General features: G+C 39.6%; 55 protein-coding genes and 1 pseudogene (1 of these 56 running past the window's edge). 18 read left to right on the plus strand and 38 right to left on the minus strand.

All coding sequences use genetic code 11. The annotated features are described in order from the left end of the window. Positions 1–228 precede the first annotated feature (228 nt). The 8 genes from KZZ04_RS14495 (at position 229) to nth (ending at position 9,224) form a co-directional block, all read left to right on the plus strand. Positions 229–2,172: an EAL domain-containing protein gene (locus KZZ04_RS14495; RefSeq protein WP_138529258.1), complete on the plus strand. Its 1,944-nt coding sequence runs from the start codon at positions 229–231 to the stop codon at positions 2,170–2,172. A gap of 452 nt (positions 2,173–2,624) precedes the next feature. Continuing rightward, positions 2,625–3,206, plus strand: coding sequence for an electron transport complex subunit RsxA (gene rsxA, locus KZZ04_RS14500; RefSeq protein WP_008134172.1), 582 nt, complete (start codon positions 2,625–2,627; stop codon positions 3,204–3,206). Between the two features lies 1 nt (position 3,207). After that, positions 3,208–3,762 carry an electron transport complex subunit RsxB gene (rsxB, locus tag KZZ04_RS14505; RefSeq protein WP_006794774.1) on the plus strand — a complete coding sequence of 185 codons (555 nt, stop codon included), beginning with the start codon at positions 3,208–3,210 and terminating at the stop codon, positions 3,760–3,762. Positions 3,763–3,770: 8 nt separating this feature from the next. Continuing rightward, positions 3,771–6,131, plus strand: coding sequence for an electron transport complex subunit RsxC (rsxC, locus tag KZZ04_RS14510; protein ID WP_219423040.1), 2,361 nt, complete (start codon positions 3,771–3,773; stop codon positions 6,129–6,131). Continuing rightward, positions 6,128–7,186 (plus strand): electron transport complex subunit RsxD, encoded by a 1,059-nt coding sequence (gene rsxD / locus KZZ04_RS14515; protein ID WP_219423041.1) that lies wholly within the window; start codon positions 6,128–6,130, stop codon positions 7,184–7,186. Before rsxC ends, rsxD begins: the two co-directional genes overlap by 4 nt. After that, positions 7,183–7,824: an electron transport complex subunit RsxG gene (gene rsxG, locus KZZ04_RS14520; protein ID WP_058404131.1), complete on the plus strand. Its 642-nt coding sequence runs from the start codon at positions 7,183–7,185 to the stop codon at positions 7,822–7,824. The genes rsxD and rsxG overlap by 4 nt, the downstream gene beginning before the upstream one ends. Next, positions 7,821–8,519, plus strand: coding sequence for an electron transport complex subunit E (locus KZZ04_RS14525; RefSeq protein ID WP_058404130.1), 699 nt, complete (start codon positions 7,821–7,823; stop codon positions 8,517–8,519). The genes rsxG and KZZ04_RS14525 overlap by 4 nt, the downstream gene beginning before the upstream one ends. Before the next feature lie 42 nt (positions 8,520–8,561). After that, on the plus strand, positions 8,562–9,224 hold the full coding sequence (gene nth / locus KZZ04_RS14530) for an endonuclease III (RefSeq protein WP_138529262.1): 663 nt from the start codon (positions 8,562–8,564) through the stop codon (positions 9,222–9,224). A gap of 363 nt (positions 9,225–9,587) precedes the next feature. Here nth and KZZ04_RS21265 read toward each other — a convergent pair whose 3' ends face one another. The 7 genes from KZZ04_RS21265 to KZZ04_RS14560 form a co-directional block, all read right to left on the minus strand. After that, complete coding sequence (locus KZZ04_RS21265) at positions 9,588–9,803, minus strand: GDCCVxC domain-containing (seleno)protein (protein ID WP_076916053.1); 216 nt, start codon at positions 9,801–9,803, stop codon at positions 9,588–9,590. Continuing rightward, the gene (gene merC / locus KZZ04_RS14535; protein WP_010557531.1) at positions 9,791–10,180 is read right to left on the minus strand and encodes an organomercurial transporter MerC; all 390 of its coding nucleotides are present in this window, start codon (positions 10,178–10,180) and stop codon (positions 9,791–9,793) included. Before merC ends, KZZ04_RS21265 begins: the two co-directional genes overlap by 13 nt. 65 nt (positions 10,181–10,245) lie before the next feature. Further along, entirely contained in the window at positions 10,246–10,623 is a 378-nt protein-coding gene (locus KZZ04_RS14540; protein ID WP_010557530.1) for a MerR family transcriptional regulator, read from the minus strand. A gap of 394 nt (positions 10,624–11,017) precedes the next feature. Continuing rightward, complete coding sequence (locus KZZ04_RS14545; RefSeq protein ID WP_004588883.1) at positions 11,018–14,218, minus strand: efflux RND transporter permease subunit; 3,201 nt, start codon at positions 14,216–14,218, stop codon at positions 11,018–11,020. 11 nt (positions 14,219–14,229) lie between these two features. Beyond that, the gene (locus KZZ04_RS14550) at positions 14,230–15,486 is read right to left on the minus strand and encodes an efflux RND transporter periplasmic adaptor subunit (protein WP_010388432.1); all 1,257 of its coding nucleotides are present in this window, start codon (positions 15,484–15,486) and stop codon (positions 14,230–14,232) included. 64 nt (positions 15,487–15,550) lie between these two features. Beyond that, the gene (locus tag KZZ04_RS14555; protein ID WP_010557529.1) at positions 15,551–16,768 is read right to left on the minus strand and encodes a TolC family protein; all 1,218 of its coding nucleotides are present in this window, start codon (positions 16,766–16,768) and stop codon (positions 15,551–15,553) included. A gap of 81 nt (positions 16,769–16,849) precedes the next feature. Further along, entirely contained in the window at positions 16,850–17,200 is a 351-nt protein-coding gene (locus tag KZZ04_RS14560; RefSeq protein ID WP_010557528.1) for a hypothetical protein, read from the minus strand. A 165-nt stretch (positions 17,201–17,365) separates the two neighbouring features. On the opposite strand from KZZ04_RS14560, the gene KZZ04_RS14565 reads away from it, so the two are divergent. From KZZ04_RS14565 to KZZ04_RS14585, 5 genes are all read left to right on the plus strand, one after another. After that, positions 17,366–18,265, plus strand: coding sequence for a cation transporter (locus KZZ04_RS14565; RefSeq protein ID WP_002962256.1), 900 nt, complete (start codon positions 17,366–17,368; stop codon positions 18,263–18,265). A gap of 85 nt (positions 18,266–18,350) precedes the next feature. Then, the gene (locus KZZ04_RS14570) at positions 18,351–18,647 is read left to right on the plus strand and encodes a hypothetical protein (RefSeq protein WP_232007049.1); all 297 of its coding nucleotides are present in this window, start codon (positions 18,351–18,353) and stop codon (positions 18,645–18,647) included. A gap of 73 nt (positions 18,648–18,720) precedes the next feature. Further along, positions 18,721–20,013 carry a TolC family protein gene (locus KZZ04_RS14575; RefSeq protein WP_002962255.1) on the plus strand — a complete coding sequence of 431 codons (1,293 nt, stop codon included), beginning with the start codon at positions 18,721–18,723 and terminating at the stop codon, positions 20,011–20,013. Positions 20,014–20,083: 70 nt separating this feature from the next. Beyond that, positions 20,084–20,980 carry an efflux RND transporter periplasmic adaptor subunit gene (locus KZZ04_RS14580; protein ID WP_058428656.1) on the plus strand — a complete coding sequence of 299 codons (897 nt, stop codon included), beginning with the start codon at positions 20,084–20,086 and terminating at the stop codon, positions 20,978–20,980. Positions 20,981–20,990: 10 nt separating this feature from the next. Continuing rightward, positions 20,991–24,119, plus strand: coding sequence for an efflux RND transporter permease subunit (locus KZZ04_RS14585; RefSeq protein WP_002962253.1), 3,129 nt, complete (start codon positions 20,991–20,993; stop codon positions 24,117–24,119). 84 nt (positions 24,120–24,203) lie between these two features. Here the strand turns inward: KZZ04_RS14585 and KZZ04_RS14590 are convergent, their stop codons facing one another. Together KZZ04_RS14590 and KZZ04_RS14595 are read right to left on the minus strand one after the other, a co-directional pair. Continuing rightward, entirely contained in the window at positions 24,204–25,091 is an 888-nt protein-coding gene (locus tag KZZ04_RS14590; protein WP_002962252.1) for a cation diffusion facilitator family transporter, read from the minus strand. Continuing rightward, positions 25,078–25,808 (minus strand): annotated as a pseudogene (locus KZZ04_RS14595) (transglutaminase family protein). The gene KZZ04_RS14590 and the pseudogene KZZ04_RS14595 overlap by 14 nt, the downstream one beginning before the upstream one ends. Positions 25,809–25,886: 78 nt before the next feature. On the opposite strand from KZZ04_RS14595, the gene cadR reads away from it, so the two are divergent. The 3 genes from cadR (at position 25,887) to KZZ04_RS21425 (ending at position 27,041) form a co-directional block, all read left to right on the plus strand. Then, complete coding sequence (gene cadR, locus KZZ04_RS14600) at positions 25,887–26,276, plus strand: Cd(II)/Pb(II)-responsive transcriptional regulator (protein WP_002962247.1); 390 nt, start codon at positions 25,887–25,889, stop codon at positions 26,274–26,276. 51 nt (positions 26,277–26,327) lie between these two features. After that, on the plus strand, positions 26,328–26,696 hold the full coding sequence (locus tag KZZ04_RS14605; RefSeq protein ID WP_028834999.1) for a MerR family transcriptional regulator: 369 nt from the start codon (positions 26,328–26,330) through the stop codon (positions 26,694–26,696). A gap of 102 nt (positions 26,697–26,798) precedes the next feature. Beyond that, positions 26,799–27,041, plus strand: coding sequence for a MerC family mercury resistance protein (locus tag KZZ04_RS21425; RefSeq protein WP_327077832.1), 243 nt, complete (start codon positions 26,799–26,801; stop codon positions 27,039–27,041). 315 nt (positions 27,042–27,356) lie between these two features. Here the strand turns inward: KZZ04_RS21425 and KZZ04_RS14610 are convergent, their stop codons facing one another. From KZZ04_RS14610 to KZZ04_RS14645, 8 genes are all read right to left on the minus strand, one after another. After that, positions 27,357–28,088, minus strand: coding sequence for a MauE/DoxX family redox-associated membrane protein (locus KZZ04_RS14610; RefSeq protein WP_002963060.1), 732 nt, complete (start codon positions 28,086–28,088; stop codon positions 27,357–27,359). Between the two features lie 24 nt (positions 28,089–28,112). Further along, positions 28,113–28,625 carry a DUF305 domain-containing protein gene (locus KZZ04_RS14615; protein WP_010388415.1) on the minus strand — a complete coding sequence of 171 codons (513 nt, stop codon included), beginning with the start codon at positions 28,623–28,625 and terminating at the stop codon, positions 28,113–28,115. Positions 28,626–28,758: 133 nt separating this feature from the next. Next, positions 28,759–29,277, minus strand: a complete 519-nt coding sequence (locus KZZ04_RS14620; protein WP_002963058.1) for a DUF411 domain-containing protein — start codon at positions 29,275–29,277, stop codon at positions 28,759–28,761. Positions 29,278–29,287: 10 nt separating this feature from the next. Next, complete coding sequence (locus KZZ04_RS14625; protein WP_010558007.1) at positions 29,288–29,776, minus strand: nuclear transport factor 2 family protein; 489 nt, start codon at positions 29,774–29,776, stop codon at positions 29,288–29,290. Between the two features lie 22 nt (positions 29,777–29,798). Beyond that, complete coding sequence (locus KZZ04_RS14630; protein WP_010558008.1) at positions 29,799–30,707, minus strand: copper resistance D family protein; 909 nt, start codon at positions 30,705–30,707, stop codon at positions 29,799–29,801. An 11-nt stretch (positions 30,708–30,718) separates the two neighbouring features. Next, on the minus strand, positions 30,719–31,126 hold the full coding sequence (locus KZZ04_RS14635; protein ID WP_010558009.1) for a copper resistance CopC family protein: 408 nt from the start codon (positions 31,124–31,126) through the stop codon (positions 30,719–30,721). Positions 31,127–31,148: 22 nt separating this feature from the next. Further along, the gene (locus tag KZZ04_RS14640) at positions 31,149–32,012 is read right to left on the minus strand and encodes a copper resistance protein B (protein WP_002963237.1); all 864 of its coding nucleotides are present in this window, start codon (positions 32,010–32,012) and stop codon (positions 31,149–31,151) included. Beyond that, entirely contained in the window at positions 32,009–33,832 is a 1,824-nt protein-coding gene (locus tag KZZ04_RS14645) for a copper resistance system multicopper oxidase (RefSeq protein ID WP_010558010.1), read from the minus strand. The genes KZZ04_RS14640 and KZZ04_RS14645 overlap by 4 nt, the downstream gene beginning before the upstream one ends. Positions 33,833–33,998: 166 nt before the next feature. Here KZZ04_RS14645 and KZZ04_RS14650 point away from each other — a divergent pair, with 166 nt between their 5' ends. Next, the gene (locus tag KZZ04_RS14650; RefSeq protein WP_010388408.1) at positions 33,999–34,685 is read left to right on the plus strand and encodes a heavy metal response regulator transcription factor; all 687 of its coding nucleotides are present in this window, start codon (positions 33,999–34,001) and stop codon (positions 34,683–34,685) included. Next, the gene (locus KZZ04_RS14655; RefSeq protein WP_010558011.1) at positions 34,675–36,072 is read left to right on the plus strand and encodes a heavy metal sensor histidine kinase; all 1,398 of its coding nucleotides are present in this window, start codon (positions 34,675–34,677) and stop codon (positions 36,070–36,072) included. The genes KZZ04_RS14650 and KZZ04_RS14655 overlap by 11 nt, the downstream gene beginning before the upstream one ends. A gap of 359 nt (positions 36,073–36,431) precedes the next feature. Here the strand turns inward: KZZ04_RS14655 and KZZ04_RS14660 are convergent, their stop codons facing one another. From KZZ04_RS14660 to KZZ04_RS14760, 21 genes are all read right to left on the minus strand, one after another. Beyond that, the gene (locus KZZ04_RS14660; protein WP_006792233.1) at positions 36,432–37,505 is read right to left on the minus strand and encodes a hypothetical protein; all 1,074 of its coding nucleotides are present in this window, start codon (positions 37,503–37,505) and stop codon (positions 36,432–36,434) included. 347 nt (positions 37,506–37,852) lie between these two features. Next, positions 37,853–38,893, minus strand: a complete 1,041-nt coding sequence (locus KZZ04_RS14665) for an IS630 family transposase (RefSeq protein ID WP_010558023.1) — start codon at positions 38,891–38,893, stop codon at positions 37,853–37,855. Between the two features lie 273 nt (positions 38,894–39,166). Then, positions 39,167–39,517, minus strand: coding sequence for a hypothetical protein (locus KZZ04_RS14670; protein WP_004589646.1), 351 nt, complete (start codon positions 39,515–39,517; stop codon positions 39,167–39,169). Between the two features lie 50 nt (positions 39,518–39,567). Beyond that, positions 39,568–39,939 (minus strand): hypothetical protein, encoded by a 372-nt coding sequence (locus KZZ04_RS14675; protein ID WP_008467865.1) that lies wholly within the window; start codon positions 39,937–39,939, stop codon positions 39,568–39,570. Positions 39,940–39,949: 10 nt separating this feature from the next. After that, positions 39,950–40,372 (minus strand): hypothetical protein, encoded by a 423-nt coding sequence (locus KZZ04_RS14680; protein WP_008467863.1) that lies wholly within the window; start codon positions 40,370–40,372, stop codon positions 39,950–39,952. Continuing rightward, positions 40,356–41,021 (minus strand): isoprenylcysteine carboxylmethyltransferase family protein, encoded by a 666-nt coding sequence (locus tag KZZ04_RS14685; RefSeq protein WP_219423042.1) that lies wholly within the window; start codon positions 41,019–41,021, stop codon positions 40,356–40,358. The genes KZZ04_RS14680 and KZZ04_RS14685 overlap by 17 nt, the downstream gene beginning before the upstream one ends. Further along, on the minus strand, positions 41,014–41,349 hold the full coding sequence (locus KZZ04_RS14690) for a DUF2933 domain-containing protein (RefSeq protein ID WP_008467859.1): 336 nt from the start codon (positions 41,347–41,349) through the stop codon (positions 41,014–41,016). The genes KZZ04_RS14685 and KZZ04_RS14690 overlap by 8 nt, the downstream gene beginning before the upstream one ends. 9 nt (positions 41,350–41,358) lie before the next feature. Continuing rightward, entirely contained in the window at positions 41,359–41,712 is a 354-nt protein-coding gene (locus KZZ04_RS14695; RefSeq protein ID WP_004589267.1) for a cupredoxin domain-containing protein, read from the minus strand. Between the two features lie 11 nt (positions 41,713–41,723). Then, positions 41,724–43,967 carry a heavy metal translocating P-type ATPase gene (locus KZZ04_RS14700; RefSeq protein WP_008467856.1) on the minus strand — a complete coding sequence of 748 codons (2,244 nt, stop codon included), beginning with the start codon at positions 43,965–43,967 and terminating at the stop codon, positions 41,724–41,726. Positions 43,968–44,068: 101 nt separating this feature from the next. Then, positions 44,069–44,482, minus strand: coding sequence for a MerR family transcriptional regulator (locus KZZ04_RS14705; RefSeq protein WP_008467855.1), 414 nt, complete (start codon positions 44,480–44,482; stop codon positions 44,069–44,071). A 299-nt stretch (positions 44,483–44,781) separates the two neighbouring features. Continuing rightward, the gene (locus tag KZZ04_RS14710) at positions 44,782–45,204 is read right to left on the minus strand and encodes a hypothetical protein (RefSeq protein ID WP_010558026.1); all 423 of its coding nucleotides are present in this window, start codon (positions 45,202–45,204) and stop codon (positions 44,782–44,784) included. Positions 45,205–45,856: 652 nt separating this feature from the next. Then, positions 45,857–46,729, minus strand: a complete 873-nt coding sequence (locus KZZ04_RS14715) for a copper resistance protein B (RefSeq protein WP_021032426.1) — start codon at positions 46,727–46,729, stop codon at positions 45,857–45,859. Further along, positions 46,726–48,549, minus strand: coding sequence for a copper resistance system multicopper oxidase (locus KZZ04_RS14720; RefSeq protein ID WP_010558029.1), 1,824 nt, complete (start codon positions 48,547–48,549; stop codon positions 46,726–46,728). The genes KZZ04_RS14715 and KZZ04_RS14720 overlap by 4 nt, the downstream gene beginning before the upstream one ends. A gap of 27 nt (positions 48,550–48,576) precedes the next feature. After that, positions 48,577–49,047: a nuclear transport factor 2 family protein gene (locus KZZ04_RS14725; protein WP_021032425.1), complete on the minus strand. Its 471-nt coding sequence runs from the start codon at positions 49,045–49,047 to the stop codon at positions 48,577–48,579. Between the two features lie 15 nt (positions 49,048–49,062). Further along, positions 49,063–49,950 (minus strand): copper resistance D family protein, encoded by an 888-nt coding sequence (locus KZZ04_RS14730; protein ID WP_010558031.1) that lies wholly within the window; start codon positions 49,948–49,950, stop codon positions 49,063–49,065. Positions 49,951–49,969: 19 nt separating this feature from the next. Then, positions 49,970–50,317: a copper resistance CopC family protein gene (locus KZZ04_RS14735; protein WP_010558032.1), complete on the minus strand. Its 348-nt coding sequence runs from the start codon at positions 50,315–50,317 to the stop codon at positions 49,970–49,972. Positions 50,318–50,370: 53 nt separating this feature from the next. Further along, positions 50,371–53,535 carry an efflux RND transporter permease subunit gene (locus KZZ04_RS14740; RefSeq protein ID WP_010558033.1) on the minus strand — a complete coding sequence of 1,055 codons (3,165 nt, stop codon included), beginning with the start codon at positions 53,533–53,535 and terminating at the stop codon, positions 50,371–50,373. Between the two features lie 14 nt (positions 53,536–53,549). Further along, positions 53,550–55,292, minus strand: a complete 1,743-nt coding sequence (locus tag KZZ04_RS14745) for an efflux RND transporter periplasmic adaptor subunit (protein WP_219423043.1) — start codon at positions 55,290–55,292, stop codon at positions 53,550–53,552. Beyond that, positions 55,292–56,719, minus strand: coding sequence for a TolC family protein (locus KZZ04_RS14750; RefSeq protein ID WP_058405788.1), 1,428 nt, complete (start codon positions 56,717–56,719; stop codon positions 55,292–55,294). Before KZZ04_RS14750 ends, KZZ04_RS14745 begins: the two co-directional genes overlap by 1 nt. Further along, positions 56,719–57,216, minus strand: a complete 498-nt coding sequence (locus KZZ04_RS14755) for a DUF411 domain-containing protein (RefSeq protein ID WP_004589252.1) — start codon at positions 57,214–57,216, stop codon at positions 56,719–56,721. Before KZZ04_RS14755 ends, KZZ04_RS14750 begins: the two co-directional genes overlap by 1 nt. A gap of 107 nt (positions 57,217–57,323) precedes the next feature. Beyond that, positions 57,324–57,671, minus strand: partial view of a hypothetical protein gene (locus tag KZZ04_RS14760; RefSeq protein ID WP_130049672.1) — the 3' portion only. Its footprint extends 6 nt past the window's final position; the window shows 348 of its 354 coding nt (coding positions 7–354); its start codon lies beyond the right edge, outside the window — the gene reads right to left on this strand; the stop codon is at positions 57,324–57,326.

The raw sequence follows: 57,671 nt of genomic DNA on the forward strand, positions 1-57,671 counted from the left end.
CCCCCTTAGCTCAGTTGGTTAGAGCGACGGACTGTTAATCCGCAGGTCCCCCGTTCGAGTCGGGGAGGGGGAGCCAATTCTAAGAATTCCATAGACATTTATTACTATTTCCACTACTCTTCTACCCTAGAAATAAAACATTGATTAAAAACTATTAAATGTTGTATTTAGTCAAATAATCAAGGACTTGATTCCTTTCCTTCTGTAATACCTAAAAGATTGAAAAAAATGGCTGGATTTAAAAAACTTATTTTAATACAAATAATATCTTGGTTATTGTGTGTTGCAGCTGGAAGCTACTTTATTTCGGTCGGCTTTGACAATGCTGTTAGTGAAGCACAAAAAGATGCCCAGGTTACTGTAACTAAATATATAAACGAGCTTTCCATAGACGACATTTCTGCTGAAAACTTAAAAAAGTCAATTACTAACGGCAACACCTTTTCAAACTTTACGCTTAGAGATTACCAAGGCGCTGAAATATTTAGTATCAATTCGTCGTCAGAGCTACCAGCGTTCGCAGAGTTTATTCAGTCTCAATTTAATTCTTTACGCCCACAATTTGCAGTAAATGATGCGGCAGACGTCAAAGTAGAGTTTACACTCAACATCCGACAGTTAGCCGAACAAGTTCAAACCGCCCTCTTTATAGTTATACTTATTTCTGCCGTGTTGGTGATCATCCCTATTATTTTACTTAAGTCGATTTTTTATCAGCTTAATAAAAATATCAGCACCACCGTTTCTGATATTATTGATATATATATTAATCAAAACCAAATTGATAATGACCTGCAAACAGCCCTTGATAGCTCTAGCCTTAAAAAATTAGGCAAAGACTTGGTGCCCAGCTTTAATCGGTTATCGCATTTTTTAAAGTCGAAAAGCCAAGATATACAAAATGCAGCAATGAGCATAAAACAAGAAGCCTACAAAGATGTCATTACCTCTTTAGGTAACCGCAATATGTTTGTTGAGTATTACGAAAAACACATTGAAAATTGCGAGCAAAGTACGTTTGGTTCGTTAGCTATGGTGCGCTGTAGCGAGTTACAAGCAATTAACCAAAGCCGTGGCTACCAAAAAGGTGACGAGTACGTAAGGGGTGTTGCTGATATAATTAAACACTTAAGTGGTACTTATACAGGCAGCCAATTGTTTAGGCTAAACAGCTCAGACTTTGCAGTTATTTTACCTCACACCCCTCTTAAAGAAGCTGAGCGTTTTGGTGAAAACTTACAGTCTCGTTTTACTCAATATCAACAAAACCAAGAACTAAGCTCTGTGGCTAATACTGGCATTGTGGGTTATGAAAAAGGCAAACCATTAGGCGAGCTACTTTCGGTGGTTGATAACGCAATGAGTATGGCCCAGTCTAAACAAACTAATGCGTGGCATGTACAACGCGAAACCGACTTAGTTAATAATGTAAGCGCAGGCTTTGGTAATCAAAACTGGCGTAAAGTAATAAATGAAGTTATTGAGTCAAAACGTGTGCATTTAGTCATGCAAAATATAATGCCCCTAGGGAAAAGTATTAAGGCGTACGCCGAAATTCAGGTGAGGTTTAAAACTGAAGATAACCAAATGCTTCCTACAGCGTCGTTTTTAGCTATGGCCGAAAAACTCGATATGGCAATTGAAATTGACCGCCTTATTATTGATTCATCGCTTGAAAAAGTAAAAAGCCGTAATTTGTCTGAAAAGTTTTTTGGTTTAAATGTAACGGCCTCAAGTGCACATAACGACCAATTTGTTATTTGGTTAGAACGCCGCCTATTAAAAGACACTCACATAGCCTCTAAACTCATTTTTGAAGTAAGCGAATTTGGTTTACAACAAAACATTAAAGCCAGTAAGCGCTTTATTGATATGATTCACCGAGTAGGTGCACGTATTACTGTTGAGCGATTTGGTGTTGGTTTAACGTCGTTCAAATTTTTCCGAGACCTAAAGCCTGACTTTATAAAAATGGATGCCAGTTACACTCGCGGCTTAGAGGACGACAAAAACAATCAATACTTTATGCGTTTAATGGTAGACTTAGCACACAGAATTGGGGTGAGTGTATTCGCCGAAGGTGTAGAGAGCCAAGAAGAAAAACACATAATAGAAACTTTGTGTTTAGATGGCGTACAAGGCTATTACATAGAAAAACCGAAAGATATTTAATCCCTCATTAAAAAGAGAGCACTCGTTGCTCTTTTTTGTTTTTGTAACCACTTTAATTAACACCTACCCTATTTATAGCAATAACTTACATTAACGTACTTGATGTAGCGACCTATTTGGGGGCAATTAAATCTGGCCTACATTTAGCCAAATCATTTCATGTAATAACTCACTATTGAAAGTTTAAAGCGGTTAACCTTAGGTTTAACCCTTCAAATTGATCAAGTATTTTGCTTATCAGTATTGGCCTATTGTGATCATTATGACTCTTGAATTAGTATCGATAAAGTCATCTTGTTAGAGCAAAAAACACATCTACATCATCGTATTATTACATCAGTACTGCTGCTGGTTAATTTAATAGTGATTATTTAAATGATAATCACTGCACATGTTGTTAATCAGGGCAGAAAAAAGGATAATACACGGGATTTTAAAAGCGCGAGGCTCGCATGACTGAATATGTATTGTTATTGATTGGAACCGTTCTAGTTAATAACTTTGTGTTAGTACAATTTTTAGGCTTATGTCCATTTATGGGTGTATCGGGGAAACTTGATACGGCAATTGGCATGTCTTTAGCTACCACCTTTGTACTCACACTTGCTTCAGTAACTAGTTACTTGGTGAACCAGTATATTTTAATCCCTTTGGATATAGAATTTTTACGCACCATGAGCTTTATACTAGTGATTGCTGTTGTGGTGCAATTTACCGAAATGGTGGTGCGTAAAACCAGCCCTACCCTTTATCGTTTACTCGGCATTTTTTTACCACTTATTACTACCAACTGTGCCGTACTAGGTGTTGCTTTGCTTAATATAAAAGAAGATCACTCTTTTTTACAATCAGCTGTATACGGTTTTGGCGCTGCTGTTGGATTTTCGTTGGTGCTAGTATTATTTGCAGCACTTCGTGAACGCCTTGCCGCTGCTGATGTACCAACACCTTTTAAAGGTGCCTCAATTGCTATGATAACCGCCGGTTTGATGTCAATGGCGTTTATGGGTTTTACCGGATTAGTGAAATTTTAATATGACCTTGTTTTATGCCTTAATTGCGCTTGGCTCACTCGCGCTGGTTTTTGGGTTAATTTTAGGCTTTGCTGCAATACGCTTTCGCGTAGAAAGTAACCCTATTGTAGAGCAAATTGATACCATTTTACCACAAACACAATGTGGCCAATGTGGGTACCCGGGATGTCGCCCCTATGCTGAAGCCATCGCTAACGGCGATGAAATTAATAAGTGCCCGCCTGGCGGTGAAGCCACAATGAAAAAGCTTGCTGGCCTAATGGGCGTTGATGAAAAGCCACTGGCCGGCGGAGAGCAAGCCGAACCAATTAAAACCGTTGCATACATACGTGAAGATGAATGTATTGGCTGCACAAAATGTATTCAAGCATGCCCTGTAGACGCCATTGTCGGTGCTACTCGCCAAATGCATACCGTTTTAATCGACGAATGCACTGGTTGCGATTTATGTGTTGAGCCCTGCCCTGTAGATTGTATTGATATGCTGCCGGTTGCTGAAACAAAACAAAACTGGAAATGGCAGTTAGATGCTATTCCTGTTACCCAAATAGATTAGAGGTTTGAGTGGATAAGTTACTTGAACAAATACAAAAAGGCACCGTTTGGCAATTTCCAGGCGGCGTGCATCCACCACAGCAAAAATCACTTTCTAACGGTGCAGATATTGCTCGCCTTCCTCTGCCTGACAAACTTGTGGTTGCGCTAAAGCAACACATTGGCGCCAACGGTAAATTACTTGTAGAAAAAGGCCAACGTGTACTTAAAGGCCAAGCATTAACAGAACCCGTTGCTAACTGGTCTGTACCAGTACATGCTCCTAGCTCGGGTATTATTACAGAAATAGCACCTAAACCTTCAGCTCACCCGTCTGCACTACCTGAGTTGAGTATCGTTATTGAGCCTGATGGTAAAGACGAATGGTGCACACTTAAGCCTGTAAACGAGCCAAAATCACTTACTCACCAAGAACTTGTAGATATCATTCATCAAGCGGGTATTAGTGGTATGGGGGGCGCAGGTTTTCCTACTTATATAAAAGCCGATACTAAACAATCTATCGACTTCTTTATTGTTAACGCTGTTGAATGTGAACCATACATAACCGCCGACGACACGCTCATGCGTGAGCACGCTGCAGAAATTATCCAAGGGGTTGAATTAATGCAGCAACTGTTAAATCCAACAGTTTGCATTGTGGGTATAGAAGACAATAAGCCAGAAGCTATTGCAGCAATGACTAAAGCGGCTGAACATAACAATAAAATTATTGTTCAAACCGTGCCAACAGTTTACCCCTCAGGTGGCGAAAAACAACTTATAAAATTGCTAACTAACCGTGAAGTACCCAGTATGGGGATACCTGCTGATATTGGTGTACTTATGCATAACACGGGTACACTTTATGCTGTGCAGCAAGCTGTTTACGAAGGCAAGCCACTTATAGAACGAGTGGTGACCGTAACGGGTAACACCATACACAAACCGGGTAATGTATGGGCTTTATTAGGCACAGAAATAAAACACTTGCTCGATTGCCAAGGCTTTTCACCAGTCCCACAGCAACGCGTTGTAATGGGCGGCCCAATGATGGGCTTTACATTACCCACCGTGCGTATTGGTGTCATTAAAACGACAAACTGTATTTTAGCGCCCGACCACAAAGAACTTGCAGAGCCAGGCCCTGAAAAAGCCTGTATACGTTGTAGTGCCTGCGCAGACGCCTGCCCAGCTTCGTTATTACCCCAACAACTACAGTGGTTTGCAAAGTCTAAAGAGTACGACAAACTCCAAGAGCATAACTTGTTTGATTGTATTGAATGTGGAGCCTGTGCATATGTTTGCCCGAGTGAGATCCCGCTTGTTCAATACTACCGCGTAGCCAAAGTTGAAATAAAAGAACAACAAGCTGAAAAAATAAAAGCTGATAGAGCAAAAGAGCGTTTCGATGCACGTAAAGAACGCTTAGACCGTGAGCAAGAAGAGCGTAAAAACCGCCATAAGCGTAAGCCACCAGCTAAGTCTGATGATGAAAAGCAAAAAGTAGCCGATGCACTTGCTCGAGTTAAAAATAAATCGAGCAATGGCAATGAAAAGTCAGCAGTCGCTGCGGCCATAGCTCGCGCTAAAGCAAAAAAACGTGAAGGTCAAAACTCAGAGATTGAGCCAGATAATAGTGAAGTAGCTAAAGAGCGAGCACTGCGTAAAGAGCAAGCTCGCAAATACAAAGAACAAAAAGAGCATTCTGAAGATACAGCGCCCCTTGATGACAAAAAGTCTGCAGTCGCCGCCGCGATTGCACGCGCTAAAGCTAAAAAAGCGGCACAATCACAAGATGGACAAGCTAATACCAATGATACTGAAACAGCCATGCCTGTTGATGATAAAAAGGCGGCTGTAGCCGCTGCGATTGCCCGTGCTAAAGCTAAGAAGGCTGTAAAAGCCACCGAGACGCAAAACGAATCTGAAAAGCACCCAGATGCAGACGCACCGGTTGATGACAAAAAAGCGGCTGTAGCCGCTGCCATTACCCGTGCTAAAGCTAAAAAGGCTGTAAAAACCACCGAGACTCAAAACGAATCTGAAAAGCATGCCGATACAGACGCACCGGTTGATGACAAAAAAGCGGCAGTAGCCGCCGCCATTGCCCGTGCTAAAGCTAAAAAGGCTGCAAAAGCCGCAGAGACGCAAAACGAACCTGAAAAGCATGCAAATACTGACACACCGGTTGATGACAAAAAAGCGACTGTAGCGACTGCCATTGCCCGTGCTAAAGCTAAAAAGGCTGCAAAAGCCGCTGAAACGCACAACGAAACAGAAGAGCAACCAGCACAAACAAGTGAAGATAAGAAAAAAGCCGCTATTGCCGCCGCCGTTGCTCGTGCCAAAGCAAAAAAGTTACAAAAAGAAGGAAATGATCAGTCATGAAATTAACCATGGCCAGTTCGCCGCATAATCATAGCCATAAATCGGTTACTCGGTTAATGCTAACCGTTATTGCTGCGTGTATTCCTGGACTTGTTGCCCAAATACTTTTTTTTGGTAGCGGCGTACTTATTCAGCTTGTACTCGCTTTAGTGGCAGTCACTGTTTTTGAAGCTGCAGTAATGCTGATACGTAAGCGAGCAGTATGGCCAGCACTCAGTGATGGTAGTGCATGGTTAACCGCCGTTTTATTAGCCCTAAGCATACCGCCATTAGCACCTTGGTGGATTGTAATTATTGGTTGTTTATTTTCCATTGTTATTGTTAAGCAACTTTATGGTGGTCTTGGGTTTAACTTATTTAACCCAGCAATGGCAGCTTATGTTTTACTCCTCGTGTCGTTTCCTGTGCAAATGACAGCGTGGTTACCTGTAACAGATCTAGCCAATAATCCCATAGGCTTTACAGAACAACTACGTCTTATATTCACGGACTTTACCTCTATTGGTTATAGTTTAGACCAAGTACGTGCTGGTATAGATGGCACTACAATGGCAACGCCCCTAGACACTATTAAAACAGATGTAGCTCATGGTTTAACAGTGAGCGAAAGCATGCAAAAGCCTATTTTTAACGAATGGGCAGGCCAAGGTTGGATGTGGGTTAACCTTGGCTTTTTAGCTGGCGGCTTGTATTTACTAAAAGAAAAAGTAATTAACTGGCATATTCCTGTCAGTTTTATTGGCAGCTTAGCTTTATGCAGTGCAATTGGTTACATAGCAGCGCCTGGCACAGAGCCGGGTACGGTATTTCACTTATTAAGTGGCGCAACTATGATGGGTGCCTTTTTTATTGCAACAGACCCCGTGTCGGCCTCAACCACAAATAAAGGTCGCTTGATTTACGGCGCACTAATTGGGTTATTTGTTTATTTAATTCGTACATTTGGCGGTTTCCCTGATGCGGTTGCCTTTGCAGTACTTCTGCTAAATATTGCCGTACCCCTTATTGACTATTACACACAGCCACGTACTTATGGCCATGGAGCGGTAAAATGATTGTTTCATCTATGGCAAAAAATGGCGCTATTTTAACCGCCTTTGCCCTGGTAACTACCGGGCTAGTGGCAACTATTGATGCATTAACAGCTGATAAAATTGCAGAGCAAGAGCAACTATATCTCACATCACAATTGCACGAAGTACTTGATCCAACTACCTACGACAATGACTTATCCAAAGACTGTATCGTTATTACGGATGAGCGGCTAGGGCCATACAATACGCAAGTTATTTACCGAGCACGAAAAAATAACCAACCCGTCGCCCTCGTTGTTAGGCATGTAACACCAAACGGATATAGCGGTGATATAAAGCTGTTAACCGCCATATTACGCGATGGAACCATAGCAGGTGTGCGTACGACTAAACACGAAGAAACACCGGGATTAGGCGATAAAATAGAAGTTAAAAAGTCATCATGGATCACCACATTTAAAGGCTTAACGGTGCACAGTGAAGACGATAACCGCTGGGCTGTAAAAAAAGACGGCGGCCAATTTGATCAATTCACTGGAGCAACTATTACACCTCGTGCAGTTGTAAATTCAGTTAAAAACGCCGTATTATTTGCGCAAAATGAGTTTGATACTATTTTTACAACCCCAAGTAGTCGGTGTGAAGAGGTAACGCAATGAGTGAATTAAAAACACTGTATAAAGATGGAATGTGGGTAAACAACCCTGCGCTTGTACAACTTTTAGGGCTTTGCCCGTTGCTTGCTGTAACGTCAACGGTTACCAACGCACTAGGCTTGGGGCTTGCAACACTTCTGGTATTAATTGGATCTAATGTTAGCGTATCAATTGTAAGAAACTGGGTACCAAAAGATATTCGTATCCCTGTTTTTGTCATGATCATTGCAGGCTTTGTAACCATCGTTCAGTTACTGATGAACGCCTACACATTTGGGCTTTATCAATCGCTGGGCATATTTATTCCACTAATTGTAACTAACTGCGCAATTATAGGCCGCGCCGAAGCGTACGCCTCAAAAAATCCAATTCATTTATCTGCCTTTGACGGATTAATGATGGGACTTGGATTTATGCTTGTACTCGTTGTACTGGGTGCGATGCGAGAACTTATAGGCCAAGGTACGTTATTCGACAGCGCCGATTTATTACTTGGCCCTTGGGCACAAAGCTTACGCATTGAAGTGTTTAACTTTGACAATCAGTTTTTGCTTGCTATTTTACCACCTGGCGCATTTTTGGGGCTTGGGTTACTCATAGCCGCTAAAAATATGATTGATGCACAAATAAAATCAAAACAAACTGCACCACCAGAAGCCGAAAAAGGCCCTCGTGCACGTGTTACCAGCTTAACTTAAGGGGAAACGTACTACTTTCAATAGTAAGTACGTTTAAGTTATATGAATAAAGAAAAACGCTATCAAATACTTACACGCTTACGCGATAACAACCCAAACCCAGAAACAGAACTTGAATACTCAAGTCCGTTTGAGTTGCTTGTTGCTGTTACACTTTCAGCACAAGCTACCGATGTTGGTGTTAACAAAGCCACCCGAAAACTATTCCCTGTAGCAAATACACCACAAGCTATATTAGATATTGGCCATGATACACTTCGCGATTACATAAAAACCATTGGTCTATTTAATTCAAAAGCTGCCAATGTTTATAAAATGTGCCAAATACTGGTTGATCAACATAACAGCATCGTACCTGAAAACCGAGAAGCGCTAGAGGCCCTACCCGGTGTTGGTCGAAAAACAGCAAACGTTGTACTCAACACAGCCTTTGGCTGGCTAAAGGATAATGAAGGTAGATACTTTTTAGCAGTAGATACTCACATCCAACGTCTTGCAAACCGTTCGGGTTACGCTAAAGGTAAAACTGTTGAGCAGACAGAACAGGCCATAATTAAAAATACGCCAAATAAAAAAGAGTTTATGTTTAACCTCCATCATTGGTTTATTTTACATGGGCGCTATACGTGTACAGCGAGAAAACCAAAATGTGGAAGCTGTATAATCGAGGATTTGTGTGACTATAAAGAGAAAACTGAGTCATAGCTAAGAGTAGTTACTTTTTAGTTAGTATAAACCTTTTAACAGCCACATTTTTTAGTTTCCATTTAATAAGTTGGCTATTTGGTTCTCATATGAGCCTTTATTAGGCCAGCACCAGTTAAATTGAAAATTTGCGTTAACTTAAGAATAATTTGAATTTAAGCAAGGTGTTGCAATTAGATTATGATTTATTAATTAGAGCCCAGCTTAAACCTAAAATTTAAATACAGAATTCATTGGAAGCTATTTCTGGTTTGTGCCAAAAGCAGCCCTTGAGTGACTTAGTGATAAAGGCTGCAATGATACGATTGCTGACATTTCACTATTTCTTTTTATGCCTTCTCATTGCCATTAATAGACTGTCATTTAGCTATCGCAACAACTTTGACCTTCTTGAATTGGCGGGCATTTCACTGTTCCATAAGAGCAATATACGCAACAATCGCCTTTCAAAGGCTTTAGGAGAACTTTGCAAGATTCACATTCATAATACCACTGGCAAGCGTTGGTTGGCATTTCTTCAGTTTTACTGAAGCCACACTCAGGGCAAGTAATGGTAGAATTTAACTCTATACTTTGCATGTTTGCTCCTTCAAAGGTTTAACAATGTTAAATACGGACATTACAATCATCAAACAAATACCTACATAAAACAAATAAGTGCTCCATTCGTATTGCCATAGTGGATAGAGGGTTAACAAAACCGCTATAGGGCCAATAACCCCAAGAATACCTCTCGCATGATTTTGGTTTTTATACCAGTTATACAAATTTACCAACAATGCCAGAGTTGCAAATATAGGTAACAAGGTATTTACAGCAATTCCCTCAAAGTGAGAGAGAAAGCCTAATCCTAATGCTGATGCTAACGAGCCGAGTGCGGGGAAGCACCCCGTACAACTAAGAGCCGCAAGCCAAACACCACCTGAGCTAACTTTATCTAAAATCTTATTAATCATTTTTAACGTCTAACATTATTTGAATGATTTGAGTATGAACTCCGTAGGTAGGTACGGAGTCAATACTATTTTAGCGAATCGATTATTGGGCAGTGGGATTGATCGTTATTGTTGCGGCATGAATTAGTCATTTCTTTTATGACGACTTCTAAGCGTTGAAGGTCAGCTATCTTATTTTGAATTACGTTCAATTTCAGCAAGCCTAGGGATTCTACTTTGGCACAATCGCCATCCATTGACATCAATGAAGCCACTTCTTTTAGAGTAAAGCCAAGTGCTTTGGCCTTACAGATGAATTGTAATTGTTTGGTGATTGAGTCGTCATAGACACGATAACCATTTTGAGGTTTTTGAGGCTGTTTTATCAAGCCTTCCCGCTCATAAAACCGTATAGTTTCTACGCCTATATCAAGTTCTTTAGCCAACTTGCCTATTGTTTTCATCGTCCAACCATAAAATCAACTTTAATCATGACATTAGTATATCAATACGAAGTAAAATTGCTCGAACTACAATGACTGGTTTTCGCTCTTTTGAGGCATTCGCCTCAACACGTTTTGGGGCAAAGGTGAGTTATATTGATAAATCGTCGATGGACATAAATGAGTTAGAGCCGAAGGACGGCTCTGTGCCATAAGCCGACCTTGAGACACATAAAGATTAAGACTGCAAAGATACGAAAGCGGAAGTTAGCTTTGGCCTGTTTAACGACAAATATTCCGACAAAGCAGTCATGACTATTAGCTTATTGTTAAATCTAATCTTTCTTTTCGTTCATCTACTCAATAACCCCACGCTAAACGTGACTTTAGCGTGGGGTTAGAGTTCACAGTCATTTTATCTGGATAGCTCTTTTATTTTTTTCTCTGAAAACCAGCGATATAAAACAGGTAAAACAAATAATGTTAACAGTGTTGCAGTTACCAAGCCGCCAACAATAACACTCGCTAAGGGGCGCTGTATTTCTGCACCAACACCATTAGACATTAACATCGGTATCAAACCTAAAGCTGATGTTATAGCAGTCATAAGTACAGGTCTTAATCTTGAAGTAGCGCCTTCAAAAACGGCTTTAGATGCTTCTAGACCGTCTTTAATACGTTGGTTGATACTTTCTACCATAACGACCCCATTCAATACCGCTACACCAAATAAGGTAATAAAGCCAACGGAGCTTGGTACAGACAAGTATTGTCCAGATAAATATAAGGAGAAAACTCCGCCAATTACAGCAAGCGGCACGTTGACCAATATCAGCATAGCTTGACCAACAGAACCAAAGGCAAAGTAAAGTAGTAGTGCGATTAGTGCTAACGATAAAGGTACAACTATAGCTAACCTATTTTGAGCACGTTTTTGACTTTCGAACTGGCCGCCAATCGAAACAGAATAACCTGAAGGTAAGTCAACCTTTTCAGCAATTACCGTTCTGATATCGGCAACCACGCTTCCCATATCTCGATTTTGTACATTTGCTTGGATAACGACTCTTCGTTGTACATCATCGCGTCTAACTTGTGGTGGGCCTGACTCAAATGAGACTGAGGCTACGTCACCCAGTCGCACCCAAGCACCAGTAGGTGATTGAAGCCGAATATCAGCAATAGCTTCTTTGTTACTTCGGTACTCTTCCTCTATGCGAACGTAAATATCATAACGTTCATTACCATTGATTATTTGTCCGGCTTCAACACCACCAATACCATCACGCACAACCTCCATTATGTCACTCACAGACAATCCAAAGCGCGATAGTTCTTGCCTGTTAGGACTTATCACCAATTGCGCTTCACCAGCAATTTGCTCCAATGCAACATCCCTTGCACCTTCAATGTTTTTAATTGCTGTTTCTATTTCTTGACCTTTAGCCGCCAGTACCTCAAGTTCAGGCCCAAACAACTTTATCGCCAACTGAGCCTTAACACCAGATAGTAGCTCATCGACACGAGTCGCAATAGGTTGAGAAAAGTTGAGTAGCAACCCAGGGAATTCTTCTAAAGATCTCTCCATTTTTCCTTGAAGTTCATATCGATTAGATGCACTGGTCCACTCAGAAACAGGCTTCAACCCTATGTAAATTTCGATGTTATTCACAGGCTCTGGGTCTCCACCTATTTCTGCTCGACCAATTCGGCTTAATGCATAGGTTACTTCAGGGAAAGCCATTAGTTTTTCTTCTAGAATTGGTGCCACAGTGAGCGCGGTATCTAAACTGGAAGAAGGTGCAAGCGTTGCTCTTAAGTTTATCGTCCCTTCTTCTAACTCAGGTACAAATTCAGTACCAATTAATGGAACTAATGCAAAGGCAGAGAAAACTAATATAAGTGCGGCTGAAATGACTAATTTGGTGCGTTTTAGTGCGAATGTAAGCCCTTTTCTGTAGAGTTTGTCTAATGGCCTAAGAACAAAGCTTTCCCTCTCTTTTACACCTGACTTAAATAAATAAGTAGCTAAAGCGGGTACAACAAACAACGCAACCACAATAGCAGATATAACAGCTAAAATGATGCTTATTGCCATAGGTTGAAATAACTTTGCCTCAACACCTTCAAAGCTAAATAAAGGCGTAAATACGACTAAAATAATAGAAGCTGCAAAAAATACGGGACGAGCCACTTCTTTACCCGCATTTTGAAGACGTAACTTAATACCATGCTCATCTTGTTCTACATCATGTGGATCAGTATCAGCACTAGGCACTCTTTCTTTTACAGTTTTTAAATGGGTAGAGTCTGGTCTATTTAAATGCTTAAACATGTTTTCAACCATCACGACTGAACCATCAACTAGCATACCAATGGCTACGGCAATGCCACCCAATGACATAAGGTTTGCAGAAATGCCCCACCAAGCCATGATCATTAACGCGATACCAATTGAAATTGGAATAGATATTAGGACAAGGAAGGTTGCACGTATATTCATTAAAAATAGTGCTAATACAATACAGATGAAAATAAATGCTAGTAATAGTGCATCAACTACTGTATCAACGGCTTTTTCAATCAAATCAGCCTGATCATAAAATGGTTCAAAGCGAACACCTTTAGGCAATGCTTGATTAATTAATGGGATTCTTGCATTGATACCATCAATGGTGGCTTTAGTATTAGACCCCATGCGTTTTAAGACAATGCCAGAGACAACTTCACCTAAATTTTCGACTTTACCGTCTTCGGTTTTGCGCGTCATTGTGACAGCACCTTGACGAATTTCACTGCCCATTTCAACTTTAGCAATATCCGAAACCGTCACAACTGTCCCATCAACTGTTTTGACGGGAACTTGTTTGATATTACTAATACCAGCGTCACCACTTTCAAACCAACCTGCACCTCTAATAACAAGCTGCTCTTGCCCACGGTTCATATACCATCCGCCAACATTGGCATTGTTGTTATCTAGGGCACCAACAACGTCTTCTTGCGTTAGGTTATAAGAAAGAAGCTTAGATGGATCTACATTTACTTGGTACTGCCTAACAATACCTCCAAAGGAGAGTACATCAGTAACACCATCGACAGGCATAACGAGTAATTTTACTACCCAATCATTGAGACTCCTGAGTGCCATAGCATCATAGCCTGCATCTTTATCTGAAATAAGAAGGTACTGAAATACTTGGCCTAGCCCTGAGGTGTTTGGCCCCATTTCGGGTGTGCCGACACCTTCTGGTATCAGTTCTTTTGCGGCTTGAAGACGCTCAAATACAAGTTGTCTTGCAAAGTAAATGTCGGTGCCTTCTTTGAAAACAACCGTGACGCCAGACAAGCCTGTTTTAGAAATTGAGCGCACTTGTTCTACATCAGGTAAGGCATACATGACCGCTTCAATGGGGTACGTAATGAGTTGTTCAACTTCTTCAGCAGCTAGTCCTGGCGCTTCAGTATTTACAGCAACTTGAACATTAGTAACATCAGGAAAGGCATCTAAATTTAGTTTTGGTATAACCATAATTGCGCCGACAATTGTGGCAAACAGCGCAATCAAAATCAGGAGTCTATTATTAACAGACCAATCTATTATTTTATTAAACATAGTCTTGCTCCTTAGTGGTTATGCGGATCAAATCCGCCTTTAGCGATTTCAGAAGCAACAAAAAATGCGCCTTTGGTTACAATTCGCGTCCCACTATCAAGGCCAATGATTTCCCTAAAATCACCTAAGGCTCGGCCTAGTTCTACTTCTACAGCTTTAAATTCTCCAGGGTGGTCTTCGACAAATACGGTCCAATCACCATCTGCGCTGCGGATCAATGCTTCTTCTGGCACAGCCATCACTTTCTGCTTTGTGGCAAACTGAAAGTAAACTTTTACAAACATACCTGAATGAAGGTTATCATCAGCATTCTGTACCCCCAATCTAATAATTCTTGTACGAGTTACGGGATCAATTGTATGGGCTTCTTGGATAACTTTGGCATTGTAACTCTGGCCTTCTAATTTAAGTACCGCAGGAGAATCAATTGATAAATTTAGCTTTTTATTTGGAGAAACTTTTGCTTCAACCCATAGTTGTTTTTCATCAGCTAACAACATGACTGAATCCCCAGCATCAACACGTTGCCCTTGGATAAAGTCGTCTTGAAGCACGACACCTTCACGGTGCGCCGTTAATGCATATTGCCCAAATGCTTTAATGTCTTTGTTAGAAATACCATTTATTGCTTTTTCAGTTAACCCTAAAGCAATGAGCTTGCCATAGCTCGCATTGTATGTTGTTTCAGCTTGTAATAATCGACTTTCACTCACCGTCTTATTACCCAGCTTTTTTACACGTTGCCATTCGGTTGAAGCGATTAAATAGTCAGCTTGTGCTTGTGCCATTGCTTCACTAAATAATGTAACTAACTTCTGACCTATTTCTACATACTCGCCAAGCGCTGCATGGCGACTGATAATGACTGACTCTGTACGTGGTGATACCACATAACTTTTATAGCCATTAGCTTTTATTTCGCCAGGTGCATATACGGAGCTAAATTGATATTCAGGCTTAACACTTTCCACTTTAATTTTAGCAAGCGACATCTTCTTTGGATCAATAGTGATACCTTCTTCATGTTCTTCTTCTCCCTCTTTATTACCACCTTCATGGCCGTGCTCGTCATGGTCACCTTTATCTTCTTCATGTCCCTTTTCGTGTTCATGCTCATCTTGATGTTCTTTTTCTTCTTGTTTCGAAACGTTTGTGACAGAACCAGTTCCATCTGACGACTGTGCAAAAGCATCATGATTTGTAGTAAACCCAACTAACAGGCTGCTAATTACTACGGCTAAAAATTTTTTACTAATTACTGTATTCATTTTTGTAACCTATATTTTTAATAAATTTAAGATTTCGTTTTTCGCTACTGAAAAAACAAAGCGCTCAAATATCAAATTTGGATAACTGACCCATACTTAAAATGAAGGATATTTCTGCAAGCTTGAATTGATTTTCCAAACGTATTCCTGCATGAAGCCCTTCCGCACGTTGATTTAATGCAAGTAAGTAGTCAGAAGTATTAATATCACCAGCTTGCCAGCGCTTATTTAATAAGTTTTCGCTGCTATCTAATCTGCCTTTTGTCAGTTTTTGCCATTGCTCATAATATTTTCTACTGACATTAAGCGATTCATAATTAGCTTTTGCTTCAAAAGACTGCTTTCGATATACCGACTGAAAATTCGCCTCGGCTGCAATGGCTTCTGAATAAGCGGCTTTAACATTATCTGTATAGTTATTTCTGATGTTTAAAGGCATTGAAAAAGTCACACCAACCAAGTCTTCATCTCCACTTTTCCCTGCGCTAACGCCAATGGTTGGATTAGCTTTAGATTCCATAGTGGTTAGTTGAGCTTTAGATTGTTGTCCCTTCCATTTCGCTCTAGCAAGTTTAACTTTTGGATGTTCCTCAACCCACTGGGAGTTAAATGAGTAGCTTGTTGCTCCAAAAGTAAATGAAAACAAATTGGTAGTATTAGGCGTCCAATCAGGCAATAACTCCTGAACCTTTACCTCTGCATTTTTCAAAGCAATTTGAGACTCAGATATTTCACTAAAAATTTGCGACAAGTTTAAATAGACTAGCTCAGCGTCAAGTGGCTCTAGAAGTCCAGCTTTTCGTTTGTCTTCAACAATTCCAACGAGCGTTTGCAATTGCTCTTCTCTTTCTGAAAGTAACTGAGCAGCTTTTTTTGCTGCTTGCCAATTAACTAATGCAGTTAAGGCATTAGCCTTTTTAGAATCGAGTAGAGATAACAATTGTTGCTGGTTTGCATAAACATCAATTTCACCAATGGTTTTATTTGTTGATTGCTTATCCCAAAAATCTATCGTTTGACTGATACCAATAGAGTAATTATCAAAATCACCTTCTTTTTCATAGCTTGCTTCAAGCTCTGGGTTATATACGGCTTGAGTTAAGCTTTTGGCTCTATGATTACTTGCATTAAGTAACTCTTTAGCCGCAACAACTTCGGGATCTTTATTTATTTGACTATCTAGCCATGAAATACTTTTCTGTTTGCCATAAGTGGCAACTGAAAAACTCACAGCCATGCATAAAGACAGGGTTAAACCTGTATTTTTTAAAAATATATACATAAAACTTCTTAATTTTTTAATTTATAAACACGAACCCTTTATCCTTCTCATGGACAAATAGGTCATTAAAAATCAATCTAATTAAGAAATGGGTGGGCGAAGTATCGCTTCAAGGTAAGTATTTGTTTGATCAATTTGATAAGGCGTTTTATTGATAATGTTTAGTTTGCCCGTGGTATTTGAATTACTGACTAAAATCCAAGATAAGTGGCTGCCACTGCAATGACCGCAGTGATGACAATCTTTTTCATTATGCTGCTCATCACCTACATTATCATTTGAGACATTTCGATCATCTGCATGATCATGTTGAGTTTGAAGGTGCTCTATATCTATTTGGTGATTCTCAGATGTTGAGGATGCTACAGCAGTTAACGATTGTAAAACAATCGAAATAACCAAGAGCATTTTTAGTACAACATTAAGGTTCAAAGTTATCACCAGTTAAATATAGTATTTAAAATACTAGCAGAAACTATTTTCTTAAACTAGCTTTTCAATTCAGTTTCCACGCTTTTACATTAAATAATTTTTTATTTGACTCTATAGCCACTATAGATTTTATACTTATTTTAATATTATTACGGAATGTTAAATATGTCAGAAAAATGTAGTGGTCAGTGTCAATCATCTTCTACCAATGAAGATGTAAAAATTGATACACAATTAGATAACTATAGTGGCGCGTTTGTCAGTACATTTAAAGTACCTCAAATGGACTGTCCTTCAGAAGAGAGATTGATTAGGTTAGCACTTGACTCAATTGAGCCTTCAGTTGGGTTGCAATTTGATATTCCTAGCCGTTTAGTCAAGGTTTTTCATGATGAAAATTTAGATGAGATAACAAAAAAATTACAACAACTCAATCTCGGTGCAGAGTTGGCATCAACTAAAGAAAGTTGCAGCACCGAAGCTGCAAAAGCAAAAGATCTAGCCCAAAAAAATGAGATGAAAGAAGCATCAACGCTAAAATGGTTGTTAGCCATTAATGGAGTCATGTTTTTTATAGAAGTAATTGCTGGGATTATTGCGCAATCTGCTGGCCTTATTGCCGACTCATTAGATATGTTTGCTGATGCTGCTGTTTATGGTTTAGCTATATATGCTGTCGGTAAAAGCATAAGCATGAAACTTAGAGCGGCACATATATCTGGTGTACTTCAAATTATTCTAGCGCTAGGTGCTTTGAGTGAAGTCGTAAGACGCTTTATTTACGGTAGTGAACCTATCTCTTCTTTAATGATGATATTTGGTGGAATAGCACTAATCGCTAACATTGCTTGTCTGTTTTTAATATTTGGCAACAAAGAAGACGGCGCTCATATGAAAGCGAGTTGGATTTTTTCCGCAAATGACGTAATCGCAAACGTAGGTGTAATCTTAGCTGGCTTATTAGTTACAGTAACTAGCAGCCGTTATCCAGATTTAGTGATTGGTTTGATTATTGCTGTTGTCGTTTTAAACGGTGCTCGCCGCATCTTACAGCTAAAGTCTTAAGTAGAAAGTAGTTAAAAGAATGCACCCGTCATATTTTAAACCATATATATCATACGTGATAATGATTTTAATCGCGGTGCAGTCTGTGTTTTTTTCGCAAGAAGAGATTGAAGGAAACTTAATTGAAAGTTCTTTTAATATATCACTAACTGAGTCTATTACCCCGCTAAAAGCTCCTGAAAGCTCTAATTTATTTGAGGAGGGTAATAGCCAAACTTTAATTGATAATTGTAATTTTTGTTGCTGCTGTCAGTTATTTTTAAATACAGATTCTTCTTGTAATATTTTACAAGCAATAGAATATTTCCCTACCTACGCCTTAGTTTCCCCTGAGCTAAAAGGCTATATCTCGGTGCCATTCCGCCCACCTAAATACGCCTAAATTTTATAGAAAATTAAGAAAGGTCAAATGTTAATGACCTAAATATCACATATAAATTTATAGGAAAGTATACATGGCACTTAATACCTGTGTGCATCGCAAGATAGCAATTTTAAGGTGTGTAACACCTCGGCTTAAATATATCGCGTTTCTCGCTTTGTCACTTTTTACATTTAATGTTTATGCCTTTGAGAAGCAGTTAAACCTTCAAGAGGCAATTCAGTGGACGCTTAAACAAAATCCAGAACTTAAAATATTTGATTTCAAGCAAACGGCATTAATTGGACGAGAACAAATCGCAAGTTTAAATCCTGCTTATGAACTAGAGCTTGAAGCTGAGAACTTTGCAGGCTCAGGTGAATTTAATACATTCGACAGTGCTGAATTAACAGTCGCTCTATCTTCGGTTATCGAAATGGGAGATAAACGCTCAGCGCGGATTGGAATTGTTTCAAAATCAAGAACACTACTCACTGCTGAAAAAGAAGTCTCTGCGCTTAATTTAATGGCTCAAGTCACTGAGAAGTACGTGGAAGTACTTGCAGCCCAACAAAGAGTTATATTGGCAGAAAATGCTTTGAGCTTAGCACAAGAAACCTTAGAGATTGTATCTCAGCGTAACCGCGCAGGTGCTACTCCTGAGGCTGAAGTGAAACGCTCAAAAGCAGTTATTGCTCAGGCTAACCTCACCCTTCAATCTGAACAAAAGCGCTTGGAATATCTAAAGCTTTCTTTATCAGCTTACTGGGGAGAAACATCAGTGTCATTCTCTAGAGTAACTGGAGATCTGTTTCAGTTTGGCAATGATAGTGATTTTAGTAGTCTCTTTGCGAAATTAGAGAAAAACCCTGCTATTCAAGTTTATGCAAGTGAGCAGCGACTAAAAGAGGCCGAGTTACAGTTGGCTAAAACAGAGTCAACGGCCAATATCAAATGGTCTGTTGGTGTTAGGCGCTCTCAAGAAGCCAATGATACGGCACTGGTCGCTGGCTTTAGCTTACCTTTGTTTGCTGAAAAGCGAAATTCTGGCGCAATCGCTAGTGCGCTAGCAGAGCGTGACCAAGTTGCCATAGAGAAAGAGGCGACTAAGTTAAGATTTAGAAATCACTTACTACGAGCATACTCCAATAGAAAACAAGCCATATTAACAGCTAATTCATTAAAGCAGTCGGTTATCCCAATGCTTGAAGATGCACTGGAAGATACTCAAGACGCCTATCAAAAAGGTCGATATGGATATCTTGATTATGTATCGGCTAGACAAGAGCTGTTAAATGCTCGGCGAACCCTTATTGACGCGGCATCTGCTGCCCTAATTTATGGCGCAGAGATAGAAAAACTAACAAACGAAGCGCTGTCACTCTAAATAAACATCACTTTAAGTTTAATAACAATTTATTGATTCAGTGATTAACTGAATCGTTTAGGAATTCAAAATGAAAAACTATTTACTCGCACTATTGATTTTTATTGGGTATCTATCACCCATTCAAAGTGTTATCGCTAGTGAAGATGAACATGAAGGCGAAGAAGGCATTAGCAAAATAAACAATAACATGGCAAAAAGGCTTGGTGTTGAAACAGCCTATTTAGCTTCAAAAACGTTGAACCAAACTATCCCTGTATACGGCTCTACGACGATAGGCGCTGAACAATTATTTCAAGTTAGCGCTAGATATAACGGCGTTATAAAGACAATAAACTTCACTGTTGGTGATACGGTAAAAAAAGGCGATCTATTAGCCGTTATTGAATCTAATGAGAGCTTAAATACTTATAAAATAACATCGCCTGTTTCTGGGACTGTTTTACAGCGAAATGGAAATATTGGCGGTATCACGCAAAACACTAGCTTGTTTGAAATCGTCAAATTTGACACCTTGTGGGCTGAATTTAAGGTGTTTACCAGCCAATATAATCAAATCAAAGTCGGTCAGCATGTTGATATTGAGCAAGGTGAACACGCATTCAGTTCAGTCATCACTAATATTATTCCAGCTAAAGATCAGCCTTATGTTTTAGCACGGGTACGATTAAACAACACTGAGTTAAAGCTAACGTCAGGTCAATTATTAAAAGGCAACGTGAAGATAAACCAATTTGAGGTGGATTTAGCGGTCGAGAAAGTTGCCATACAAGAGCTAGGTGGACAATTAGGTGTCTTTGTAAAAGAAAATGAAGAGTACGAGTTTGCACCACTTGTCCTTGGTCGTTCAGACAAAAACTATATCGAGGTCATTGATGGCCTCAGTAAAGACGCTGAATATGTAAACAAAAACAGTTATCTGATTAAAGCAGATATCTTGAAATCTGAAGTAGAAGACGACGATTAGGAGACGCAATATGATTGAATCAATTTTGCGTCTTGCAATAAATAGGCGCTATTTAGTATTAAGCTTGCTGATGGTAATCATCGGCGTTGGTATGTGGAGTTATCAAAAACTTCCCATTGATGCTGTTCCAGATATAACAAACGTACAGGTACAAATAAATACCTCTGCCCCCGGTTATTCACCTTTAGAAGCGGAGCAAAGGGTAACTTTTCCAGTAGAAAACGCATTAGCTGGACTACCAAAGCTGTCTCACACCCGCTCTCTTTCAAGATATGGTTTATCCCAGGTGACCGTTATCTTTGAAGAGGGAACCGATATTTATTTCGCACGCAACTTAATCAATGCAAGATTAGCTGCGATAAAAGGCGTTATTCCCTCTGGCTTAGAGCCAGAGATGGGTCCTATTTCCACAGGGCTTGGTGAAATATTTATGTATACCGTACAAGCTTCTCCTGACGCTAAAATGCCTAATGGAGAGCCTTATACCGCTATTGCCTTAAGAGAAATACAAGACTGGATCATTAAACCGCAATTGGCTCAAGTTAAAGGCGTCATTGAGGTCAACAGCATCGGCGGCTATAACAAGCAGTATCATATAACGCCGAAACCCGAAAAATTACTTTTTCATCAGGTAAGCTTTGAAGACGTTTCTGATGCATTACGTAAAAATAATGATAACCGTGGCGCGGGTTATATTGAGCAAAACGGACAACAAGTGTTAGTGCGCTCCATCGGGCAACTTGCGACAATGGATGAAATCCTCAATGTCATCATCAAAAAGAACGATGGTATTCCTGTAAAAATAAGTGATGTTGCCAATGTTGCTATAGGCAAAGAACTTAGAACAGGGGCTGCTACTCGTAATGGCATTGAGACAGTGCTTGGTACAACCATGATGCTGATTGGTGAGAATTCTCGCACCGTTGCTTTAGAAGTGGAACATAAGCTCAGCGAAATACAAAAATCTCTGCCAAAGGGCATTACCGCAGAGCCTGTTTACGACAGAACAACGTTAGTAGATAAAGCGATTGCAACCGTTACCAAAAACCTCGTTGAAGGTGCGCTTTTAGTTATTGTTGTGTTATTTATTCTACTTGGAAATTTACGTGCAGCTCTCATTACCGCTGCTGTTATCCCTATTTCCATGTTAATGACAATCACAGGTATGGTGCAAGCAGGAGTATCTGCCAATTTAATGAGTCTCGGCGCATTGGACTTTGGCTTGATAGTGGACGGGGCTGTAATCATCGTTGAAAACTCTGTCCGTAGGTTAGCACAGGCCCAACACAACGGTCATAGGCAAGACTTAAGAGAACGCCTAAATACCGTTTTTGAAGCCACTTCAGAAGTGATACGTCCAAGCTTGTTTGGTGTGGCAATTATCACTGTTGTTTACATCCCCATTTTCACGCTAACTGGCGTTGAAGGGAAAATGTTCCACCCTATGGCGGCAACTGTCGTTATGGCGTTAATTTCCGCAATGATCCTTTCAGTTACACTGGTTCCTGCTGCTGTAGCTGTGTTTATGAAAGGTAAAATCAGCGAAAAAGAAAGTGTAGTTATTCGTTCAACCAAGTCTATTTATGAACCATTGTTAAAAATGGCGATGAAATTTCGTTGGATTATTGTTTCATTCTCAACGCTGTTAATGGGGTATAGCCTTTGGTTAGCAACTACGCTTGGGACAGAATTTGTTCCTCAATTAAATGAAGGTGATATTGCACTACAGGCATTAAGAATTCCATCGACTGGCCTAGAGCAATCAGTAGAAATGCAAGAAGTACTTGAGCAACGTATTAAAGCGTTTCCTGAAGTTGATAAAGTATTCTCGCGCATTGGCACACCAGAAGTAGCAACCGACCCAATGCCACCGAGTATTGCTGATATCTTTGTTATTTTAAAACCACGTAAAGAATGGGCCGAACCTTCAAAACCAAAAAGTGAATTAGTTGAAGAAATGGAAAAAGTACTGAAAAACATTCCAGGCAACAACTATGAATTCACTCAGCCTATTCAAATGCGTTTCAATGAATTGATTTCTGGCGTTAGAGCTGATGTCGGCATCAAAATATTTGGTGATGATTTGGATCGGTTATTACTTACCGCAAAAGATATTCTAAATATTGTGAAAACCGTGGATGGTGCCGCTGATGCTCGAATAGAACAGGTCACAGGTGTTCCATCTTTATCAGTAATTCCTAAACGAGAAGCGCTTGGTAGGTATGGATTGAACGTTACCGAATTGCAAGACTGGGTTGCCACTGCGATTGGCGGTGAATCTGCGGGGATCATTTATGAAGGTGACAGACGGTTTGAGTTAGTTGTTCGCCTACCAGAGCAAATAAGAACGGATATCGATAGCTTGAAGCATCTGCCGCTTCCACTTGAGAATGGTAACTATGTGCCAATTGAAGAAGTTGCAGAGCTTAAATCAGAGTCTTTACCCGCGCAGATTAGCCGAGAGAACGGAAAAAGAAGAGTTGTGGTTACCGTCAATGTTCGTGGTAGAGATTTAGGCGGTTTTGTAAAAGAAGTTAAAGCTAAAATTAATCAGGAAGGAGAAATTCCAGCAGGATACTGGCTTGATTATGGTGGAACGTTTGAACAACTAGAATCAGCAAGTAAGCGATTAAGCCTAGTTGTACCGATAACATTGGTTGTTATCCTAGGTATTTTGATTATAGCATTTGGTTCATTAAAAGATGCATTAATCATTTTCAGTGGCGTGCCTTTAGCATTAACAGGGGGCGTATTTTCACTTTATTTAAGAGACATGCCCTTATCAATTTCGGCAGGTGTCGGCTTCATTGCATTGTCAGGTGTCGCAGTATTAAATGGCTTGGTTATGTTGGCTTTTATTCGAGATCTTTGGCATGAAAAAGGCGACCTATACGTAGCGATCATTGAAGGTGCCATCATTCGTTTAAGACCTATTTTAATGACGGCACTGGTCGCAAGTTTAGGTTTTATTCCAATGGCGTTAAACACTGGAATTGGTGCAGAAGTACAACGACCACTAGCAACAGTTGTTATCGGCGGTATTGTATCTTCTACCATTTTAACTTTGTTTGTATTGCCTATTTTATATCAATGGGCGCATGGCGCTGAGAGTAACAAACAGCAATCCGACGAAATCTAAAAGCAAAAAAGCAGCTTAATTACTAAGTTATGCCTAATTAAGCTGCTTTTTATATTGTATGCTCCAAAATTTTATTGATAAAACTTACTCTGCTTCATCCCTACAATTTTCATTTAAAAACTCAAACTCTATCGTCGTATGCGATAAATGATAGGAAGATAATTTAGCTGCAACCTCTTGTTTAAGCTTAATTAATTCTTTAACGTCAAAGTTGTCACTCAGCTCAAGGTGCGCTGTTAAAACGTGACTTTCACCATCCAGTGACCAAAAATGCATATGGTGTATACCATTTACTTCAGGAAATTCAATTAATGACTGCTTAATACGCTCTTGGGTCTCTTTATCGGGTGCAGCTTGAAGAAAAAGCACCAATGTTGATTTAAGATTTTTGAAAACGTTAAATAAGATAAACAGCGTAAACCCTATTGATAATAGAGGATCTAATATCGGCAGTTCAACGAACAACAATACAATAGAGACTATAAGAACGGCAACCCAACCGAGTACATCTTCAAGTAGGTGCCATGTCAGCACTTTTTCATTTAGTGTTTCACCCGCTTTTAATTTGAATACCGCATAACCATTTACGGCAACACCGAGTATGGCTAGCCCTAACATCCCCTCAACTACAGGCATTTCAGGATTGGACAGCTTAGGTATTGCTTCAAATAAAACCCAAATAGAGCCGATAATCAAAACAATACTATTTACCAATGCACCAAAAAGTGTAAGTCGGCGATAACCATAGCTGAATTTGTCTGATGCTTCTTTATCTGAAAAACGACTTAAAATCCACGCAAAACCTATTGAAAGACTATCACCAAGATCGTGAACGGCATCCGCCATTATCGCCGTACTGTTTGTGAGCCAACCACCTATAAATTCGATAATGGTAAATATCACATTAAGGAAAAATGCCCAACCAATCCGGTCGTCTTTACCATGCTGATGACTGTGACTATGGTTGTGCATTTTGTACCTCCAGTACTTTTTTATTTCTTATTTTTGATACATTCATATTAATCAAATGTCGGATCACTCGTTGATACAACCAACGTTTTACACCTGATAGATTAGTACCTTTTTCGAGATAGAACTTATCTGGTGAATCATAAAGCCCAAAGTCGTCATGAATACCTTCTTTTTGAATATAGGTATCCTCTCCACGCCAATCCGTACCGGGTGAAGATAAGCACTTTGTTGCAACACCATAACCACAAAACTCATCTTTTGCTTGGCTAAATTTCTGCTGTAGTGAGCTTAAGTATTGCTCATTCAATATAAAGCCCTCTAAGTTTATCCAACGCCCTTCAAAGTAAACTTCTACCCAACTATGAATGATGTATTTAGGTGCTAACCAAAATACAAGCTTGGGATAGCACCTTTTTATAGTTGCTGATCAATGGTAAAACCTTGGAAACGACACTGGATACCTAGTCCACGCAATAGTGCCATTAACAGATTACCCTTAGTATTACATTGTCCATAACCATCTGCTAGCACATCGCTTGCTGAAATATCATCACTCTTGTTATAGCCAAACATTATTTCATCTTTTACAAACTGATAAGCGGCACCAATTTTGTTGAAATTATCCAAATTTTTCCACCCTCGTTGATCGATCAGGGATTGGATATCTTTGTGTTCAAAATTAACGATATTCGTATTGTTTAAATATTTCTCAGTCATTTTTATATATCCCTTTCGTTGCATACCTATACTATAGATCCTATAGTAACTATAGAGTCAAATGTCTGGGGGAAATTGATGAAAATAGGCGAATTGTCAAAAAAATCGGGCTGTTCAATACAAACGATTAGATATTATGAAAGAGAAGGATTACTGTTAAATCCAAACCGTTCAGAAGGTAATTTCAGGCTGTATGATAGTAAAGCACTTAAACAATTGGAATTCGTAAAGCATTGTCGCAGCCTAGATATATCACTCAATGATATTAAACGTCTTATCGAATTAAAAAATAAGCCAGAAGAAAGCTGCTCTAGCGTTAATGCATTAATTGATCAGCAACTTGCACTAGTGAATAAACGTATGAAAGAATTAAGGGCGCTTAAAGCTGAATTACAACAGATGGCAAGTGCTTGTGGTTCAGACAATACAATTGAAGCGTGCGGCATCATCAAATCATTGGATAGCTAAACTAAATATAACTTTAGATTAGTAGTATTCACAAAGGCAATAATGTAAACCATTGGCAAATTAGCACAATCATTAAATTTAAATGTAGAAACCATTCGTTTTTATGAACGAGAAGGGCTGATTACACAACCTGAAAAACCAATATCTGGTTATAGACAATATGACGAAACAATAGCAGGACAACTTAGGTTTATCACAAAAGCCAAAGCGCTCGGCTTTACGTTAAGAGAAATAAAATCGCTAATGTCTATGGACAGCAACTGCACTCAAGTTGAGCTATTAAGCCGACAAAAGTTAGCAATCATTCGAGACAAAATTAATGACCTTCAACGTTTAGAGAAAGTAATTGTGGATATGACAAATACCTGTATGCAAAACGAAGATCCAACACATTGCCCCATAATTGATTCATTAAAATGATTGACTCCGTACTTATATACGGAGTTTAGAATGATGGTAATATCAACCAATAGACTTTCAAATGATAAATAAAATATTAGACAGAGTAGGCTCTAGTGGCGTTTGGCTAGCGGCACGGCCTGCTTCCCTGCATTAAGGTCACTTGCATCGGCATTAGGACTAGGCTTCTTCTCTCACTTCGAAGGAATAGCTGTAAATACGCTTTTACCTATTTTTGCATCTTTGGAACTATTGGTAAACTTATACAACTGGCACAAAAATAAAAACCATACCAGAGCTGTCTTCAGCATTCTAGGGCCTGTAGCAGTGCTATTAACGCTTTATCCTCTTTGGCTATATGATTGAAGCACATACCTATTTTACTTTGGTATTTGCTTAATGGTCGTTATGTCGGTTTTGGATATCGTAAAACCAGTAAGGGAGCAAACATGCAACGTATGGCTAATTGCCGTCGTTGAAACGATTAACGGTCAATGTCTGCTTTTCGCTCATAGCAGTCTGCCTGATGAAGTCTAAACTTATTCACTTAAACTGTGAGATCTGATATGAGCTAGTACAGCTGATATGCTATTTACGACAAAGTCGCTCGGTAATTAGAGCGACATAATCCCTTGGTAATCACACTAGTACATCATCATGTTTTTAAATTAAAGCTGTTATTTACCTAACAAACATCCAAATACCGGCAGCTATCATAAATAAGTTTTCTGTTAGAGAGATAAACCCTAGTGGTACGTTACTGTCACCGCCTACACACGCACATTTTAACTCTCGTTTATCTATATAGACTGCTTTTATCACTGAAACAGCACCAACCCCACCTATGAATAATGAAATAGGGGCAATAATATAGGCTGGTAATCCGGCTATCATTCCAATGCCAACAAATGCTTCTAAAAATGGGTAGACATAAGCGTACCTGACTACTTTCATAGCGACTAAGTCATAGGTTATAAATGAATTAGTAAAGCTAAATAAGTCTTGAAGCTTTTGTATTGCTAACACTGCCATTGTTAGGGCTACAAACAGTTCAGCGGTTTGCATTGATAATAAGCTATTATCCGATGCAAAACTAAATGCCACACTAAGCAAAAAACTAACCGAAAAAATCGCAATCACGGGCGTGTAAGTTGTACCTTCTTGGGCTGCTTGTGGCTTATTAAAGTAATCACGTAAATCGTCGTAGCCACCTATACGTTTATTATCAATAAATGCTTGAGGTGTAGTTTCTACACTGTGTTGTTTTTTAAATTCATCTGTTTGCTCTCGAGAAGTTAAAAGCTGATCATCAACTGTATATCCCTCTCGCTCTAGTAGGTCTTTTGATTTTAAACCAAACGGACAAATATGCTCATCTGTTGCCATTCTAAAAAGTTGGGCTGATTTACTCATGCTTTACTCCTTATGTTATGCGGTTTATTTATTTGAATTGAAATCTGGAACAGCTCTTAATTGTGCTTGAGCATTGGTTTGTGCAATGCCGTTTTGCTCTATATCTTTTAGGAGCCATTGCATTTCTTTTATTTCTCGCTCTTGGGCTTCAATTATATTTGTAGCAAGCTTTTGAACGCGTTTATCTTTGATTTTTGCCCTGTCACTGGTGAGTATGGCAATTGAATGATGTGGGATCATCGCCGACATCCATGAGCTATCATCAACAGTCACTTGTGAGCGAACTAAAAATAAACTTCCTGCAAATACGGCAACACTAGCAATGAGTACTGTTATATTTTTCTTTTTATCTTTATACATATTGAGCATGAAAAGTAGCATTATCACTGCCATCGTGGCTCCCATATAAAGCGCCATATAAGTACGAGTTTCACTAAAATAAACATGACTAAGTTGGTAGGTGTTCAAATACATCAATACAAACATGGTTATTGTGGATGTTGCTATCATTAAAAAAAATTTTGAATAGTGTGACATTGTATTGCTCCTTAAAAGTTTTGTATTTTGTTTTTACATGTGAGTAATTTTTACACTATCAAGCTCACAAATCAGTGTTTCCTGTTGTGTAAAATGGGTATTTAACAATTAAATCAAAAATTATGCCGTTAGGCTAAAATTGCTCGCTGGATTTACTTATGTATCTGTAGGTTTCTTCATTTGAGTTGTCAGTGAGTAGTTCAATATTATATTTGTGAAATATACCCTCCATTTCCATTCCGGGAGTGCCAATAGGCATGGCTGGTACACTTAAGCCTGTAATGTGCGGAGCGTGTTGCCCAGATAAAAACTGTTTTATATGTTTAACGGGAACATGACCTTCAAATACAAATCCATCGGCTGACACGGCTGTATGGCATGAGCGCATATTAGGTTTTATTTGATACTGAGATTTAATCGACCCCATGTCATTAACGTTAATTGCTTTTGTTTGAATATTGTTTTCACTCAAATGAGCAATCCACTTATTACAACATCCACAATTTTTACTTTTATAAACGGTAAGCTCAATTTCAGGTTTTTCTGAATTTTCATAGATTATTGATGTTTTATGCTGTTTTTCGATACTCATTGCCGAAAATGACATAGTTAATGATAAAAAAAACGCTGAGGTAATGTAGATTACTCGCATTGTTAACTCCTTAATTAGACCAGTGAATATGAGTGATTTTCCAACCTGTATCGGTGTTTTTTAATGTGATTGATTCCATTCCCATAGACTTAATATCTTTTCCTTTGTACTTTCCTTGAGTTTTACTTCTTGAAATTGAGTAAGCTATGTCTCCATTTGTGTAAACTTGATGCTCTAGTAGTTCACTATTAACAGCACTTAAGAATTTCATATCCGCTATCATATGATGTTTCGCGTATTCATCTGCAGAACGCTCAACACTTCCGCCTTCAAAAATGATGACATCGTCGGCCAGTAATTTACGTGCAGCTTCGCGATTACCTTGTTTTAGATATGCATGAAATAGGCTGACTGTTTTTGCAGCCTCGCTATCAACATTGACAAAGGCCTTGCCTTTTTTTGAATATTTTTCATCGTCATGTGCACTAACAGTAAAAGAACTAACAGTGCTAAAAATTAGTAGCAATAAAATTTTTAAATTAAAGGATTTAATTAACATACGTTTCCCTTTTTATTAATCGTTAAATAGGCGGACCAACAAGTGTGGTAAATACACTTGTTGTAATAAGTACAAACAGGGCAATTACTATTTCAACAGTAATCGAGCGTTTTAATATACTTATATGGTGTTGTTGAGTGATTTGCGGGACTAAAAAAAGCTTATGCCATGCACCTAGTAACAGCATCGCGCTGACGAGTAACAGCTTTAATAAAATTAGTTGCCCATAATTTGATGTAAACAATGCAGAAAATGACTCTAGGTACTGCAGGAGCAGAGTTAAGCCCGAAATAAGTAGTACAAATACAATAACAATAGCGAGTTGACCAAAGTAATGCATTAACCGCTTTACTTCACTGGTAGGTAGTAAAGTGCAGCTTTTGTAAAGCGGCCACAATGACCCTAACCAGCTCGCAATGGCAATAAGGTGAAAGGTTAAAATACTTTTCACTAACCCATTTTCATTTGCACTGTGCCCAGTAAAAGTGAAGCTATAAGCGATAAACCCAAGCATGATTAGTATAACGGCAACGTTTTTATAACCTGCTACGTTATCATCTGATTCCACACTCCACATACATGCGCTAATTAGAGCAATAATGAGCGCTGGTATTCTAAACGTTGCTTGGTCACCTATGACTGATTGCCAAACAATTTCAAGCATAAAGGGGTCAAACATTCCCATAAAGCCTGATTCAGCCATTGCTCCAGCTTCTATTGGTACTTGTAAAAGTGCAGCAATACTACCTGTAACTACACACGTAATTTGCCAACGTTTTAAGAACTGATAAAAGCTAATTAAGTGATGCCCTGCAACATTGCTGTTGCCACACATAAAGCGCATTAATAAAGTGCCCGCAAGCCCTGCAATTGCGATATAGCTTGCTAGTTTTAATAATAGTAAGAGTACTGACCATTCACTTAATTGCATTATGTTGCTACTTAATGATTATGTTTGCTGTGGGTATTAGATTGTTCTTGCATCATCTTATGCGATTCACTTTTGTGTACCATAAATCTAAACGTGTCGGTCATTTTATGTCCATCACCACCCAGTGCTGTCCATTTAACCGTGTAAGTGCCTTGGACTAAGCTCGGCAATGACCAACTAAAGTCTGTGCTTGGGGTAGAGCTTGGTTTGAAATCAAAGTTTATTGATTTATTTTTTTCATCTTTGATGATGACTTTTGCTAGCCTTACTTCACCACCAAAAGTTAACGAAAGTTGCTCTGGGCTTTTCATTAACATGGCTTCTTGCGCAGGTGTTGATTGCTTGAGTGATATATGCGCTGATGCGGAAAATGTAAGTACTAAACCTAAAATAGCTACTGCAGAATTAAAAAACTTCATAATTACCTCTTATTTAAAATGATTAAAACCAAAATTTAATACCCGTAACAAATGCGGTGTTGTTGCTACTTTGTCCACTTGATGTGGCATAGTCGGCGGTATTGCCAAATTTATTGCTCCATTCAACGCCAATATAGGGCGCAAACTGGCGTGTAAATTCATAACGAACCCTAAAGCCAATCGCGCTGCTTGATAGGCCACTTCCAAGTTCGTTTTGTTTATCGTTTTTGCCATAAAGTGTAATTTCGGCTCGCGGTTGTATAATTAGCTTTTGCGTGAGTAATAGTTCGTACTCTGCCTCTAACGTAAATGCGGTATTGCCTCGCTCACCTACGTATGCTGTCATATCAAGTTCAAACCAATAAGGGGCTAAACCTTGTAAGCCAAAAGCCAACCATTGCCGATTTTCACCTTCTTTATTGTAATCAAGACGAACACCTGCTTGAGTATCCCAATATGCTGATACGGCGTGACCCCATAAAATATCGGTTTGGTTTTCTTCAATACTTCCTTCGCTGAAATCACCCTCGGTTTTAATTACCAATCGATCAAAGGTAGTGCCGTACCATGCTTGTAAGTCAAATACACCTGCGTTTGCTTGCTCGTTATATTCAAGACGATCGCCTAGTAATGCGTAAAATGGATGCTCATCAGCGAGTGTTAATCGCTCATTGCCCTCAAGCGCATATGGGCCTTCTGTTAAAGTTGTTCCCGCAGAGTAAGCATGGGGGTCTCTTGCATCTTTAGGTGCACTTCCTCCTTGTGGTTGCATCTTAGCGCTATTCATTTGTGCCATTTCACTTTGCGCTAATAAAGGGAAACTAATTAATGAAGCCCCTGTTAACATTAATAAACCTAATGATTTAGATAGTTTTAATTGTTTCATGATACGACTACCTCTCTAAACATACCGGCATCCATATGGAATAATAAATGGCAATGCCAAGCCCAGCGACCTACATCGTGAGGGGTGGTTAAAAAGCTGATTCTTTGTGCGGGTTGAACAGGTATCGTATGACGTCGCACTTGCACATCACCTTGCTCGTTTTCTAAATCACTCCACATACCATGCAAATGCATAGGGTGCGTCATCATGGTATCGTTTTGTAAAATAACTCTTAAACGTTGGTTATGCTTCATATGCACTGGCGTGCTTTTACCAAATTCTAAGCCATCAAATGACCAGCTATAACGCTCCATGTTTCCGGTTAAATGCAGCTCAATTTCAGCTTCTGGCTCTTGCTGGTTAGTGATCCCTTCAAGTGAGTGTAAATCTGCAAGTGTTAAAACACGACGACCATTTTTACGTAAACCAATACCAGGATCATCAAGATTTGTTCTAGGCATATCAACGCGCATATCAACTGAAGCTCCATACTCCGTTTTTGCATGACGCACTTTAGAGCTGGCAACCGCTAATGGGTTTTCAGACATACCATGTTTGCTATGATCCATCGCCATTGCACCGTGGCCCATAGCGCTATGATCCATTTCTTTAGAGTTCATACCTGACATGCCTGCCATACCAGCCATTGCAGAGTGCTCACCGCCGTGGGTCATATTGCCCATCATATCGGTCATCGTTAACCATTCAACAGGGTCAAGTGCAGGTACTGGCGCATCAATATTAGGCGAGCTTGATAAAGTTCCTTTTGCGTAACCAGAGCGATCCATACTTTGAGCAAAAATCGTATAGGCATCATTTTTAGGCTCAACAATTACGTCGTAGGTTTCACCAGGGCCGAATCTAAATTCATCAACTGTCACTGGTTCAACGTTTTGCCCATCTGCTTGTACAACCGTTAGTTTTAACTCGGGGATACGCACGTCAAAAAAGCTATTACTAGAGCCATTAATAAACCTTAACCTAAGCTTTTCACCGACTTTAAATAATCCACGCCAGTTTGCCATTGGAGTACTACCGTTCATTAAAAAAGTCATTGCTGATGCAGATAAATCAGCTAAATCTGTAGGATTCATTCTCATTTGATTCCACATTTTGCGGCGTTGCAAAGCATTCGAAACACCGCTATTTGAAACGTCATCAAAAAATTCTGGAACAGTGGGCTGATTGAAGTTAAATACATCACTCTGTATTTTTAATTTGCGGAACAGCGCCATTGGGTCATCATCAGTCCAATCAGATAATTGAATAACATGCTCGTTATCTGCACTAATAATATCTTTTTCTCGCGGTTCAATAATTAATGCACCGTACATGCCAGTCATTTCTTGAAAGCCACTATGTGAGTGATACCAATATGTACCGCTTTGTTGTAATTTAAATTTATAAACAAAGGTTTCGCCAGGCATAATGCCTTTAAAACTGATACCAGGTACGCCATCCATTTGATACGGTAAAATAATGCCATGCCAATGAATTGAACTCGGTACTGATAACTTATTTGTTACTCTAATAGTAACGTCATCGCCTTCTTTGAGGCGCAAGGTAGGAGCGGGTATAGATCCATTGATAGTTGTCGCCATACGTACTACGCCAGTAAAGTTAACCGGCGATTCATCTATAACCAGATCAATTACTTCGCCGCTAAGTTCGGGCACAGTGCCTGTTATTGTTCCTGCTACTAAAGATGATGCAGCATGTAATACACTCGGAAAAGCAGCAAGTACACCTCCTGCAATTAAGCCTTGAACAAATCGTCTTCGTGGTGTGCTAACCTGTTGTGATGACTTTTTAAACCCCATTTCCTTACTCCTTCATAGCAGAATATGTATTGAGTATAGAAAATAGACCTGTCTTCAACATGACGCGAACATTACAAAGTTGTAATCTTGGTGTCATGTTGCTGTAGTGACAGATACTGCATAATATTTGCAGAGGTAGTTGTTAGGACTTTAATGAAGGAATTGTATGCGCTTATTAGTTGTTGAAGATGAAGCAAAAACGGGAGATTATTTAAAACAGGGACTAAGTGAAGCTGGTTTTCAGGTTTCTTTGGCGCGCAATGGTCTTGACGGTCATCACCTAGCAATGACCGAATTATTTGATGTAATAATACTTGATGTCATGTTACCTGACGTATCCGGTTGGAAAATTTTACAGTCGCTACGTGAAGCAGATAACAAAACCCCAGTACTATTTTTATCTGCTCGCGATAGCATAGACGATAGAGTAAAGGGGCTCGAACTTGGTGCTGATGACTATTTAATAAAGCCTTTTGCTTTTGCTGAAGTTTTAGCAAGAGTACGCACTCTTATTCGCCGTGGTGCAGTACAAACAGTTGACGATATACTGATCGTTGCTGATTTAGAAATGGATATTCCAAAGCGAAAAATACAACGTGCAGGCAAGCGTATTTTATTGAGTAATAAAGAGTTTAGCTTACTTGAACTATTGTTACGGCGCGAAGGTGAAGTACTGCCACGTTCGTTAATTGCTTCTCAAGTATGGGATATGAATTTTGATAGCGACACCAATGTGATTGATGTTGCCATTCGTAGGCTAAGAGCAAAAGTTGATGATGACTTTACTATTAAATTAATTCATACAGTTCGCGGTATGGGCTATAAATTAGAGGTTGAAACTGATGGCTATTAAGTCACGGCCTTTATCACTTACGATGCGTGTTGTGTTGTTTGTGGCTGTAACCGTTATTGCGTGCTTAACTTTAGTTGCCACCTTAATAAATAGTTCGATAAAACATCATTTTTTCCAGCAAGATAGTAGTGAACTGCATGTTATTAATCAATCTATTGAATTAGTTTTAAGACAACACTATAAATCAAACCTGAAATTTAAAAATGAATTATCTAACGCTGTAGCGGGTCATCACGGTGTTTACTATCAGGTAAATACCGCAAAAGGAGATCTCATTTTTCAAAGCTCTGAACGAGATTTTAGTGATTTTGTAATGAGTGCTAAGGTTTCAACTGGCTTTAACCGTAACAACATTACCTCATGGCAAAATGATACCCACACCTACCGAGCTCTGGTGAGTAATTTAAGTACTGAGCAACAGCAATACAAAATTACTACAGCGATAGACATGAGCTTTCATTTACACTTTCTCAATCAATTTCAACAAAGTCTTTGGGCTATTATGTTTGGCTCTGCGGTACTCATTTTATTGGTGGCTTGGTTTGCTATACATCAAGGATTGAACCCTTTACGAGGTTTGAGTCAGAAAATGCATGACATCCAAACTAATAAGATGGATGTAAGGCTTGATGAAAATAAAGTGCCTATTGAGCTTGTTAATATGGTGCAGTCGTTTAACTCGATGCTCGACAGGCTCCAAGGTGAATTTATTCGTTTATCAAATTTCTCTAGTGATATTGCGCATGAGTTACGTACTCCACTAACAAATATAATCACTCAAACACAGGTTGGTTTATCTAAAAAAAGACAGTTGTTAGAGTATCAAGAATTATTGTTTTCTAATCTAGAAGAGCTGGAACGACTAACTAAGATGGTTAGTGATATGCTTTGGCTTGCAAAAACTCAGAATGGACTGGTTAAACCCGTTCAAAATACTCTAAAAAGCCATGATGAAATTGAAGCATTATTTGAGTACTTTGATGCTTTGGCTGAAGACTCATTGATTACATTTAAGAAAAAAGGTCAAAACCTTTGTTTTTATTGTGACAAATTACACTTTCGCCAATTATTATCAAACCTCCTATCCAATGCAATAAGGTATGCCCCAAAAGGCTCATCAATCACAGTAAATAGTGAAATATTTACCGCTGATAAAATATGTATTTCAGTGATTAATACTGGGGAGAGAATACCTTCTGAGCATTTACCTTATTTATTTGACCGCTTTTATCGACCCGATAAATCGCGCCAACGACACAGCGATGGAGCTGGTTTAGGGCTTGCAATAGTTAAAGCTCTAGCGCAAGCAAACGGTGGAAATATAGAGGTCAGTTCAAATAATCAAACTACCAGCTTTAAAGTTTTTCTAAATTTAGCTAAAAGCTAATTATTAAATTTAATAACCCAATGTTTGCTTGTACCTCTAGACTTCCCAGCTTTCATTAAACACCGGTTTATAAACTTAAAGTACAAAACGGAAGTAAACTTCCGGTTTCTAACCCAATATTGCTATATTTCGGAAGCAAACTTCCGTTTATAGGAATTCAAAGGTAGTTATCGGAAATATACTTCTGTTTTTGAAAGCGTTGGCCTAGATAGCTATATGAGCCATTTTTCGGGGTCTTATTTGAGCGAAAAGCGGAGGGTCGGGTAAACTCGTTTTTGGACAAAAATGAGCTAGGTTTATTGCCATCTCTTACTGCAAGTTACCTGTGATGTCGCAATCATAGAGTCTTTACATCTGGTTCAGGTCTTTTTGTTGTGGAAATGGTGTAGAAGTTTCTTATTATTAGCTTCATCCCCTATTTCTAACCTAATAAATAATGGAAATTCTGAATTAAAAAAGCTCAGTGCTTCATCAAAAAACTCTCTGTAAATAACCGAGGCTTTATTATTCTCCAATAAAGCTAATAGCCTACTTGCATTAGAATATTCATTCCCATTACCGTCTAACATAGAAAAATTAGCTCTTAGAAGCATATCACTTAACAATTGAGCTTGTACGGGGAGCACTCTTCTAACAGTAACCCCCTCATTGTTTTGCTCAACTGCTAGATGCTCTTGAGAAAAACAGTCCAGAAATAAATTTAACATCGGATATTCGCTTGGCAACGTTAGTTGCTTTTCATCAATTGTTATCGAGACGGACTTTAAGTAACCATATTCTTTTGAGTACGCAGTCGATGTTTTTGGTATTTTTGAAAATTCTGTATCGATAATTATATTAGTGGTCGGCATTAAAAAATAGTCGTTTAGAAGAATATGCCCAATGCCCCCATTGATAATCTGTTGAGGGTTTGAGATCCGTTTGGATTTTGTTAATTGCTCTTCAGTTTGCAAAATCCACCATTGTTGTTGCTCACTAATCTTAAATCTAGAAGCTATAATCAATGGTAAATCGTATAAGTCGGTATATTTTGCATATTTATCTAAAAAGTTTTTTCCTAGTTTAATTTTATCATTTTGAGTTGTTTTAACCTCAACAAGAGCAGACGTTTTGGTTGAATTACGATTTGTATCATAAACGCTATGGCTAAGGTCAAATACTGCTAAGTAGTCTGGCACTTTTAAATCATTATTTATCACAAACCCCTGTTCTAACCCATTTATTGCAAGGCAGGCTTTCATCAATTTACAAAGAAGCAGAAACTCGTCCTCCAAGAGAAGACCATCAATCCTTCGGATAACTTCTTCAATATTCTGCTCGACTAAATGTGTTTTTACATACAGTTCAAACTCGGCCTCACTCGAACAACCAAGCCTTATTGATTTGAGGATCTTTAACTGCTCAATTTGAGATAAATCTTTCAAACCGTTCATGAAATTATGCTCCTTGCTGAATTATGAGTGAGCTACCGCTTTATTTTAGTTAATACAAACAACACATTTGTTTTGAATGCAAAACTTACCGTGCACTCTTAATTAGTAAAATTTGAATTGTAACTCACTTTGGGGCAGAAACGAGTTAATCATGAATGACTGCTCATGGCACTTAGCCAAACTTCGGCAAAGAGCGAATAGCGGACATCAACGTTCACTTCAGCATTACCGAATACTGAACGGTTTTGAGCTAAAGTTTTTGCGCGGCACATGGAAAAGAACTGCGTAGAGTTTGGTGCCAGATGCAAGTCCATGCTAGGGATTTACTGCTGACTAAATAACTGATCCTAATTGTGATACACCTGCTTCAAGCCATGCTTGCCACCTGGGAACGGAGCCGCTGTGTCCATAAAGTGGTATACCTGCTCCAGTAAGTCATCCATGTTCTTACACTGATGGTTACGGGTTATCGTTTCATGCAACGCATGCCATAGCTTTTCAATTTTGTTGTGCCACGGGCTGTATACCGGTAAAAACAAGAGCTTGAACTTTGGGTTCTCATTCAGCCATTTCTGCGTTTTTTTGCTCTTATGGATGATGTAATTATCCACAATTAGCGTGATACTTTTCGCTCGCCGGTATTGCCCTTTCAGTTGCTCCAACAGCGCAATAAACAAATCACTGGTCTTGCGCTCACCACCAACATAACTGATTTGTCCTGTCTGGCTGTGCAGTGCCCCCGCCAGATAGTGTTTCTTATTCTGGCCGGGTGTAGCTACCTTACGCTGTTTACCTTTAAAGCCCCAGTCGGCACCAATCTTCGGATTCAGGTGGATATCCACCTCATCCTGATAAAACACCGGATGGTCCACGCTGCAATTTTCAAGTGCCTCCCGCATGGCTGCTAACTTAGCTTCTTTATCTGGGTCTTGGATATACAGCGTCGGTGCCGCACGACGCCAGACGATGCCGACTTGTGGCAACCACCGCCTGAGAGTTGAGCTATGAATAACGATACGGTAAAGCTTATGCAGTAGCAGTGCGAATAATTCACTACTCCAACGCGACCGCTGATAACCCAGTGTCCTGGGTACATGGTTCACCAACAGTTTTAAAACACCGCAGATAAAGCCTTTGGGCTGACTTGGTGGTCGCCCAGCACCCTTGGTTTTAAGGCCATCTATACCTGCTGCTTCATACCAGGTTACCCACCGGTTTACTGATGAACGGCCTGCTTGCAAAACACGGGCTACTTGCGACTTGGTTTCACCTTTTAGCACCAATAACACCGCATTTGCCCGGCGGCACAGGTCTTTATCTCGGGTTTTATGTACAATTTTCTTCAAGCGGCGGGTTTCTGCGCCGTATAAAAATGCTATTTTGTTCATACTCAATGCGGTTGTTGATTGGTTATGTTTGGCGACTGATCTGATCGCGCAAACCGCATTGAGTTCCCTTCCTCGGGTGATCTACTATTTGGAACAGCTATTTAGGATGCCAGCCCATACCTTTCTAATTCATATGTAACATTTTTTCTGTCGTACTGGCATCAAGATAACCAGAACTGAGCAAACAATCTCAAAGGTTGTACAAAATAACACTAAAGTTTTTTCATTAAGTTTTATTGTTATGCTCTTGTGGTGGCTTTCGCCACCACTTTATTAGTTTTCAAGTTCCACCATATCTTTCGCTGCAATGTCACCAGACACTAGCTTTACAGTTGCGAAATGATCATTCACAATTTTAGTAATTTGTACCGTTCCTACCTTTTCGATAGTGTAGGGATCTTCACCTTCACTCAATACTATTCTTTCATGGAATCTAATAACACTGTATTTTTGCCCAACCTCTGCGCCATGCTTAGCACCAATACAGATTAGAGTTCGATTATCAGAACTTTCTACTACCTGACCTCTCATCATGTATTTATGATAAAAAGTGGTATTGGAACAACCCACTAAATATAAACCGAATGTAAGCAATAAAAGAGCTTTTATATAGGGTGTTTTCATCACTGTTACCTCATTTGACTAACTAATTATCTATACACTTTTTTATGAATTCATTTGTTTTTCCGGCCAGCCCCCGAAGGTGCTTGATGACAACTCCAAGGCTTATGAACAGAGTTATCTTTGATGTTCTGATCAACAAATTTATAGTAACTTTCTTTAGTATGTGTCCACCAATCATCATGAACATCTGCGCCATACTTACGGATTACCTCCTCAATCCCATCAAGGCTTACGTTTGCGGCATCATAGGCAAGGTGTATTTCACCTTCTTTGATGTTGTAACTAACTTCATCTATACCAAAAAGCTGATCTATTTCTTTTACTAACTCGTCACAGCTTTCTTCTGTGACATTGCTAAGCTTTAGGTTTCGAACAACTAAATTTTGCTCTTTAACGCCAACTCTATGATTTAAATCGCTCATAATTTTTCTCCTAATGTTTGTGTGAATGCTGTTGATTGCTATCTTTCATTTCTTCCATTTTACGGTTCATCTGCGGCATCATGTTCCCCATCATTTCTAAATGATGTTCAGCCATCTTGATTTGTTGATGCATTGGCATTTCTTCCATGTTTTTGTGCATGGATTGCATCATCTTCATCATTGAACGGTGATGTTCAACCATCATCTGCTGTTGCTTTTCAGGATCTTTTTCAGTTTTAATGGCATGGACTTCCTTTTTCATTTCCATCATCTTTTTGTGCATTTCTCCCATGTTCTCATGTGGTATTGCCATGCCTTGATGCATATCAGCTTTGTTCGCACCTTCATGCTTATGCTCATTGTTTTGGGCAAATGAGCTAGTGGTTATAAGTAGTGAACTAATAAATAAAATTGATTTAGTTAACGTTTTCATGATTTTTACCTTCTACACTTTTATTAAAATTTGGGATCCAACTTGGTGTCGATTCCATATACCTGTGGTACTCCGAACCAAACTCAGCAATCGCTTGTGCTTCTTCGCGTTTCGCTAGCTTGACGTAAACAACGACTAAGATCGGAAACATCGCAAGTGTTGGGATTGTCGGCCACTGCAATAAAAAGCCGAACATGATTAGAATGAAAGCTACATACTGTGGGTGGCGACACCTTGCATACCATCCAGTTGTAGCCAATTGATGATGTTTTTGCGCGTGATGCAATACATTCCATGCTGAAGACAACATAAAGAAACCTGCAACAATTAACACCATACTCACTATATGAAATGGGTCCCAATGGGCATCACCTTGAAATCCAAAGAAAGTATGTAATAAATGCCCATTTCCACGCGCAAAGAAATTTACTTCTGGATAGGTCTCCGTCAGCCACCCCGACAGAAAATAGATAGTTAAAGGAAAGCCATACATTTCAGTAAATAGGGCAACAATAAAGGCAGAGAACGCGCTTAGACTTCTCCAATCAGTTGATGTTTTTGGTTTGACAAAACTAAAGGCAAAAAAGATAAAAATTGCTGAGTTCAGTATCACCATTGACCATAAGTCATAATCATATGTTTCATTCATCACTGCTCTCCTTTTTATGTGATTCCTTACGTGCCTTTTCTAACCCTTGTATGTAGCCATCGCGATAGGCTGCATTTTTATCCGTGAGTTCTTGAAAGCTCTCTTCCTTTTTTTCATCAGGCGCATGTGAATGATCGTGACCATGTTTACCATGACTGCCATGCATAAATACGTGCATCAAGGGGCATAGCAATAAAATCAAGTAGGGAAGAAATTGCAGCATATGTTGACCATGCTCAAGCACTAAGAAGTAGGTCACTGCGGCAATAAGTGCCAGTGCAGCCCAGCCTGTAGGTGTTGACCAAAAATTAGGGTGTTGATTTTTCATATTGCCCTCCTAAACGACTTTTAAGACACCGCGATACATTTGCATCTGACAGTGAAACTCATGCTCTCCCGGTGATAAGTTCAATAGGGTAATTTGAGTAATTTCATTTAATTTAAGCTGTTCGCTTATATCCAATGAAGGAATAAGCATTGTTTCAGCGCAGGGGGATTGATCTTTGCGCATAAACTTCAGAGTGACAGGTTGGCTAGCAGACACCTGAATTGAGGATGGGGAATACACACCATCCCTCACTTCAATGAGTACTTCATTACCTTGAACGATTGTTTTATTGGGTTTATATAGCCAAAACCACCAAACAATCAGCGCGATTAACATTAAGCCTAATAAGTTAATAACCATCATTGTGATTCTCCTTAATGCTCTTTTGCTTTAAAAAAGCGAAGTCGATTTGCATTTGACACTACAGTCAATGACGAAAACGCCATTGCAGCACCTGCAATTACAGGGCTAAGCAGAATGCCAAAGAAGGGATATAGAACCCCCGCAGCAAAAGGAATCCCGGCTACGTTATAGACAAACGCGCCAAACAAGTTTTGTTTGATATTTCGTAAAGTAGCTTTGCTTACCGCTATGGCATCAGCAAGGCCATGAAGTGAACCACGCATTAGGGTAATGTCAGCACTTTCGATAGCTACATCAGTCCCTGTGCCTATGGCGAAGCCAACATCGGCTAACGCTAGCGCAGGAGCATCGTTGATGCCATCTCCTGTCATACCAACAATTTCGCCGCCTTCTTGTAGCTCTTTCACCTTGTTGGCTTTATCTTCTGGCAGCACTTCAGCAAGAAACTCACTAATACCCACTTTTTTAGCTACGGCGGCAGCGGTTTCCTTGTTATCACCCGTTAACATGATGACGCGTATACCATTAGCCTGAAGCCGTTTGATAGCAGAGATTGAGTCTGACTTGATAGGATCTGCAACAGCAATGATTGCTGCAAGTTCACCATCTACAGCAAAGTACATAGGTGTTTTGGCTTCTTTGGCTAAAGACTGTGCTTGTTCAACAAAGCCTGTGAGGTCTATGCCTTTTAACTTCATTAGTTTATCGTTTCCGAAAAGCAGGGCTTTGTTGTTGCAGCTTGCTTCTACACCAAAACCCGTAATGGCGTTAAAGGCTTCAATTTTTAGTAACTCAATATCCTGATCTAACGCACTTTCAACAATCGCTTGCGCTAAAGGATGCTCTGAGCCGCTTTCTAAACTTGCTGCAAGCTGTAGTACGTCTTTTTCGTCAGTAGCTTTTGCTAAAATAATATCGGTTACCTTAGGTGCCCCTTCAGTAATAGTGCCCGTTTTATCTAAAATCATGGCAGTGATTTTAGAGGCGGTTTGCAGTGCCTCACCGTTGCGAATAAGCACTCCGGCTTCTGCTGCTTTTCCTACTCCCACCATGACAGACATGGGTGTTGCCAAGCCTAAAGCACACGGGCAGGCAATAATAAGCACAGTAGTTGCTGAAACGATGGCAAAAGCAATGGCTGGCTCAGGTCCAAAGTTAAGCCATGCTAGCGCACTTAACACAGAGGTGATCATCACGACAGGTACGAAAAAAGCTGAAATAACATCGGCCAAACGGCCAATCGGCGGTTTCGAATTTTGTGCTCGTTTCACCATATTGATGATCTGTGCAAGCGCCGTGTCTTTACCAACGCGTGTGGCTCTAAATAAAATCATGCCTGATTTGTTCAAAGTACCTGCGACAACCTCATCTTCTTCAGCTTTTTCAGCAGGCATAGGTTCGCCTGTCAGCATGGACTCATCAATAGAGGTGTGTCCTTCCAATACCACGCCATCGACGGGAATTTTTTCACCCGGTTTTACCTTCACAATATCGTTAAATAAAACCTGCTCAATACCTATCTGAACTTCTTTGTTGTCACGAACCACGGTTGCTGTTTTGGCTTGCAAGCCGATAAGACGTTTAATGGCCTCAGAGGTTTTACCTCTGGCTTTGATTTCTAATGCTAAACCTAAATCAATTAAGCCAATGATCATGGCGGTAGCTTCAAAATAAACATGCCGTGCCATCAATGGAACAGCGTCAGGTGCAAACACGACAACCATCGAATACAACCAAGCCGTGCCTGTTCCTAAAGCAATTAGGGTGTCCATATTGGCTGAATGATTTTTGAAGCTCTTCCATGCTCCTACATAGAAATGCTTGCCTGAAAAATACATAACACCAAAAGTTAAAATGCCTACAACCAACCAAGAAATTCGTTCAAGGTTTGTTTCAACCGTCATTTCTCCAACTACAATGCTGTAGATCATCAAAGGAACGCCGAGTGAAAGGGCAATAAACGTATCGCGCATTAGCTTTTTGTAATATGCAAAATCCGCAGCCTCTTTCTCATCAAGCGCATCTGTTGCTGAGCTATCATCAATTGGCTTCGCGTTATACCCCACTGACTCAACAGCTTTGATCAACTCTTTTGTTTTAGCTGTCCCATAAACTGTTACTGTCCTATCAGCAAAATTCATTTCCGCACTGACGACTCCAAGAGTTGCCTTCAACGCCCCTTCAATTTTGCCTACACAGCTAGCACACCCAGCACCTTCAATGATAAGCTGTTGGTTATGTGATACTTTCTCCAACGTATTCTCCTTACTTTTACACGAAGAGGATTGAGCTTTTGCCTGACAGCAACAGCCTGATTCAGTTTTTATATTTGTGTTAGTAGCCACCCTTTTTCCTCCTATGCTTTTTTAATTTGCTCAAAGTTTTCGATGAGATGACAAACCATGTTTGCAGTCGGTGCTTTGTCTTCCATTTCTTCCCATCGAGAAAGCGCAGAAGACATTTTTCCTCGAAGTGCCAACATTGCTTGAAACTGCTTTTCTGTTTCTTCAAGCCGCTCTTTGATCAGGCTTCTGACTAATGGGCACGCACTTTTACCATCTTCAGATTCATTAATAATTTCCTTGATATCTGCAACGGAAAAACCAAGGTTTCTGGCACTTAAAATGAATTTAAGTCTCGATACTTCTTTATTCGAGTATGACTTGTAGCCGTTCACTGACTTAGCAGGTTTTAACAATCCTAATCTGGTGTAATAGCGCACCGTATCAGCAGTCGTTCCAAGGCTTTTTGCCAGCTCCGCAACTTTCATATTCACTCCTCAGTTTTTTAGCTAAGTTTGTACTCTCATCTTCAGCTTAGACCTGTGTCTAAGACACAGGTCAAGTACTAATTCTAGTGAATAAGCTAAAAACTAATTTTTTGGTAAAAGAGAAATCTCGGTCAAAATCGACAGCATTAAGTACTGTAAATAGCAATAGTTTGAGCATGTTCATCATGCCTCCAAAAAATATTGTGCTAATTGTTCAAAACGGTTGGTAATTTAAACCAATCAGTAAATCGTTTTATTTTTGATGGGACTGGCGAAAAAAAGGCGCACTGATCCCGTGATTAGCCAATAATTGGTGGACGATAAAGTAAGAGATGGATACCAGATTTTGGTAGGGGTATACGCTGTAGAATTAGCTCAGAATGAATATTGCAAATACCTTCGTCTTGCGCTTCCACAAGATAGGCATTTAAATGAAAGCTTGTACAAAAACCGCCTTCACAACAAACACAATCACCAGCTTTACATTTTTCACAGTCTTCATCACCATGACGGTTTTTAGAATCTTGCGAATTTTCAGTGTGATAGTGACTATTGTCATTCATTGATTGATGATGCATATTTTTGCTTGGTTGTATAATATGCGTGTCGGAAGATCCATTTTGATGTTCTTCACAATTCATTGGTTTAGCAATAGCAAAGCCATGCTGCGTAAGCAACAGAGTAATTACCACTATTTTAAACCACTTGAAAAGTCCAAACATTTTAATTCCTTATTTATCACCTACAATATTAGCCACTTTATAAAAATAATTTTATGATCTTGATCAACCTTTGAACTAAAACCTAAACTTTTTACTTTTTACTTTTTACTTTTTACTTTTTACTTTTTACTTTTTACTTTTTTAAACAGCTTTAACTTCACAAGTATAAAAGGGGTGTCTAATTTATACTCATGAGATTGAAGCCAAGCATGAGCACCATTAAAAGAAATAAAAACCCTACGCTCATAACTAGGTATTGAGTAATGGATCATTTTTCCAATTGTTCAGCTTTAAGCGCAGTACTTTGCAACAATCGGTTCTATCCCGGGCACATCCAATTCCCGTTCATCAAAAGTGATAAAATGGCCTATTGTACGTCTTTCAATGGCGATGTTTTTTGCCTTGACTCTTTAACCTTAACCATTCGCCAACTTTACTTCTTAGCTGATATTCCACCTTGATAGGTATACACCAGACTGGCACCGATTGAAAACAAGAAGTAGCTTACTATTACTGCTCTTAGTTCTTTCCAAAAAAACTATTAGCTAGGCCTTTCCTAACATAACTAAAATGGTTTAAATCCCAAAAAACGAAAGCTACCATCAATATAGTTGCGGTAGCTCTCATCAAGTCAATATAGTATTTCTTCATATCAGAGCCAGAACTTGATACCTGCAACAAAAGCAGTATCACGAGTACTTTGCCCATTTAACTTCGCAAAGTCGGCTGTATTACCAAATTTATTTGTCCACTCAACGCCAACATAGGGAGCAAACTGGCGGGTAAACTCATAACGAACCCGAAAACCAATAGCACTGCTAGACAAGCCACTACCAAGGTTATTTTGGACGTCGTCCTTACCGTAAAGCGTCAACTCTGCTCGTGGTTGAACAATTAACTTTTGAGTAAGTAATAGCTCATACTCAGCTTCGATCGAAAATGCACTATTACCTTGCTCTCCTAAATACGCAGTCATATCAATTTCAAACCAGTAGGGGGCTAGACCTTGTAAACCAAAAGCTAGCCATTTGCGGTTTTCACCTTCGTTATTGTAATCAAGTCGAATACCGACTTGTGTATCCCAATAAGCAGATATTGCGTGGCCCCATAGAAAATCTGTTTGGTTCTCCTCTAAATTACCTTCGCTAAAATCTCCTTCAGTTTTGATGACTAATCTATCAAAAGTAGTGCCATACCATGCCTGAAAGTCAAAAACACCTGCGTTTGTTTGCTCATTATATTCAAGACGATCCCCTAGTAGCGCGTAAAATGAATGCTCATCTGCCAAAGTCAGTCGTTTGTCGCTACTGAGTGCATAAGGGCCTTCAGTCAAAGTTGTACCTGCTGCATAAGCATGGGGGTCTCTAGCATCTTTAGGTGCATCTCCACCTTGTGCTTGCATTTTAGAATCACCCATCTCAGTCATCTCATCTTTTGCAGATACAGATACAGATACAGATACACTTATAAGGGGCAAACCTATTAATAATAGTCTTAACGTATTGGTTAGTATTAATTTTTTCATGATACAACTACCTCTCTAAACATACCTGCATCCATGTGGAATAATAAATGGCAATGCCATGCCCAGCGACCTACGTCATGAGGTGTTGTTAAAAAACTAATTCTTTGCGCTGGTTGTACAGGGATAGTATGGCGACGAACCTGTACATCACCTTTTTCATTCTCCAAATCGCTCCACATACCATGCAGGTGCATGGGATGTGTCATCATTGTATCGTTTTGTAAAATAACTCTTAAACGTTGATTATGCTTCATGTGAACTGGCGTGCTTTTTCCAAATTCCAAGCCATCAAATGACCAGCTATAACGCTCCATGTTTCCAGTTAAATGTAATTCAATTTCAGCCTCTGGCTCTTGCTGGTTTGTAATTCCCTCAAGAGAATGTAAATCTGCAAGTGTTAAAACACGGCGTCCATTTTTACGTAAACCTATACCGGGATCATCAAGGTTTGTTCTAGGCATATCAACACGCATATCAACAGAAGCTCCATACTCTGTTTTTGCATGACGCACTTTAGTGCTAGCAACAGCTAATGGGTTTTTAGTCATTCCATGTTTACTATGATCCATTGCCATCGCTCCATGACCCATTGCACTATGATCCATTTTATTAGAATTCATGCCCGACATACCTGCCGTATCAGCCATTGTAGAATGCACACTATCATGGGTCATATTGCCCATCATATCTGTCATCGTTAACCACTCAACGGGGTCTAAAGAAGGTACTGGTGCATCAACGTTAGGTGCCATTGATAAAGTACCTTTAGCATAACCTGAGCGATCCATGCTTTGTGCAAAAATCGTATATGCATCATTTTTTGGCTCGACAAGTACATCATAAGTTTCACCGGGACCAAATCTAAATTCATCTACTGTCACAGGTTCAACATTTTGTCCATCAGCTTGTACAACTGTTAACTTCAGCTCAGGTATTCTTACATCAAAAAACGTATTGCTAGAACCGTTAATAAATCTAAGCCTAACCTTTTCGCCAGCTTTAAACATTCCACGCCAGTTTGTCAAAGGCGCACAACCATTCATTAAAAAAGTCATTGCAGATGCTGATAAGTCTGCAAGATCTGTAGGGTTCATTCTCATTTTATTCCACATTTCCCGGCGTTGTAGCGCATTTGAAACGCTGCTATTTGAAATGTCATCAAAAAACTCTGGAACAGTAGGTTGATTAAAGTTAAATACATCGCCCTGTACTTTTAACTTGCGAAACAAATCCATTGGGTCATCATCAGTCCAATCAGACAATTGGATGACATGCTCATTGTCAGCACTAATAATATCCTTTTCTCTTGGCTCAATAATTAATGCGCCGTACATACCTGTCATTTCTTGAAAGCCACTGTGTGAGTGATACCAATATGTGCCGCTTTGTTGCAGCTTAAATTTATAAACAAAGGTTTCACCCGGCATTATACCTTTAAAGCTAATACCCGGTACGCCATCCATTTGATACGGAAGAATGATCCCATGCCAATGAATTGAACTCGGCACTGATAATTTATTAGTTACCCTGATAGTAACGTCATCACCTTCTCTGAGGCGCAAGGTAGGAGCTGGTATTGAGCCATTGATTGTTGTAGCCATTCTTACAACACCTGTGAAGTTTACGGGTGACTCATCTATCACTAAATCTATTACTTCTCCACTTAGTTCGGGCGCAGTACCTGTTGAAGTTCCAGCAATCAAAGATGAAGCTGCATGAAGAACACTTGGAAAAGCAGCTAATACACCGCCAGCAATTACACCTTGTACAAAGCGTCTACGTGGCGTAGAAACTTGATGTAATGGACTTTTAATTCTCATTTTGTACTCCGTTATTTAACCAATAAATTAATGTGACCAATGAATGTGCTTAATCTTCCATTCACCATTTTGTTTTTCCAGCACTATCGTTTCCATGCCTTGATAATCGCGTTCAACACCTTTATGAGTACCTGTAGTTTGACTACGCGACGCAGAGATAGCGGTATTTCCAAGTATCGTCACTTGATGTTCAAGTGTGTCGCTCTTCATCGCTGCTAAATACTTCATATCCGACAACATATGATGATGAGCATATTCATCAGCGCTCCTTTCAACGCGGCCTCCCTCGAAAATGGTGACATCATCCGCTAACTGCGCTCTAGCCTGTTTTTGATTGCCAGTTTCAAGTGCTTGATGAAATGCCAAAACAACTTTTGCGGCAGGGGTATCTATACCTTTAAACAAACCTTTGTCTTTGTTCTTATCACCATGAGCGTTTGCTGCGAAACTAAACGTCATTAATAAAACGAGTAATATATTTATTGTTTTCATTTTCATTCTCTCTTTTAGGTTTTAATTTGCAGGGCCAACAACACTAGTAAGCCCAGCCGTTACAGATAAAATGGCAAAAGCTACTAGCATTTCTATCGAGATAGATTTAGATAAAGCCTCTCTGCCTTGACTATTTTTAAGTTGTGGAACGAGTATTAGTTTATGTTTAGCAGCAAGTGCCAAAATAGACACTACAAGGGCCAATTTAAACAACAGTGTTTGTCCGTAACTTGAGCTTATTAGTGCATCAAGACTTCCGACCAATTGAATCACGAGCCAGAGGCCTGCTACCAACAATAGGCTCACTGTAAAACTTGCTTGTTTGCCAAAGCTTTCCATCAGCAAATGAAGTTCTGCATAACTTAGCTGATGGCAAGCCTGTTTTAGTGGCAATAACGCCCCAAACCACCATGCCATAACGAGCACATGCAAAATAAGCAAGCCTTTTTCAATTGTGCCTAACTCAGAAATATGACCCAGTAACGTGAATGAGTATGCAAGGATTAATAAACTCAACATTAAAGCGCTTTGTTTTAAGTACGAGTTCACAGCGAGTTTGAACCTTAAAGCTAAAGCGATTATTGCGGTAACTAGCCCAAGCGCTCGAAGCAAAGCTCCAGTGCCGACAGAGGAGTCCCACATAATAGCCAATATATCAGCGTCTATCGCCCCCTGAATTCCCTCTTCTGCCATTGCACCAGTACTGGCAAAGAACCAAGTAATATTAGCGATCAAAGCCATAACTATATAAGTTCTTGTCCACGTTAAATTCGCTATTACAGTATTAGTATGAGATTCATTATTCTCAAATATTTGCCTGAAAAATGTATAACCAGCAATACAGGCAAAGCCGACGTAAAATACAATTTTTGACAGTACAATGACTGTATTCCAGATATACATTTCCATATCAATCACACCGCCTATTTTAGTGAACCATAAAGCCGAAGCTATGTTTCATTTTATGACCATCGTTACCTAAGAAGGTTACATCCACAGCATAGTTTGCAGGAGCTAATTTAGGTAGTTTCCATGTAAATTTGCTAGTAGCGACTTTAGAAGGCTCGAATCCAAATTTAAATTCTTCGCCTTGTTTATTGGCCAATGAAACTTTTACAACACGTACCTCTTTGGTGAACACCAAAGTTAACTCTTCTGGAGGATTCATTAGCATTGCATTATCAGCAGGCACACTTTTTTCAAGATGCACATGCGCAAATACCGCACTACTAAAAACGACACTGATTACGGTTAAAAATTTAATTAGTTTTTTCATATTTACCTCTATTTTAGTTTATTGAAATTGCTATTTATGGTTTCTTAACTTCGCTAAGCATTACTTTTTAGCTCCGCCTTAGAAAGCTCCTTGTTAAAGGCGTTTAATTCTGGCTTTTTAACGATTGAGTAAATTACTGGGAGCACAATAAGAGTGAGTAGCACAGCACTTGTCATTCCGCCTACCATAGGTGCAGCAATACGACTCATAATCTCCGAACCTGTTCCTGTACCATATAAAATGGGCATCAAGCCGATAATGATTGTTGCAACTGTCATCATTACTGGACGAACTCGTAAGGCTGCACCGTGCAATAATGCATCTTGATATGCATCATCAGAGATAGGTTCAGCTCGCTCTTCAGCTTTTTCCTTAAGCTCAGCAAGTGCCTGATTAAGATAGACCAACATTATCACACCAATCTCAACCGCTACCCCAGCTAGAGCAATAAAGCCCACGCCAACAGCCACAGAGAAGTTAAACCCTTCCAGATACATCAACCATAAGCCACCAATCATCGCCATCGGCAAGGTAACGATAATGATAGCCACCTCACTAAACGCTCTGAAGTTTAAGTAAAGTAGAATAACAATAATGGCGAGTGTTAAAGGCAATACATAGGTGAGCTTTTCTTTCGCTCTTTCCATATATTCGTATTGCCCAGCCCAAGTAATTGAATAACCTGCTGGTAGTTTTAGATTATTAGCCAAGTGTATTTTTGCACTTTCAACATAAGTACCTACGTCAACACCGTCTATATCGATAAACGTCCAGCCATTTAAACGAGCATTTTCACTCTTAATCCCCGGCGGACCGTTCTCAACTCGAATATCTGCGACATCACCTAGTGCAATGCGTTGACCACTTGGTGTTACAACAGGTAATCGTGATAGCTGCTCAGGAGAGTCTCGATAGTCTTGCGGATAGCGTAAGTTAACAGGGTAACGCTCTTGACCTTCTACCGTTTGGGTAACGTTCATACCACCAATAGCTGTAGAAACCACTTGTTGAACATCTTCGATGTTTAACCCAAAGCGACTTGCCTTATCGCGTGAAATATCAACCTTGATATATCGTCCACCTGCAACTCGCTCTGAGTAAACTGATGCTGTGCCTGTAACTTCGGGTAAAATTTGCTCTATTTGTTGGCCGATTTCCTGAATCACATCAAGCTCTGGTCCGGCGACTTTAATACCCACAGGCGTTTTTATGCCTGTTGCTAACATGTCGATTCGGGTCTTGATTGGCATAACCCAAGCATTCGTTAAGCCCGGAAACTTAACCAATTTATCAAACTCAGCTTTTAACGATTCAGTAGTCACACCCTCTCGCCACTGCTCTTGTGGCTTCAATTGAATAAAGGTTTCAATCATGGTTAAAGGTGCAGGATCGGTTGCAGTTTCAGCTCTTCCTACTTTACCAAATACAGTTTCAACTTCTGGCACAGTGCGAATAAGCTTGTCTGTTTGCTGCAATAACTCCCTTGCTTTACCAATTGAAATACCGGGATAGGTAGTAGGCATATACATGAGATCGCCTTCATCCAATGGCGGAATGAATTCACTACCAATTTTATCGACAGGCCAAAAGCCAACGATAGTCACTAATATTGCTGCTACTATTGTCGATTTTGGAAACTTCATGACTTGCTTTAAAACAGGCATGTAGATAGCAATCAATAATCGGTTTAACGGGTTTTTCTTTTCAGAAACAACTTTGCCTCGAATAAAGTAGCCCATCAAAACAGGCACCAATGTGATCGCCAAACCTGCTGATGCCGCCATTGCATAGGTTTTTGTATAGGCGAGCGGAGAGAACATTCTTCCTTCTTGCGCTTCCAAGATAAATACAGGTAAGAATGAGACTGTAATGATCAGTAAGCTAAAAAATAGTGCAGGGCCTACTTCACTCGCAGCCTTAGCAACAATTTGCCAGCGATTTTCATCTGTTAGTGGTGTTTTCTCCATATGCTTGTGCATATTTTCAATCATCACTATTGCACCATCAGTCATCGCACCAATCGCAATAGCGATACCGCCTAAAGACATAATGTTGGCATTGATGCCTTGCATATACATGATAATGAACGACACCAAGATACCTAATGGCAGAGTAACAACTGCCACAATAGATGAGCGAAGATGAAATAGGAAAGCCACACAGACAATAGCAACGACTGCAAGCTCCTCTAGCAACTTGCTCCAAAGATTATCAACAGCACGATCTATTAACTTCGATCTGTCATAAACAGGGACAATCTCCACCCCCTCTGGTAGAGAAGATTTAAGCGATTCAAGTTTTTCTTTTACCCCGTTTATGGTTTGTTGAGCGTTTTCACCAAAGCGCATAACGACAACACCACCAACAACTTCGCCTTCACCATTAAGCTCTGCGATACCACGGCGCATTTGAGGCCCTAAATTAACGGTAGCAACATCACCAATACGCAATGGCGTGCCTTGTTCGTTAATACCAAGTGGGATTTTCTCTATATCACTAACTGATTGAATATACCCCGTTGCGGTAACCATATATTCAGCTTCAGCCATTTCCACAACGGATGCGCCAGTTTCTTTGTTCCCTTTTTGTAAGGCTATTTGTATTAAACTTAGAGGAATATCGTAAGCTCTCAATTTATCAGGATCTACTTGCACTTGATACTGCTTAACCATACCACCAACGGCGGCAACTTCGGACACGCCCGGAACAGTTTGTAGTTCATACTTTAAGAACCAGTCTTGAATGCTTCTTAATTGGCTTAGATCATGGTTTCCAGACTTATCTGTTAAAGCGTAAATGTATACCCAACCCACACCTGTTGCATCAGGTCCTAATTGAGGTTTTGCCGAATCAGGCAGGCTTGATGCTACTTGGCTTAAGTATTCAAGTACTCTGCTTCTAGCCCAATACAAATCAGTATCGTCATCAAAAATAATGTAGACGTAGGAATCACCAAAAAATGAGTAACCACGAACAGTTTGCGCCCCCGGCACTGATAACATCGCTGTAGTAAGAGGAAATGTCACTTGATCCTGCACTACTTGTGGTGCCTGTCCCGGATAGCTCGTCTTAATTATCACCTGCACATCAGAAAGATCGGGGAGTGCATCTACTGGTGTTTTTTGTAATGAATACAAACCACCAAACGCGATAATTAAGGTAATCAACAAAACAAAGAAACGATTGCCGATAGACCATCTAATAATTGATTCAATCATTATTTTTCTCCCACTTAATGATTAGAATGATCAACAGCAGCTTTATTTTCCTTGCCGTGTTGTTCATCTGATTCAAGAGAAATGTCAGTGATAACTAAGTCATCTCTAACCTCAAAAGTGAAAGTGACATTATCACCGACATTGAAATCAACCATTTCTATATTGTCCGCGACGATAAAATCCATCGTCGCAGCAGGTCTATCCCATTTCTCTATTGGGCCTCTGCTAATATTTAGAATCCGTGTATCAATATCAATCGCATTAATCAAACCAGATACTGTTGCTGATGATACTTCAGGCTCACTCATGATATGAATTCCAGTAATTTCATATCCACCGTCTTCGGTTTTGCTCACTTCAAAGTGCAAAGATTGACCTGACTTTAATGAGTCAATATCGACTTTTTCAGCCACAGTAAAATCCATAACCATTTCAGGCCAATCCCAAGCTTCAGCAGGGCCATGTGAAATATTAACCATGCGGTGCCCTGCCATAACACTATTAACATCCCCTTGCATCCAAACAGAGTTAGGCACTTCATCATGAGTCATTCGTTTAAAGTCAGAGCTTTTACTTGATTCAGAATCAATCAAGAATTGGGCAGATGTCACCACAACGTCATCTTCATTTAAGCCGTCTAATATTTCGATGCTGTCGATATCAACCCGGCCAATAGTCACTTCAATAGATTTAAATTGCCCATCACCTAACGCAAGTACTACTCTGTCCTGTTTACCTGTTCTAATAACGGCTTCTTTAGGCACGAGGATGGTGCTATCAGCTTGATTAGCGTGAATAGAGACTTGTGCAAACATATTTGGTTTTAATTGATAGTCTGTGTTATCAAATTTCAATCTCACTCGGAGTGTGCGTGTTTTACTGTTCAATGTTGGATAAACATAATCAACGACACCAGCCCAGTCCTCACCGGGTAAATAATCCAGTGTCATTGATACAGGAAGTCCTTTTTTAATTAAGGCTGCGTCACGTTCAAACACTTCTGCTTCAACCCAAACTTGATCTAGCTGGCCAATGCTTAATAAGGTGTTTCCCGGCTTTACATAAAAACCTTCTCTAACCTTCAAACCATCGACAACACCTGCTTGTGGTGAATAAAAGGTAATTGTTTGCTGAACCTTTCGTGTTTGCTCTAATTCTTTAATAAAGTCTGCTGAAAGCTGTAACGCTTTTAGGCGATCTTTGGCTGCTGAAATTAAAGAACTATTGTTGCGCTTTAACGCTATTAACAGCTCTTCCTGAGCATTAACTAACTGAGGAGAATAGAGCGTATAAAGAGGCTGCCCTTTCTCTACAGGGTTACCTGCTGCTTTGATGTAAAGTTTATCAATCCAGCCATCAACCCGTGGGTGGATATGAATTAGCTTATCTTCATCATATTGAACGTAACCTACCGTTGAGATTTCAGTATGCATATTTTTCAGTTCAACAGGTGCAGTGCGAACCCCAAGGTTATTCACTACATGAGGCGCAATTTTTACTGCTCCGGGGCCAAAGTCATCACCAGATGATCCTTCCTCATACACAGGAATTAAATCCATCCCCATAGGCGACTTACCGGGCTTGTCCCGGCGGTAATTAGAATCCATCGGTGCAACCCAATACAGCGGTTGTTTCTCTGCTGATGTAGCTTCATCAGTATCACTGTTTGAGCCTGCACCTTGATATAAGCTCAATGCTCCTGCACCTAGTGCTGCCCCAATAATGACGGCAATAATTGTTTTCGTATTCGTTGACATTATTTTTCTCCAAATTGCTTATTGGATAAGTGCTGATTAGTTTTGTGCGAAGTGTGCAATGGCTTATGTTCAGCATTTGATTTAGATTGAGAATGCGCAAAGAAATAGTTGATGCGAGTAACTGTTTTAAGTGCATCAACATCAATTCTTAAAGCTGATATTCTGGTATTTAATTCGGCAATTCTTGCTCGAACAACTTCGGCAAAATCGCCATCATCATTGGTGTAAGCCGTCAAAGACGCTTCCGCTTGGTCATGAGTTTGTTTAAGGAGTTGTTCTTGATAGATAGATTGTCTATCAGATAAACGCTTAAGCTGTCTAAGCTCCTTTTCCACCGCACTGATCATTTGCTTTGTCAGCAATAGTTTCTCGGTTTTAACAGCCTCTGAATCTGCAATAGAAGCTGCAACTTGCTTATCTTGTCTGTTCTCGGTAAACAACGGTAAATCAAACGTTACACCAACAGAAAATAAATCAGCTCGGCTATCACCAGAAGGCATATTGTCACGATAGGCATAGCTCGCATTAACACCCCATTGCGGCTCATATTTCTGTTTAGCTAATTCAACACCTTTTTCTAAAGATTTGCGTTTTACATCAATTGCAAGTATGGCTGGATGATTAGCAAGAGCCTGAGCCAATAGATTTCTTGAGTAATTAGATGCTTTTAGGACTGTTGGATTATTCAATTGAATCGAAGGCAATTCTTTTGAGACGCTAAACTCTAGTGGTTGCGCGTCAAAGTTGAATGATTCATTCAATCGGTCAGCATCGTAAATATGAAGCCACTCATTAAGGCGAGCGATTGTCGTTTCTAGTTTCTGCTTTTGCGAAGTTAATCTGTCATCTAACTGCACTATTTCCAATTGAGCACGAATAACATCTTGCTGTCTAGTTTTACCAACAACGTTTGAATAGCTAGCTTTAGCCACTTCCGCCATCTGCTCAAAGAGAGACCAATCATCTTCAATCAATTTAATAGTTTTCTGGGCTAAGTAAGCATCTAACCAAAGTTGTGACACTTGGCTTTTCAACTTAGCTTTACGATCCTCTCGTAGCAGTGGAAATTTCGTGGACTCAATTTGTAACTGATCTTGCTTGATCTCTAGACTGTCGCCTCTCGGAAACATTTGAGAGACGCCAACCTTTAGCTGAGTCATTCCTTCCTGATCTAAATCCCAAGTATCTGTTGGTAAATTCATTATCCCTAGCGATACTTTCGGATCAGGCAAAGTACCTGAAGCAATACTTCTATTTTCAACTGCACTTTGTTTCAATCGGCTACCATGAAGCCAAGGATCATTTTGCTGAGCTAAGGTGATAGCTTGTTCAAGCGACACTACTTTCTCAGCTTGAGCTGAGAATACAGATAAGCCGAGTATTAATGCAGTTGAAAGTGAAGTAAGGTTTGAAGAGTTCAATTTCATTAGAATTGCTCCTCGTATGTCTTAACTTTTGCATAGACTTTGCTCGTTCCATCTTTAAATAGAATTAACACGTTGTATGGCATAAAGCGGTCATCGACTTCCATACCGGGAGAGCCAACTGGCATTGCTGGAACTGAAAGCCCAATCGCATTGGGATGTTCTTCTGATAAGAACTGCTGAATAAATTTAGCAGGTATATGACCTTCAAAGGCAAATCCATTTCTACTCACTGCCGTGTGGCATGAACGGTAATTAGGTTTGATACCATACTTAGTTTTGATGTTGCCGATGTTTCGGAAATCTTTGGAATGCGCAACGATCCCTTTGTCTTCAATATGAGTTATCCATTTTTTACAACACCCACAAGTAGGGGTTTTATAAACGATTAACTCCAAAGGTGTTACGTCGTTATTGTGTGCATGGTTATGTTCGTTGGCGTTTGCAAACGCAGGTGAAAGCAGCATTACTACTGCTATTTTTAAATACTTATTGATCATTTTTGCCCCCAGACATCGCTGGAAAATATCTATAGCGCTACGACGCTATATTGACTAACAGAAAAATTAATTACATGTGCGCGAAATTTGGACGCACTAATCCTGTATTAGGCAAAAATTGGTGGACGATAAAGGGAAGTGGAAATTGAATGAGGTTGTTTAGATTGCAGAGCAGCTACAGATTCACTGAATATTTGAATATCTGTCGAATCAATACTGGAATTTAGGACTGTCGTAGATGAGCAAGCATTTGCAGGACAAATACATTCAACGTCACAACAATCTTCTGATTGACCATTACTGCTTTTATTCATATCACCATGATCCATGTTCATGTTCATGTGTGATTCGTGAGAACCTGATGACATTTCGCAAGGCATAGCAGAATACGCAAATGCTTGCCCTACAAAGGCAACCAGCATAAGCGTCATTACTAAGACTTTTGAAAATGCTTT

The sequence above is a fragment of the Pseudoalteromonas sp. CR1 genome, from assembly GCF_019392235.1.
Classification (GTDB): Bacteria; Pseudomonadota; Gammaproteobacteria; order Enterobacterales; family Alteromonadaceae; genus Pseudoalteromonas.

Bases quoted from the DNA above. Each gene is read 5' to 3' on its own strand.
- KZZ04_RS14635 (WP_010558009.1), bottom strand. From the start codon at position 31,126: ATGAAGTTTTTTAATTCTGCAGTAGCTATTTTAGGTTTAGTACTTACA.
- KZZ04_RS14755 (WP_004589252.1), bottom strand. From the start codon at position 57,216: ATGATCAATAAGTATTTAAAAATAGCAGTAGTAATGCTGCTTTCACCT.
- KZZ04_RS14705 (WP_008467855.1), bottom strand. From the start codon at position 44,482: ATGAAAGTTGCGGAGCTGGCAAAAAGCCTTGGAACGACTGCTGATACG.
- KZZ04_RS14630 (WP_010558008.1), bottom strand. From the start codon at position 30,707: ATGCAATTAAGTGAATGGTCAGTACTCTTACTATTATTAAAACTAGCA.
- merC (WP_010557531.1), bottom strand. From the start codon at position 10,180: ATGATTAATAAGATTTTAGATAAAGTTAGCTCAGGTGGTGTTTGGCTT.
- KZZ04_RS14645 (WP_010558010.1), bottom strand. From the start codon at position 33,832: ATGGGGTTTAAAAAGTCATCACAACAGGTTAGCACACCACGAAGACGA.
- KZZ04_RS14720 (WP_010558029.1), bottom strand. From the start codon at position 48,549: ATGAGAATTAAAAGTCCATTACATCAAGTTTCTACGCCACGTAGACGC.
- KZZ04_RS14660 (WP_006792233.1), bottom strand. From the start codon at position 37,505: ATGAACGGTTTGAAAGATTTATCTCAAATTGAGCAGTTAAAGATCCTC.
- KZZ04_RS14725 (WP_021032425.1), bottom strand. From the start codon at position 49,047: ATGAAAATGAAAACAATAAATATATTACTCGTTTTATTAATGACGTTT.
- KZZ04_RS14565 (WP_002962256.1), top strand. From the start codon at position 17,366: ATGTCAGAAAAATGTAGTGGTCAGTGTCAATCATCTTCTACCAATGAA.
- KZZ04_RS14745 (WP_219423043.1), bottom strand. From the start codon at position 55,292: ATGTCAACGAATACGAAAACAATTATTGCCGTCATTATTGGGGCAGCA.
- KZZ04_RS14525 (WP_058404130.1), top strand. From the start codon at position 7,821: ATGAGTGAATTAAAAACACTGTATAAAGATGGAATGTGGGTAAACAAC.
- KZZ04_RS14575 (WP_002962255.1), top strand. From the start codon at position 18,721: ATGGCACTTAATACCTGTGTGCATCGCAAGATAGCAATTTTAAGGTGT.
- KZZ04_RS14710 (WP_010558026.1), bottom strand. From the start codon at position 45,204: ATGTTTGGACTTTTCAAGTGGTTTAAAATAGTGGTAATTACTCTGTTG.
- rsxB (WP_006794774.1), top strand. From the start codon at position 3,208: ATGACCTTGTTTTATGCCTTAATTGCGCTTGGCTCACTCGCGCTGGTT.
- KZZ04_RS14495 (WP_138529258.1), top strand. From the start codon at position 229: ATGGCTGGATTTAAAAAACTTATTTTAATACAAATAATATCTTGGTTA.
- rsxD (WP_219423041.1), top strand. From the start codon at position 6,128: ATGAAATTAACCATGGCCAGTTCGCCGCATAATCATAGCCATAAATCG.
- KZZ04_RS14650 (WP_010388408.1), top strand. From the start codon at position 33,999: ATGCGCTTATTAGTTGTTGAAGATGAAGCAAAAACGGGAGATTATTTA.
- KZZ04_RS14610 (WP_002963060.1), bottom strand. From the start codon at position 28,088: ATGAGTAAATCAGCCCAACTTTTTAGAATGGCAACAGATGAGCATATT.
- KZZ04_RS14550 (WP_010388432.1), bottom strand. From the start codon at position 15,486: ATGAATACAGTAATTAGTAAAAAATTTTTAGCCGTAGTAATTAGCAGC.
- KZZ04_RS14580 (WP_058428656.1), top strand. From the start codon at position 20,084: ATGAAAAACTATTTACTCGCACTATTGATTTTTATTGGGTATCTATCA.
- KZZ04_RS14590 (WP_002962252.1), bottom strand. From the start codon at position 25,091: ATGCACAACCATAGTCACAGTCATCAGCATGGTAAAGACGACCGGATT.
- KZZ04_RS14735 (WP_010558032.1), bottom strand. From the start codon at position 50,317: ATGAAAAAACTAATTAAATTTTTAACCGTAATCAGTGTCGTTTTTAGT.
- KZZ04_RS14675 (WP_008467865.1), bottom strand. From the start codon at position 39,939: ATGAGCGATTTAAATCATAGAGTTGGCGTTAAAGAGCAAAATTTAGTT.
- KZZ04_RS14540 (WP_010557530.1), bottom strand. From the start codon at position 10,623: ATGAAAACAATAGGCAAGTTGGCTAAAGAACTTGATATAGGCGTAGAA.
- KZZ04_RS14685 (WP_219423042.1), bottom strand. From the start codon at position 41,021: ATGAATGAAACATATGATTATGACTTATGGTCAATGGTGATACTGAAC.
- KZZ04_RS14665 (WP_010558023.1), bottom strand. From the start codon at position 38,893: ATGAACAAAATAGCATTTTTATACGGCGCAGAAACCCGCCGCTTGAAG.
- KZZ04_RS14740 (WP_010558033.1), bottom strand. From the start codon at position 53,535: ATGATTGAATCAATTATTAGATGGTCTATCGGCAATCGTTTCTTTGTT.
- KZZ04_RS14555 (WP_010557529.1), bottom strand. From the start codon at position 16,768: ATGTATATATTTTTAAAAAATACAGGTTTAACCCTGTCTTTATGCATG.
- KZZ04_RS14640 (WP_002963237.1), bottom strand. From the start codon at position 32,012: ATGAAACAATTAAAACTATCTAAATCATTAGGTTTATTAATGTTAACA.
- KZZ04_RS14585 (WP_002962253.1), top strand. From the start codon at position 20,991: ATGATTGAATCAATTTTGCGTCTTGCAATAAATAGGCGCTATTTAGTA.
- KZZ04_RS14695 (WP_004589267.1), bottom strand. From the start codon at position 41,712: ATGATGGTTATTAACTTATTAGGCTTAATGTTAATCGCGCTGATTGTT.
- KZZ04_RS14655 (WP_010558011.1), top strand. From the start codon at position 34,675: ATGGCTATTAAGTCACGGCCTTTATCACTTACGATGCGTGTTGTGTTG.
- KZZ04_RS21265 (WP_076916053.1), bottom strand. From the start codon at position 9,803: ATGCAAAGTATAGAGTTAAATTCTACCATTACTTGCCCTGAGTGTGGC.
- cadR (WP_002962247.1), top strand. From the start codon at position 25,887: ATGAAAATAGGCGAATTGTCAAAAAAATCGGGCTGTTCAATACAAACG.
- KZZ04_RS14625 (WP_010558007.1), bottom strand. From the start codon at position 29,776: ATGTTAATTAAATCCTTTAATTTAAAAATTTTATTGCTACTAATTTTT.
- KZZ04_RS14670 (WP_004589646.1), bottom strand. From the start codon at position 39,517: ATGAAAACACCCTATATAAAAGCTCTTTTATTGCTTACATTCGGTTTA.
- KZZ04_RS14620 (WP_002963058.1), bottom strand. From the start codon at position 29,277: ATGCGAGTAATCTACATTACCTCAGCGTTTTTTTTATCATTAACTATG.
- KZZ04_RS14680 (WP_008467863.1), bottom strand. From the start codon at position 40,372: ATGAAAACGTTAACTAAATCAATTTTATTTATTAGTTCACTACTTATA.
- KZZ04_RS14715 (WP_021032426.1), bottom strand. From the start codon at position 46,729: ATGAAAAAATTAATACTAACCAATACGTTAAGACTATTATTAATAGGT.
- KZZ04_RS14615 (WP_010388415.1), bottom strand. From the start codon at position 28,625: ATGTCACACTATTCAAAATTTTTTTTAATGATAGCAACATCCACAATA.
- KZZ04_RS14750 (WP_058405788.1), bottom strand. From the start codon at position 56,719: ATGAAATTGAACTCTTCAAACCTTACTTCACTTTCAACTGCATTAATA.
- KZZ04_RS14690 (WP_008467859.1), bottom strand. From the start codon at position 41,349: ATGAAAAATCAACACCCTAATTTTTGGTCAACACCTACAGGCTGGGCT.
- KZZ04_RS14545 (WP_004588883.1), bottom strand. From the start codon at position 14,218: ATGTTTAATAAAATAATAGATTGGTCTGTTAATAATAGACTCCTGATT.
- rsxG (WP_058404131.1), top strand. From the start codon at position 7,183: ATGATTGTTTCATCTATGGCAAAAAATGGCGCTATTTTAACCGCCTTT.
- rsxA (WP_008134172.1), top strand. From the start codon at position 2,625: ATGACTGAATATGTATTGTTATTGATTGGAACCGTTCTAGTTAATAAC.
- nth (WP_138529262.1), top strand. From the start codon at position 8,562: ATGAATAAAGAAAAACGCTATCAAATACTTACACGCTTACGCGATAAC.
- KZZ04_RS14730 (WP_010558031.1), bottom strand. From the start codon at position 49,950: ATGGAAATGTATATCTGGAATACAGTCATTGTACTGTCAAAAATTGTA.